This window comes from Bacteroidota bacterium, from assembly GCA_021300195.1.
Taxonomy (GTDB): Bacteria; Bacteroidota; Bacteroidia; order J057; family JAJTIE01; genus JAJTIE01.
This window is the reverse complement of the sequence record JAJTIE010000001.1, coordinates 57672-98641: the sequence shown is the minus strand read 5'-3', so window position 1 is coordinate 98641 and position 40970 is coordinate 57672. Positions and strand designations below refer to the sequence as shown.

Genomic DNA, 40970 nt, shown 5'->3' with positions numbered 1-40970 from the left:
GTGGCGATCACCACCACATAGTCGGGATCCTTGCGCCATTCCCAGCGGTAGTCAAAGCTGCCCACCGGGCCGGCCCAGGCTTGCACTTCGCCGGGGCAGAGGCGGGGCTCGCTGCTGCTGGCCAGGCTGAAGGGGCCGATTGGGTCGTATTGGGGTAGGGTTACGGTGTCGCGGCTCGTCAGGTCGCAGCCGTTGCGTACTTCCAGCACGTAGGTGCCGGGGGCGGTAATGGTCAGGCTGCGGCTGGTCTGGCTGATCAGTTCGTTGCCGTCTTGCCACCAGCGGTAGCTGAGGCCGGTGCCTGCGGGACCTGCCAGGGTCGGGTTGGTGGCAGTGGGGGGGTAGGTAGGCTCGTTGGCGTTCTGGTCTGTCCAGCGGCACCAGGGGCGGTCGGGGCCGAGGGTGGGTGTCTGTGATACAAATTGACCTGAAAAGAAGTTGGGCAAACCCACGCCAAGACTTGAATGCTTTATAGGGCCTATTCCTTCAGGCACTCCAGTCGGTTTGACATTAAGCACCACCAATTTTGGGTTACAAACAAACGACATGGCATTAGCAGGCTCATCAGGGGTGAGAATAGCACCAAGTGCCAAGGTATCTACCGCCGAAATCCCCGCGCCTGAACTAAAAGAGGTATCGGTAGTAATCTGAGATGAAAAATATATTCTTCCAAGTGGACCAATGACTAAATTATTAACGGTGTGCTTGCGTCTTGACACCTTGTTCCCGGGCAGGGTCTTTGTGGTGTTTGGAAGATTAATTTCCTTTATCCCTGCCGAAATTGTACTAGCCTGTAGATCGACTTGAAAAATTGGGCGTAACGCCGCAAAGCGACTAGTGACATACAAATACCGACCGGAAGGTGAAAATGCTGCCGCGTACGCGGAAATGTTTTCAGTGACGCCATTATTCAAGTAAGTAAGCCCAAACGACTGTGGATTACTGAGAATACCTGTTGCCGAATTAAAACTGAAAATTTCTACCTGAGATTGCATAGGATCGGGAAGAAACTCGGATAAGCTGGCAATACGATCACCCTGGGGTGATGCCTTTAGCTGTCCTTTATATCCATCCTCCTGAGTTTGTATATTTCCCACATTGCTCACAATAGGATTAATATCTAAACCAGTACTTGAAAGCAAATAGGCTAAATAACGGTTATTATTCTTTTCGTGTGCAAGGATCCAAAAACTCTTGCCATCAGCATGTGGTATAGCCGTTAGTTTTTCTGTAGCATTATTATTGATAGCAATTGCTGAATTCTCTAATTCAAATTTAGAATTTTGGCACAGAAAAGTAGAATAAAAAATTTGATCTAAAGGATTGGCATCATCTACCTCGGAAGCAGTAAAGAGATAGAATCGGTTGCAATCCCCAGGATCTTGCACAAAAACACCTGACTGGGTAGAAGATCCACCACCACCCATATTAGTAGCTACCTGATTGTGCACCGCATCCCATACGGTGCTCCCATCGGAATAAGCCAGTAGATTTCCCTGTGAATCATAGGCCGCGCTACACCCCTCAAGGGTTTCCATTTTACTACCCGTCTTAGCCTCTGGACTATTTGGGTTGGAAAAATCTACACCCATGAAGTAACCGAAGTACCAAGTGTTCTGGGCGTTAGCATCCAGTACAACTAACAGTAAGGTGCAAAGCAAAAGAGAGCGGAGAGTATTGCAGCGTATAGCCCAGATATTTTATCTCAAATATAGGGGGCCAGCCGCGGAGTGGCAATCAATCTGGCACCAGACGGTACAAATGGGTGCCTGAATGGTGGGAAGCGGCGCTCGGAGTGGAGGCGGGGAGATGGTGCATCACCTAAAGCAGGAGTGGAGATGCAGGGCCACGAAAGGATGCCCGGCAGGTTGTTTTTTTGTATGATTGCAGTATGATCGTGTACAGTGTAACGGTGATGGTGGAAGCGGGCCTGGCAGACGAGTGGATGCAGTGGATGCGAGACGTCCACATCCCCGATGTGCTGGCTACTGGCTACTTCACGGGCCACCGGCTACAGCGGCTGGTGTTTCCGGAGCCGGATGAGGGACAGCAGACCTTTAACATTCAGTACTTCTGCGAAAGCTATGAGGCCTACAACTGCTACCAGAAAGAGCAGGCCCCGCGCCTGCAGGCCGAGCACAATGCCCGCTACAAAGACCGCTTCGTCGCCTTCCGCACCCTGCTGGAAGATCTGTCGGTAGAGGCACCCCACTAGCAGGACACGGGTGCTGGCCCGGGCCGGCGGCGGCCCAACGAAATGCTATGCCTCTCTGAGGATCTGTGCCAGGGCCTGCTGTGTGGCGGCTTGCACGTCTGTAGCCAGGCTGGGTGTTTCGGGCCGGCGGCGAAAGGCTTGGCCGGTTACCTGCTCGTACACGGCTATGTACTTTTCGCTCACCTGCTGTACAAAATCGGCAGGCATGGTGGGGGGTTGGGTGCCTTCCTGGCCCCGGAAACCCTGGGCCATCAGCCACTCGCGCACAAACTCCTTGCTCATCTGCTCCGGGCGGCGGCCCGCTGCGCGTGCCTGCGTATAGCCCTGGCGCACAAAGTAGCGGCTGCTATCGGGGGTGTGGATCTCGTCGATGAGATAGATGTCCATATTACGATAGCCAAACTCATATTTGGTGTCGGCCAGGATCAGGCCGCGCTCGGCGGCCATCTCGGTGCCGCGCTGGAATAGCTGCAGGGCATAGTGCTCCAGCTGGGCATACTCCATAGCCGGCACCAGGCCCGAGCGTACAATCTCGTCGCGGCTGATGTCTTCGTCGTGGCCAATGCTACTCTTCGTGCTGGGGGTAATGATTGGCTGGGGCAGGGGGTCGTTTTCCTGCAGTCCGTCGGGCAGGCTCACCCCGCACAGGCTGCGCCCACCATCCCGATACACCCGCCAGGCATGGCCACACAGGTAGCCACGCACCACCATTTCTATGGGGTAGGCTTCGGTTTTCAGGCCAATGGTTACATTGGGGTCTGGCGTAGCCAGCAGGTGGTTTCGGCAGATGTCTCGCGTAGCCTCCAGAAAATAGGCGGCCAGCTGATTGAGCACCTGGCCCTTATAGGGGATGGCTTGGGGCAGAATGACATCGAAGGCCGAGATACGATCAGTAGCTACAAAGACCAGCACCTGCTCGTCTATGGTATATACATCGCGCACCTTGCCGCTGTACTTGCGGGTTTTGTAGCCCTGAAACTCAAAATCGGTGCTGGCTAATACTTGCATGTAGATAGGCGAAAGGATTGCAATTTGCAAAAAAAGTGGGCGGATTCTGGCACAAGGAAGCACGCTGCCCACAATATTCTGCCCAGTGCCAGCGCGTGTATGTAGACTTTGTGTAATTTTGAGGCCCCCGGTGTGGGGGATGCTCTGGTGGTGAAATTGGTAGACACGCCATCTTGAGGGGGTGGTGCCTTCACGGGCATGCTGGTTCGAGTCCAGTCCAGAGCACGGCCACAGGGTCGGTATCTTTCCGGTACCGGCCCTTTTTGTTTTGCTTAACCGCGTCCTGCTGCCGTGTGCTGGGCAGGCATGCCGGGGTGCTAGGGCAGCAGCGAGGGCTGGGGTACAGGGTCTGGGCTTAGCATCTGCTGGGCGGCCAGGGTGCCCACCATGCTGCCGATGGCCACGCCCATGCCGCCACAGCGCACGGCGCAGGAGAGCCGGGGGCCTATGCGCCTAACAATGGGCTTCTTTACCGAGCCAAAAGCCATGATGCCAGCCCACTCCATCTCTATCTCATAGGGGCTGCCGGGGAGGATGACGCGGTCCAGCCGATCGCGCAATGCAGCCTGTATCCGGGGGTTGAGCGTAAAGGACGTAGTAGCCTCTGTATCGGGGTCCAGGTTTCGGCCTCCGCCCAGCAGCACGCGCTTGCCTACGTTGCGGAAGTAGAAGTAGCCTGCATCCATGTGGAATATGCCCTCGAAAGGCAGGTCCTCGATCGGCTTTGTGATCAGTACGATACCGCGGCCAGGTACTACCTCCAGCTCGGGCAGTAGCTCGCGGGCAAAGGCGTTATTGGTTACACACACCTGTTCGGCCTCCAGGGCTACACCCTGTTTGGTTTCCACCCACCCATCCTCATACACGCCGGTAACGTCTACACCGCTGAGCATCCGTATGCCCTGTACGGCCGCCAGCTGCATCAGGTGATGCATCATCAGGCCCGTATCTATACTGGCCTCATAGGGGTTGTGGATCAGGTGTGTGTATTGATCTCGTGCGAAGCCAAATCGGGCAGACTGATCGTTTGCAAGTCGAAATACTGGCTCGGGAAACAGGGGCCGGAGCAACGCGTTTAGTCGATCCAGCTCCCCCACGGCATGGGCCCATTCTGGCTGCAGCAGCTCGTACCCACCGGTTGGCATCAGGCCTATACGCGCATCGCCCAGCCGCTGGCGCAGCCTGGCCAGCCCCTGCCACCGCAGGGCTACCAGCTGTAGCAGTTCGGCCTCGCTTAGCCGGGTCAGGTCGTCCAGCATCTCGGTCAGGCTGCCAAAGCAGGCAAAGCCCGCGTTCTTCGTGCTCGCTCCGGTAGGAAAGAGGCCTCGATCTAGCACCAGGATGCGGGCATCTGGTTTCTCCTTGCGCAGCTCCAGGGCCGTACTCAGCCCCACCAGCCCGCCGCCCACCAGTATGTAGTCATAGCGGGTCAGGCTCGTTTTCTCCCAGTAGCTTAGCATAAGAGCAAAAATACAATTTCGTTTTTCTTTTTGCCTAAAAACTACTTCTGCCTTTTTCTACGTATATTGACGTAGAGGATGTGATTTTCTTCTAACACTTAATACCCAGGCCCAATATGCATACCCAATACAAACTGGCTGTACACTGGCCGCTGGCACAGCGGCTGGAGCTGCACCTAACAGACGGAGAGGTGCGTGAGCTGACGGGTGCTGCCGTATCTGTTGCACTCAATACACTGAGGCAAAACGCTGTACCCGTTATTTTCATGCCTGTGGGAGACACCTGGCAGCACACAGGGCTGCTGGCGCAGAGCTACGACCTGAATAAGCGCGTAAACTAGGCACACAAAATAGGTGCAAACGAGGAGGGTGTGCACCTTGGGCGCTCTGCCATAGTAACCTTCTGGGGTGTCCGTGCAAGCAAGAGAAGACTCCATACAAAAAGGGGAAAGCCTATCTGCGGATAAGCCTTCCCCTTCTTTTTTTGTTGCACTTGCACAGGCTACGGGTGCAGGCCCCGCAGCGCGATAAGGCTAGACATCAATGTAATGAATCCAATTGTGCGCATCTGGCTCCTGCCCAGCACGGATGGCAGCCAGCTTGGGTGCAACAGTATTCATGATCTGCCAAGTGGCGGGGTCTGACAGCTGCATCAAACGGCCCTCATGGGTTAGCGATGCCACAGGCATCACAACAGCCGCCGTGCCCGAGCCAAAGGCCTCTTTGAGCAGGCCACGCTGGCTGGCATCATGCAGCTCATCTATGCTCACCTCGCGCTCAAACACCTGGATTCCTTGCTCGCGTAGCAGGTGGATAATCGTATCGCGGGTGATGCCGGCCAGGATTGTGCTGCTTAGCCTGGGTGTTACCACAAAGTCGTCGATCACAAAGAAGGCATTCATGGTGCTGAATTCCTCCACAAACCTGCGGTGGGTGGCATCCAGCCACAGCACCACATCATAGCCCTGCTCCTTGGCCTTCTTGCCACTCAGCATGCTACGCGCATAGTTACCGGCAGTCTTTACATAGCCCACCCCACCCTCAGCGGCACGTGCGTGGTTTCGCTCCACCCACACGTTCACAGGCTTGGTGTAAAACTTGTGTACCGGACAGGTAAGGATGTAGAGTGAGTAGGTGGTGCTAACCTTTACCCCGATGAACGGATCGGTGGCAAAATAGATGGGGCGGAGGTAGAGGGCGCTATCAGCGTCGGAAGGCACCCAGGCCTCATCCAGCTTTATCAGCTGCTCCAGGCTCTTTATAAACACATCCTCTGGAATAGCAGGCATGCAAAGCCGCTCGGCAGATTTGTTAAGGCGTGCCAGATGGTCCTTCGGGCGGAATAGCAAGCTGCGCCCGGCTACGTCCCTGTAGGCCTTCATCCCCTCAAATATGGTCTGCCCATAGTGTAGGGCCGATATACTGGGCAGCATGGGCACCGGGCCGAAGGGAACAATGCGGGGAGCCTGCCAGATGCCATCCTCGTAGTGCATCTCCAGCATATGGTCGGCAAAGACTGAGCCGAAGGGCAAGGCCCGCCAGTCTTTTTCATTCAAACGAGAGTGGCCAGTTTTTTCTATTTCCATGTTAATACCAGCGGCAATAATCATAATTTCGTAATAGAAGATTTATTTTGTTTTAACAAATGAAAAAAACTCTATGATTATTCGAAATAAATGAATCGGTTTTGGTTTCGAGCCCCAAAGATGAGAAGATTCTGGCGAACCTGCAACTGCCTACGCTGAGCGAACAATTCCGATGCCGCCAAATAAAATTCCTCTACCTTCGTTGTAAATCTCAAAAAAACGCATGCGAGCTACCGTAGGCACCCCCTCCTTTTACGCGCGTGCTATAGACTACCTGCGGCAAGCCCGGGGGCAGGGTAGGCTGAGGGCGCGGCAGCACAGCCACGCCGCCCGGCAGCAGATCATGCTGGAAATAGGGGCACGGGCGGGCCAGCCACCAGCTGGCCCCATACGCCTGTACCTGGCAGGGCCCGGCATGGCCAGCCTGCGCCTGCAGCAGGGCCGCACCGTGCATACGGCAGCAGATGTGGGCAGCCTGGAAGCCCTGCTAGAAGAGGCCATAAGCTATAGCAGGGGCAAAAACCCCTATATTCGAACGGCAAAGGACACGGCCAAGTACAAGTGAGTAACGGATGATGCGCCTCTTTTTATTGACGGTATGCTGGCTATGCCTGGTAGCTGCGGGCAGGGCACAGCAGCCCGGGGCACAGCTGGCTGGCCGTAGCCCGGTGCGAGACTGGCGGACAGAGAAATGGCAAACCGTACGCAGTGGCGACATAGAGGTGTCTTATACAGAGCAGCAGCTAGCCCTGGCCCAGCAGGCTGCCAGGCTGGGGCGCCAGGCGTACTATGAGCTCAGTTATTTCCTGGGCTACAGCCTGCGGCAGCGGATGCTGCTACAGCTGTATGCCAGCCGGGGGGCCTATACACAGCACCATGCCGCACCCCAGGCCTTCCTGCCCAGCAAGAACTACGTAAACATCGCAGCCATTTACTTCCCGGGCACCCATCAGACCTTTTATGAGCAGATACGGGGCACAGTGGCACGGGCCATGGTGGAGGAGATGTACTACGGCGGCGGCGGGCAGCTTGCCTTTCAAAATCGTGTTCTCCTCTACCTCCCCGAGTGGTACCTGACGGGGCTAACGTCCTACCTGGGCTCGGGCTGGACAGTGGAGGACGAAATGCGGATGCGCAGCCTGGATAAAAAAAACTTTCGTCCCTATGTGCTGAGTGCCGAGCGCAGTGCTACGCACCTGGTCATCAAAAAGTCGGTATGGCACTACATAGAGCGCAAGTTTGGCCGCAAGAAAATTGCAGAACTCGTGTACATGGTGCGCCTGGCACGCAACGTGGAGGGCGCCGTTCAAGCGGTACTGGGCATGAGCATGAAGCGGCTGACAGACCAATGGGAGCTGGATGCAATGGCCCGCTATCAGCCCGAGGCACCAGCCGGATACGTGGCTAGCCAGCCCATACCCGGCCTACACGGCGCCGAGCTGATAGGCCTGGCCCACCAGCCCGAGACCGGCGAACTAGCCTACCTGAGTGCCGAAAACGGCGTATTCCGGCTGCATTTCTATCAACCACAAACAGGCCGCTACCGCAGGGGCCACTTTCGGGCTGGCAGCTACAGCACCCACCCCGCTTATCAGCAGCTGCAGGCACCCATGGACTGGCATGCTGGCTCCAACCGCATCTACTTCTCCCTACCGGCCAATGGCGAGAACCGGCTATATGTATACGACGTAAAAAGCCAGACAACCAAAGCCCTGGCCTACGACGCACGCCTGGATGCCATATACGACCTTGCCGTGCGACCTGATGGCCAGGCCCTAGCCATCAGTGCCCTGAGGGGGGGGCAGGTAGACCTATACATCAGTAGTACTACGCAGCTAAGCCCCACACCCATTACGCAGGATGGCTATGATGACCGCTACCCCGTGTGGGATGCCAGTGGCAAGGGGCTGTACTTTAGCAGCAACCGGGGCTTTGACGTAGACCGCCGCCCGAGTGAGCAGAAAATGGCCCACGCACAGCCCCTGAATGTGTACCGAATTTCAAACTACGTGCAGTGGGAGCAGGCCGAACTGGTGCAGTATAGCCAGACGTATAGCGAGCACCCCCTGGAGGCTACTGCCAGTGGCGTGTTTATACATACTTCGTATAGCGGCCTGCTGAACCTGGCCTACTACGACTGGGAAACCTACACATACAGCTACCTGAGTGATGAACGCGGGGGCCTGCAGTACCTGTGGCAAAGCCAGGGGCAGTGGTGGGGCCTAGTGTGGGCAAAGGGAAAACCCCAGGTAGTGCAGCTACCCCCCATGCAGCCAGGCCAGAACCGGACCCCCATGCGCAATGCCGAGAGCCTGCACTGGGAAGCCCTGAAAGAGCGGCGCGAGCAACTGATAGCCCAACTGGCCGCCCGCGAGGAAGCCCGAAAGGCCCTGGAGGACTCAATAGAAATACGCACCGATGCTCCGCCAGACACAGCCCGGGCAAAGGTGCAACCAGCTATACGCTATTACCTGTTCGACGAAGCCGACGAGCCAAAACCAGAAACCAGAAAGCCACGCCCCTCATCTCCAGGCCGACGCAAACAGCAGCCCCGTGCTGCAGAGCGCCTGCCGCCCGAGCTATTCGAAGCTGATACAGTACGTGTAAATAGCCCCCAAAAAGAAAAAATAGGCCCCCTGATGCGGGGGGCAAGCATGAACCTGCTGGTAGACCCCTACGCTGGTTTCGGCATCGACATCCGGATCCTGCTGGAGGATGCCCACCAATACCACCGGGCGGTGCTGGGCTTTACGCCCTATGTGGACTTCCGGAGTAGCAATCTCTATGGCGAGTACCAGTTTTTGAAATACCGCATACAGCCCTATGTGCGGCTAGACCGGCAGGCACGCTACTTTGAAAACCCCAGGGCCGTGACCATGTTACAAACGCGGGGCGAAACGGGCATACGGATCCCCCTGCGCGAGGATCTTACACTTGGGCTGGGGGGCGGATACAGCCTGCTACAACGCCGAGACCTGGACCTGCTCGACTTTGAAGACCTGGATGCACGGGAGAGCCTGCTGCACGGCCAGCTAAGCCTCATCTATGACCATACGCAGCGCGTAGATTTCCTGACCCTGACTGGCACCCACATGCAAGCCACCGCACAGCACTACCAGTCGGCCAGCGAGGGTACCATTGGCACCACCCTACAGGGCAGTATCGCACAGTATCATACCTTGTTTGGCATACTTAATCTGGCCGGGCGGCTAAGCGGGGGTGTAAGCACCGGGCCACAGCAGCAGCAGTTTATGCTAGGCGGGGTGCAAAACTGGCTACTACCCTTTGAGTTCGCAAACAAGGACGACATCCCGCTGGACGGCAGTCTACACCAGTTTGCGCTCAACGGCTTTGCCACCCCCCTGCAGGGCTTCGCCTACAACGCACGGAATGGCTATCAATACCTGGTGGGCAATGCCGAGCTGCGCATCCCACTCTCCCGCCTGGCCAATAGCACCCTGCACAGCAATCCGCTGTACAACGTACAGGCGGTGCTGTTCTACAACATGGGTACGGCCTGGCGTACGGGCAATCCCTTCAGCCAGCGCAACCCCATAGATGCCAGTGTGATAGAACGCGGGCCTATTTCGGCCACCGTGCGTAGCCTGAAGGTGCCCTTCATACAGTCTTTTGGCGTGGGCTTTCGCACCCTGATTGTCGGCTACTTCACCTCCTTCGAGCTGGGCTGGCCAATTGAGGAGAATGAACTGCTTAATCCACAGTTCAGCGTTTCGTTTGGCAAGGAGTTCTAGGCAGGAGCTTATCAATCCCGTAAACCAGTGCCTAACTTCTACTAAAATTCACGACAGGTATCCCACAATTATTATAAATTTGCTAGCTAACTGGTATCCCTGAGTGCCTTTTGGCCTACACTGGGCCCGTTTTCATCCTTGTTTCGACTTGACGCATGCTAAAAAAAGTACGTTTTACCCACCTGCTCGCCTCTGCGGCACTTGTCCTTGTGTTGCTCCACGCTGTAAGCCATGCACAGCCCACCTTCAATTGGGAGAGTCTGGGGCCGACAGACCTGGGCGGCAGTATACGCGCCCTAGCCTACAGCCCGGATGGCAGCAAAATATATGCAGGCGCGCCCGGCGGCGGGCTGTGGGTGAGCACAAACGGCGGACGCAGCTGGACACCCGTAGCTGGCTTTTCGGGCGAAACCGATCAGAACCTGGCGGTTACTTCCATTGCCTTTGATGCAGTAGATGGTACGATGTATGTGGCCACAGGCGCCACCTTCCTGGATACCGACCACCGAATTACAGGTCAGACACCGTATGTTTCACTCAACACGGGCAAAAAGGGCTATACGGGCTATGCTGGCATGTTTGGGGGCGGTATTTTTGTGTCTACCAACGGGGGACAAAGCTTCACGGTAGCGGCAGCCACGATACCCACCACTTCGTTCAGCACTTCTGATGCCTTCACAAGTATCAACGTGGTAAAGGCCAGAAATGGGAAGCTATTTTTTGGCACAGACAAAGGCCTGTATGTATCAGAAAACAGAGGACAGACAGCCACAAGAGTGAGTGAGAGCTATGCGATCCCGCCCACCACGGGCACCGAGCTGGCCTCGGCTGACATCTACGATATCGAGATAACGGCGGATGGCAAGGTACTGGTAGGGGCTACCCAATACTTGTTTATCAGTACTAACGAAGGCAATACTTTTACCGAATACATAGGCCTGGAAAACCTGCCCCGAAACAGCGATGACCCAACTGCAGCCATCCGCACCAGCATTGCAGTTTCCAGGAATAACACAAACCGAATGTATCTGTGCATGGTTGGGGGGGGCGGAAACTTCCTGGTCGGTGTATGGCAAAGCTCGAATGGCGGCGATAGCTGGACGCGCATTGCGCCCCGCTCTACTGCTACCGGAACTACAATTGGCACCTTTGCCCCCTTGGCCTATTTTGTGGAAAGCAGGCCCGATGTAAACGTGGCGGGTCGTGGCCTTCAGGCGCTGATATTTGAGGTAGATGCAGCCAATGACGACCGGATCTTTCTGGGTGGCCAGCTGTGGTACTGGTGGGACTCCATAAATGGGTGGACTAACGAAACCCGAACGGTACCCGAGGTGCAGGCAGACAACCGCTATGTGCCAGAGGGCATACAGGCCTTTGTACAAGACCCCAACAATCCCGCTACTATCCTGCTGGGTACCACTAAGGAACTGGTAAAAAGTACCGACGGAGGCCGCCGTTTCCAGATCTCGAATGGCAATCTCTCTGTATCCCAGGTGTATGATGTGGCCGTAGGCGGAGACGGCACCGTCCTGGCCTCTACCCGTGGGCACGGTATCATCAGCAACTCAGGCCGCGCGAATAGCGAGAGCGGGGCTGTTACCAGCTGGCGTGTGCACAGCCCGGCCAGCCCACGCCGGGGCTCTGTAGCCATCAGCCGTTTCAAGCCCGATTACATGATCAGCGGAGCCAACAATACCTTCTTCCGCTCGCTCGATGGCGGCAACGTATTCACCAACTCCGATTGGATTCCCACGCCAAACCCAGCCTTTGCAGTATACCCCCTAGATACAGCCGGAAGTCTCATCTTCCGCCCGAGCCTGGTACCGCCCAATCCACCCGTGATCATAGACGAGGTGGATACCATTGGCACAGGCATTGCGCAGGACTCGCTGGAAAACGTGGTAAATCGCGTATACGCCTTCCTAGGCTCACGAGACCGGGTGTGGTTGGGCCGCTTCCCCTTCAACCCCGTAGATTCAGAACAAGATAGGCCAAGCCTAAACTCGATCTTCCGGTTTTCAAGTAGCACAGATGAGATATCGGCCCTGGCTATTACAGGAGATGCCACCCACACCCTATTCATCGGCACCACAAATGGATTTGTGTACCGCATTGTACATGCCGAAAACAAGAACCACCCAAACTTTTCGACCACCACAATCCTGGACCCCACTACGGGCATCAATGCACATGTGCCTGACCGATGGATAACGAGCCTGCGCCTGCACCCGCGCTACAAGGATACCCTGATCGTAACCTTCGGCACCTATCGGACAGACAACCCTAGCTCACCTGCTTGCAGCGAGTGTGGCTATGTGTATGCTACCCCCAATGCACTCAGCAGCAACACCCCCACTTTCTACAATCAGTCCAACGCCTTTTCAGAACTGGGCTTCTATCCCGTATATGATGCCCTCTTCGACCCTGACCCCACCCTCAGCACCGGAGACCAAAGCTGGCTGGCCCTCGGCACCGAGCGGGGGGTGTATACCATAGTTGAAAACGACCTGAACTTCTCCTCTATCACCAGTGGCTCGGGTGTAGACTGGAGAGAGGCCAACGATGGGTACATGGACCAGGTGCCGGTGCATCGCTTTGCCTACAGCGGCTACCAGCTGATCTCGAAGAATTATCCAAACTCCAGCAAGACCTTCCTGGTGTCTGACACTGCCCGCTACAAGCGCCAGATTTATGCTGCTACCTGGGGCCGCGGCGTAGCGGTTAGCCGCATCCTTTCCGGCCCGGTTAGCCGCGGTAGCCAGCTAAGCCGAAACGACGGCAGCTTCCGCCTGCGCATCTATCCAAACCCCGCGCAAGACTATACCCACCTGGCACTGGACCTGAAGCAGCCTGCCACGGCCCGGCTACAGGTTCTTAACCTGAATGGCCAAGAAGTGTACAGCCAAGACTTCGGCCAGCTGGCTACCGGCACACATGAGCTAGACGTAGCTGCAGGAAAGCTGCCCAGTGGTCTCTACCTATTCAAAACCACCCTAAGCAGCGCGAGCGATACCCTATATGATGTGCAACGGGTAGCTATACAACGCTAGCGCCCAAAGGGGATCAAAAAATGCAAAGGGGGCTCACAAGCCCCCTTTTTTGCGCCCGCTCGCCTACACCAGTTGTAGTAGCACGCACCGACTGCGTATATTTGTAGTTATGGCATTAATTGCAAGCATATCGGGGATACGGGGCACCCTGGGCGGTGGTGCTGGGGATAACCTAAGCCCGGTGGACATTGTGCGCTTTGCCGCTGCCTATGGGCAGTGGGTGCAGGCCCAGCAGCGTGGAGACGTGATCCTGATAGGACGCGATGCCCGACCCAGTGGGCCCATGCTGCTGCAGCTGGTATCGGCCACCCTGGTGGCCCAGGGCTTCACGGTGCTAGATGCAGGCCTGGCCACCACCCCATCGGTAGAGATGGGCGTAGTGCACCGGCAGGCTGCTGGGGGCATCATCCTTACCGCTAGCCACAACCCCGTGGAGTGGAATGCCCTCAAGCTGCTGAACTACCGGGGAGAATTTCTAAGCCCGGGAGATGCACAGGCTGTGCTAGAGAACTACGAACGGCAGGACTATCGCTTTCGGCCAGTGCGCGAGCTGGGACAGCACTTGGGCGATGAGCGGCTACTGGAGCACCATATAGAGCACATACTGGACCTGGACCTGGTGGATACACAGGCCATTGGCCAGGCAAACCTGCGCATCGTGGTGGATGCCGTAAACAGTGTGGGGGGCCTGGCCGTGCCGGAACTGCTACGGAAACTGGGGGTAAAGGACATAGTGGAACTATACTGCCACCCAAATGGAGACTTCCCGCACAACCCCGAGCCGCTGGCCGAGCACCTGGGCGATGTGTGCCAGCGGGTGCGAGACACTAAGGCCGACCTGGGCCTGGTGGTAGACCCGGATGTGGACCGGCTGGCTATCATTGACGAGCACGGAAACCTGATAGGCGAAGAGTATAGCCTGGTAGCCATAGCCGACTATGTGCTGCGCCATACGCCCGGCCCGGTGGTAAACAACCTCAGTAGCTCGCGCGCGCTGATAGACGTAGCCGCCAAATATGGCCAGGCTTGCTACTCCGCAGCTGTGGGCGAGGTACACGTAGTGGAGCAGATGAAACGTGTAAACGCCGTAATAGGGGGCGAGGGCAATGGCGGGATCATCTACCCAGCCCTGCACTACGGGCGAGATGCGCTGGTGGGCATTGCCCTCTTCCTGAGCCACCTGGCCCAGCAGAAACAGACGGTAAGCGAACTGAGAAGCCAATTGCCAAGCTACTATATGTCCAAGCAAAAGGCGAACCTGAGTGCCAGCCAACCCGTGGATCAGATTCTGAAAGACCTGGTGAGCCGCGAAACCGAGGGCAAGATCAATACAACCGATGGTGTAAAGATTGACCTGGCCGACCGCTGGGTGCACCTGCGCAAGAGCAACACAGAGCCCATTGTGCGCATCTATGCCGAGGCCCCAGACCCACAGGCCGCTATCGAGCTGGCCAATAGCTACAAAGCCAAACTAGAAGCATGAGAGTATACCTGGATAATGCCGCCACCACCCCCCTGCTGCCCGAGGTGCTGGATGCCATGATGCCCTACCTGACTGACGTGCACGGCAATCCCAGCAGCGTGCACGGCCACGGCCGCGAGGTGCGCACCGCCATAGAGCAGGCGCGCAAAACAATTGCCCAGGCCATGGGCTGTAGTCCGGCCGAAATTGTCTTCACATCCGGCGGTACGGAGGCCAACAACATGGCGATAAAGGGTGCCGTGCGGGGGCTGGGTGTACAGCGCATCATTACCGCACCCACAGAGCACCATGCGGTACTACACGCCGCCGAACACTGCGCACACTACCTGGGCACAGAGGTGGTGTACCTGCAGCCGAATGCCGCTGGGGAAGCAGACCTGGCTACACTGGCGCAGCTGCTGGCAGGGGGCAAGAAGACCCTCGTAAGCCTGATGCATGGAAACAATGAAATAGGGGTGCTAAATGACCTGCATGCCATAGGCCAGCTGTGCCGCCAGCACGGTGCCCTATTCCACACAGACGCGGTGCAAACGGTGGGGCACCTGCCCCTGAACACCGGCCAGCTGCCGGTAGACTATCTGTCGGCCAGCGCACATAAGTTTAACGGCCCCAAGGGCGTAGGATTCCTATACCGCAATGCCGATGCCCCGGCCCTGCCCCCCCTGATAGACGGGGGCTCGCAAGAGCGCAACCAGCGTGCCGGAACCGAAAACGTGCCCGCAATAATAGGCATGGCTAAGGCGCTGGAGCTGAGCCAGGCAAACATGACCCGGCATATGGCGCACATCCAGGCCCTGAAAAACCACATGATCCAGGGCCTGCGGGCACGCATACCTGGTGTAGCCTTCAATGGTGTGATAGAGCCGACCCAATCGCTGCCTACGGTGCTAAGCGTAGCCTTCCCCGGAGACGACAGCGAAAGCATGCTACTCATGAACCTGGATATCTACCAGATATCTGCCAGCGGCGGCAGCGCCTGCACCAGTGGCAGTGTGCACCCCAGCCATGTACTGCATGCCCTGGGGCACAGCCCCGCGCGTATGGCAAACACGGTTCGCTTCTCCTTTGGCCCCCAAACTACCCTGCAAGAAATAGACTATACACTGGACAAGCTGGCTGTTATTTTTGGCCAGCAGGTGCAGGCCTAGGTGTTTTACGGCTGCTTTTCTGTATTTTTGCAACAGAAACGGGTACACTAAAGACCGAACAAAAGGGACACCCGATACCAAGGGAGACTGTAACTGGACAGCACCCCCCAGTGCCTGATGGAACGGAGGGACGAGGACGCAAGGTGCTTGCCCCGCCATTCGCCCCCACACACCTGTCAGACAAGAAAAACCAGGGAATAGGCCAACGCGCCTGTGCAAAACAAGTACCAACTACACGAAATGGAATACAATACCTCCGGCGAGTGGCTAAGGCTGCGCGAATACGGCCGGTCCGTACAGCAGATGGCAAACCTGATCCTGGCTGAACCCGACCGGGAAAAACGCACCCGCATGGCCCGGCAGACAGTACGCACCATGTCCATCATTGTGCCCGAAGCACGCGAGATGGAGAACTATGAACAAAAGCTGTGGGAACAGCTACAGCAGCTATGCCAGTATCAGCTAGACGTAGATGCCCCCTACCCCCTACCCACAGCACCACCCACCAATGCCGCCACCGACCCTGGCAAAAAGGTGGGCTATTACCCCCACCGCGCACGCTACCGGCAGTATGGAAAGAACATCGAAATGATGATGCAGCAGGCGCAGGCCATGGAGGAGAGCGAAGCCAAGCAAGCCTATGTAGAACAGATAGCCAACTACATGAAGCACAGCATGCAGGTGCACGCCGGCACCCAGCCCACAGACAAGGTGGTAATGGACCACCTGCGCGAGCTGAGCAAGGGCAGCCTGGTACTAGAGCCAGAGAAGATACAGCTGCGCAACGGACTACTACCCAACCGCCTGAACATCAGCAACTCCAGCAACATGAGCCACCTGAAAAAGGCCAGAAAGAAGAGTACGAAAAGCCGTAGCACTGGCAGTAGTGCCGGAGGTAGCATGAGCCTGGGCACCCGGAAGAAGCGCAAGCGCCCTATGCGCTAGCCGCCTGGCTCCCCCCCCCCTATACCCTGCTGGCAGGTAGTAACCGCAAATCGGGCATGGGCGGCTGTGCACAACCCAAACACCCGCCATGGACAAAAACCCAATATCTTTGGGCTACTAAACGATAGGCGATAGCTGCTATGCAATATTTCGAAGTGGAAGGCGGTGTAAGCCTTCGGGGCGAGATCAGCCCACAGGGGGCCAAGAATGAAGCCCTGCAGATCCTGTGTGCCGTACTGCTGACAGAAGAGCCGGTAACGGTACATAACATCCCGGAGATCAGCGACGTGCTGAAACTCATCCAGATCCTGGAGATGCTGGGCGTAGAGGTAGCGCGTACTGGCCCGGGTAGCTATCGCTTCTGTGCGCGCAATGTGCAGCCCGAACGCATGCTAGCCCCCGACTGCAAGCTGGAGGTGGGCCGCCTGCGCGGCTCTGTGATGCTGGTGGGCCCACTGCTGGCCCGCTATGGCCGGGCCTGGATGGTGAAGCCCGGCGGAGACAAGATAGGCCGCCGGAGGCTGGACACCCACTTTGTGGGTATGCAAAAGCTGGGGGCCACTTTTACCTACGACAGTAAGCAAGGCCTGTTCTCCGTAGCGGCAGACGCAGGGCTGCAGGGCACATACCTGCTGCTGGACGAGGCCAGCGTAACCGGCACGGCCAATATCCTGATGGCTGCAGTGCTGGCATCCGGCACCACCACCCTCTACAATGCCGCATGCGAACCCTACGTACAGCAGCTATGCCGCATGCTGCTGCGCATGGGCGCACAGATAGAGGGGATAGGCAGCAACCTGCTGCATATACAGGGGGTACGGCAGCTGGGGGGCACCGAGCACCGCATGCTGGCCGATATGATCGAGGTAGGCAGCTTCATTGGCATGGCTGCCATGACGCAGAGTAGCCTTACCATCAAGAACTGCGACATCCCCCACCTGGGGCAGATACCGGATACCTTCCGCCGCCTGGGCATCATCCTGGAGGAGCAGGGAGACGACCTGCACATCCCCGCCCAGAAGGTGTGCGAGATCGACACGTTCATAGACGGCAGCATCCTTACCCTGAGCGACCACCCCTGGCCCGGCCTCACACCCGACCTACTCAGCATCCTGCTGGTGGTGGCCACGCAGTGCCGGGGCACCGTGCTTATTCATCAGAAGATGTTCGAGAGTCGGCTCTTCTTTGTCGATAAACTGATCGACATGGGTGCCCAGATCATCCTGTGCGATCCGCACCGGGCCACCGTCATCGGCCTGGCACGCCAGCAGTGCCTGCGCGCTATCAGCATGACCAGTCCGGACATACGCGCGGGGGTGGCCCTGCTCATTGCAGCCATGAGTGCCGAGGGCACCAGCCGGATTTACAACATCGACCAGATAGACCGGGGATACCAGCAGATAGACACCCGCCTGAATGCCCTGGGAGCCCAAATACGCAGACTTGAACAAAAGATATGAGCTACCCCAGACTACTCATCTGCCTGGCCCTGCTTGCCGGCCTGCTACCCGGCTGCAAGCCGCATCCGCCCGAAAACAGCCAGGCGGAAACCCCAGGCGGCTGGGCCTACCCCAGCCTAAGCTGGAAAAACGGAAACGCCCACTGGAAACTGGCCGATAGGCAGGGGCACCTCTACCGGGCAGACCTGCCAGCCAGCATACACTACCTGGGGGTGGCCCAGGAGGGATGGGCGGTGTATAGCCAGGGGGGCCGCTATGGCTACCTGAATGTGCGGCCAGGGGGGCCAATTATGCCAGCACAATACCTGTATGCAAAGCCCTTCTCAGCCGGCTACGGCGTGGTGCTGGACACCCTGGGCCGCTGGGGCTATGCTGACAGTACGGGGCGGCACTGGCCCCTGGAGGGGCTGCACTACGCAGGGCCATTCTCCGGCGGGGCCGCCATCGCACTGGATGAGCAGGGCTATCGGCTGATTAATCCCGAAATTCTGACCGGCGCACAGCCAAGCCTGCGGCTACCCTACACGCGGGTATACGACTACTACAACGGCTGGGCCGTGGTGGAGCAGCAGGGACGTTTCGGCTACATAGACCAGCGGGGCAGGCTGCGGCTGCCACCCCAGTACGAGGGGGTTACGGGCTTCGCCGAGGGCTATGCCTATGTGCAGCTACCGGCAGGCTGGGCGCGGATAGACACCCAGGGCACCCCGGTCGAATCTGTCCGCTACACCCAGGTGTATGGCTATACCGAGGGCCTGAGCGCAGTACAACTGGGCGACCGCTGGGGGTATGTGGATGCACAGGGGCGGCTGGCCATCGCACACAAGTTTCAGGATGCCCGCCCCTTTTACAACGGCCTGGCACTGGTGAAACAGGAAGACCGCTGGGGCTATATAGACCGAAAGGGACAGCAGGCATTTGCCGAGAAGCAGTTCAATGCCTTCCCTTTTGTAGAAGGGCGGGCCGCATGCCTGCGGGCAGATAGGCTGGGCTACCTGGCACCCAACGGAAGCTGGGCCCTGGCACCCCAGTTTGAGGATGGGCAAGACTTCTCTGAAGGTCGGGCGGCGGTGGCCCAGGATGGCAGGACTGGCTATATTGACCTCAGTGGCCGCTATGTTATCCAGCCTCAGTTTGAGAGCGGACAGGCTTTTCTGGCTGGACTGGCCCCCGCCAGGCAAGACAGCCTCTGGGGTTATATCGACACGAAGGGCCAATGGGTCATCCCACCCCAGTTTGAGGGTGCCCTGCCTGTGGTAGACTACTACACCCTGCCCGTGCAGCAGCAGGGAAAGATCGGACTATACCACCGCTCGGGGCACTGGCTCATTCGCCCACAGTTTACAGGTGTACCGTATTTTCAGGCAGGGATTACCCAACTACAGCAGGCAGGGCAGCCAGTGCTACTAAATCAAAGAGGCCAGCAGCACAAATAGGGCCCAGTAGCAAGCACCAGACTCCGGCACTTGCCTACATAAACTTGTTCAAAATGATCCCTTCGACGAATACGGGTTGTGTCGCACCTCTTTTATAAGTAAAATGGTCCCTGCTTTTTCTCCGTTCACCCATCTCTCTATCCTTTAATGGTCGTTCGCTTCTTGCTAGGCTGCATTGCACTAGGTGCCATAGGCTGCACCCGCACACAAACGGAGGCAGACAAGCCCCCCTACAAGCAGGGTGCTGGCCTGCATGACAGTATTCCCAACCAAAGCCCCGAAACGCATCCGGGGTCGGACAAGCAGGCTACCGTGCCCGACAATCCGTTGCTCGACTCCATCCGCAAAGACCTCTTCGAGCGCATTCGGCAGAACTATGGCCAGCCAGCCTATACCTACACCAGCCCGCACGCCCACCTGCAGTGGGGAGACCTGCTGGGCACAGGCGTACCCTACTTGCTCAGCCTTACACTGGAGAACCCCGCCGACCGGTACGCCGGCTACTATACCCTGAATGTGTACCAAAAGCTACCCCAAGAGACACGCCTGGTGTTCTCGCGCGAGCATATCCCCTACGGGCTAGCCGTTCCGATGGGCCCGGATCAGTTTGTACGAATTCAGGACTTTACCTTTGACGACAAGAAGGATATTTGGCTCTATGCCTATACCGCAGGTGGGACCAATCAATATGGCCACCTACTGCTATACAAACCCAAAGATGGCAGCCTGGGCTGGGTAGCCAATTCCACACTGCACCCCAACCTGTATGTGGCCACTGGCAAGGTGCATAGCAAGACCCTGCTGAGTAGCGATGGCCTGAAGTTTCGTCAAACCGACTTCATCTGGAGTGGGGCAGATACCCTGCTGCCTACCCACAGCTACCTGATAGACTACGGACGCGACTCTATGGCCATAGAGTACCACTACATGGGCGGAAAAATAACCAAAGCCGACACGCTAAACCTGCGCTACCCCTACGTGCAGCGGCGCCTGCCCAGGCCATCTGGCCGGTAGGGGCAGGGTGCACACCAGGGGGGGTGTCCCATTCTGTCATCACACAGTTTTCCCATTTTTGCTACGGACATTCCACATTAATGCCTAGTTTGCACACAAAATACTGGATATGTGGCATTCAAATATTCTCGATACGCTGGGCAACACCCCCATGGTACGCCTGAACCAGGTAGTGCAGAACCTGAAATGCACCGTGCTGGCCAAGGTAGAATACTTTAACCCGGGCAATAGTGTAAAAGACCGCATAGCCGTAGAGATGGTTACAGAGGCCGAACGAACCGGCAAGCTGAAACCAGGCGGCACCATTATAGAGGGCACCAGCGGCAATACCGGCTTTGGCCTGGCCCTGGCGGCTGTGGTGCGTGGCTACCGCCTGATATGCACCATTACCGACAAGCAGAGCCAGGAGAAGATAGACATCCTGCGCAGCCTGGGAGCCGAGGTAATCGTGTGCCCCACCAACGTGGAGCCAGAGGACCCGCAGAGCTACTACAGCGTAGCCAAACGCCTGGCAGCCGAGATACCCAACAGCTTCTACCCCAACCAGTATGACAACCTGGCCAACCGAATAGCCCACTACAAAACCACCGGGCCCGAAATATGGACGCAGACCGAAGGCCGGGTAACACACTTTGTAGCCGGCATGGGTACCTGCGGCACCATTACCGGTGTAAGCACCTATCTGAAAGAAAAGAACCCCAACATCGTAACCATCGGGATAGATACCTATGGATCGCTTTTCCAGAAACTGCACGAAACCGGCGAGATAGACCTCAACGAGGTGTACCCCTACGCCACCGAGGGCATAGGGGAAGACTTTGTGCCCCAAAACCTGGACTTGGGCAAAATAGACAAGATCCTGAAAGTGAGCGACAAGGATGCCGCCATCATGACCCGGAAGCTGGCACGCTTGGAGGGCCTGTTTGTGGGCTGGAGCTGCGGCAGTGCTGTGCACGGTGCCCTGGAGTATGCCCGGAACCTGGGCCCAAAGGATGTGGTGGTCATCATCCTGCCAGACCACGGCACACGCTACCTGGCCAAGGTATACAATGACCAGTGGATGAAAGACCGGGGCTACCTGGACGAAGGCAGCCTGGTAACCGCCCGCGAGATCCTGAGCCGAAAAAACCCAAGCCCGCTGCTACAGCTACAGGCAGACCAAACAGTGGAAGAGGCCATACAGCTCATGCGGATGCACAACATAAGCCAGGTGCCGGTGTACAAGGCACAGGACATAGTGGGCAGCCTGAACGAAAGCAGTGTGCTGAACCGCCTGCTGGACAATCCGCACATGAAGAGCCTACCCATTACCGAGGTGATGAGCGACCCCTTCCCCTTTGTGCTGCCCACCACCCGCATAGACGTCATCAGCAAGATGATGACCAGAGAAATGCCCGCTGTCATTGTACAGAAGGAAGATGGCAGCCAAGACATCATTACCAAGAGCGACCTGATAACCGTACTGGCTGGCTAGGCAGGCGGCGCACGGGTAGGGATGAGGAGGCTGTGAAGGACCATTATGCCCAAAAGTGTGCAGTACCCAATGCCTGGCAGGCGGCCCCACAAGCCTGCCATACCTGTGGGGGCCAATGGGAACAAATAGCAAACAACTAAGGGCGGACACCATGGGGGGTATTTGGGCCACTGCCTTTCATACGATCAAAAAATTCCTTATATTGGCAATATGAGCTTTGGAACCATATTTCTTCGCGTTTTTATCTTCATCCTGCTGATCATAGCCGGGTGGTATGTGCTGGTTTTCATGCTGCGAGTGGCTGGCTGGCTGGTGCATGCCGCCGCCATTGCGCTGGTAATTGCGGGTGTCATCTACCTGTTTCAGAAAATACGGGGCCGGTAGCCAAACTGGCGATCAAACCCAAGAGGGGGGCAGGTGTCTGTAGCCAAGTTCCAGCCGGACTCTGCTGGGCATAGGCCCAGCAGGCTGGTAGTAAGCAGGCTCCTGTATAGCCGATGTGTGGAAGTGTAGTCTGACTACTAATCGCCCAATCCTCCAGATTTCGCGCGTGCTCGGCCTTGAGGTATGCGGCTCCCGGGGCCGAACGAAGGCGCAGGATGAGGCCCTTAGATTACCTGTAATGCCTGGGGGGGGGCTGACTGGCACAAGAACCCGCACCAGCTGGCTCGGGCAAATGGCGGTAAAGCCCCCTCGCAAGAAAAGGCCAACATAGGGGGAAAACAGGGCAAAACTAGTGGTAAGACTTGCGAAACCAGCCGGTAACAGTAAGCCAGAGCACACCCCATATGGCCTCTTGGATGATGTTTTGCGACATCTTGCTCTGCCCGGCCTGCCGGTCGGTAAAAATGATGGGCAGCTCCTTGAACCGGAAGCCCATGCGCCAGGCCTTATGCTTCATCTCGATCTGGAAGGCATAGCCCACAAACTTGACTGGCTCAGCCAGGATAGCCTCTAGTACAGCCCGCCGATAGCAGATGAAACCGGCCGTGGCATCGCGGATGGGCATGCCCGTTATCAGGCGCACGTACCAGCTGGCCCCGTAGCTAAGCAGTACGCGAGACATGGGCCAGTTTACCACATTCACCCCCCGGCAGTAGCGGCTACCAATGGCCAGGTCGAAACGGCCCACTGCACAGGCCTCGTACAGGCGGGGTAGGTCGGCAGGGTCGTGGCTAAAGTCGGCATCCATCTCGAACAGATACGCATAGCCACGCGCCAGCCCCCAGCGGAAACCGTGCAGGTAGGCTGTGCCCAGGCCCAGCTTGCCCGTACGTTCCTCCAGGTGCAGCCTGCCGGGATATTGCCGCTGTAGCTGCCGCACCGCCCCAGCCGTTCCGTCGGGCGAGCTATCGTCCACGATCAGCAGGTCAAACTGCTCCTTCAGCTCCAGCACCCGTTCTACCAGGGCGTGTATGTTTTCACGCTCATTGTAGGTGGGCACAATAACAAGTGCCTGCGCGCTAGGTGGCTGCATGGGTATAAAGATAGTGGAAAGGATCAATTTCGCACAGGCTGCCCATACTGCAGGTCGAAGAGCTTCTTGTAATACCCACCCTGCTGCAGCAGGCTCTGGTGCGTGCCCCGTTCTATCACCTCGCCCTTGCGCATAGCCAGTATCTGGTCTGCATGCTGTATGGTGCTGAGCCGGTGCGCCACCACGATGCTGGTTCGGTGCTGCATTACGCGCTGCAGTGCTGCCTGCAGGATGCCCTCCAGCTCGGTATCGATGTTAGAGGTAGCCTCATCCAGCAGCAGGATAGCGGGGTTGTGCACCAGCACGCGGATAAAGCTGAGCAGCTGCCGCTGCCCGGTGCTCAGGTTTACGCCCCGCTCTCCCACCCGGTGGTCCAGCCCACCCGGTAGCCGCTCTATAAAGGCGCGTGCCTGCACCTCATCCACCGCCTGCAGCACCCGCTCGCGCGTAATGGCCGTGTTGTGCAGGGTAATATTCTCATATACCGAACCCGAGAAAAGGAACACGTCCTGCAGCACCAGGCCCATGCTGCGCCGGAGGGCAAACAGGTCGTAGGCCCGCACATCTTGCCCGGCAACGTAGATACAGCCCTTTTGTGGCTCGTATAGGCGCATCAGTATATTTATGATGGTGCTCTTGCCCGAGCCGGTGGCCCCCACAAGGGCCGTGGTAGTACCCGCAGCCACCTCAAAGTCAATCCCCCTCAGGATTGGCTCATCCGGCAGATAGGAAAAGTGAACCTGCTCAAAGCGGATACTTGGGTCGGCATATATCCGATCGGAATCGGCTGTGGGCGGATTGTTCTCAATAAACTCTGTGGTATCCAGCACCTTAAACACACGCTCGGCACTCACAATGCCGAGCTGCAAGGTGTTGAACTGATCGGCTATCTGGCGTATAGGCCTGAAAAACATGTTGATAAACATGATGAAAGCCGTAAGCTCGCCCAGGGTGGTATCGCCCTGCAGGCTGCTGCGGCTGCCATACCACACCAGCAGGGCCAGACCCAGGGCTGTCAGGATCTCGATAACCGGAAAGAAGATGCTATAGGCCAGTACCGTATCCAGGTGCGCGCGCCGGTGCTGGCGGTTCAGCTCATCAAAGCGCCGGCTCTCCTCCTGCTGGCGGTGAAACAGCTGCGTAACCAGCATGCCGGTAATATGCTCCTGCGTAAAGGCATTCAGCTCGCTCACATGATGGCGCACACGCCGAAAGGCTGGTTCTACAAACCGCTTGAAAAGCCAGGTGCCCAGGATGATGAGCGGCATCAGGCACAGGATGACCAGGGTGAGCGACCAGCTCATCCAGAACATAATGCCCAGGATAAAGGCCAGCTGAAGCAGCTCGCCCAGGATGGTAACCAGCGTGGTGCTAAAGACGGTATTGAGCGTCTGTATATCGTTGATGGCGCGGGTTTGCAGCGCGCCAATGGCCATCCGGTCAAAGTACTGGGTACGCAGGCTTAGCAGGTGGCTAAATACCTGCTGGCGCATGTCGTTTATGATATTTTGGCCCAACAGGCTCGTAAGATTGATCTGAAAATAGTTGAACACACTATTCAGGAGCGTGAGAGCCAGCAGCAGCAGTCCGCCCTGTAGCAGCCCCTGGCTGTCTCCGGCGGCAATAGGCCCATCCAGCACCCGCTGCATAACGAGGGGCCGCAGGGGGCCCACCACGCTCATGGCAATGGTAAGCAGCAGGCCTACCACAAACAACCCCCGATAGGGCCGGAGAAAGGCCAGCAGGCGGCGCAAAATGGAGCGGGAACGGGGGGGATGTGGCATGAGAAACGAGCTACAGGAGAAACCAACGCAAATATGCCTGTTTCTGTTCGTACCAAGCCGATATAAGTGAACCCACGGGTTGGCAACTAGGGGAAAAAGCCCGTAATTTTGCCGGCGCATGGGCCTTACGCTGGAAGACATACAGGCTCCGATTTTGGACGAACTCGAGCAGTTTGAAGAACATTTTCGGGGAGCGGTGAAGAGCCGTATACTGCTGCTTGACAAGATTATGCACTACATGATCCGGCGCAAGGGCAAGCAAATGCGACCCATGTTTGTGCTGCTGAGTGCCAAGCTGTGCGGCGGCATACAGCCTGCCACCTACCGGGGGGCCGCCCTCATTGAGCTGCTGCACACCGCCACCCTGATTCATGACGATGTGGTGGATGATGCGAATGAGCGCCGGGGCTTCTTCAGCATCAATGCGCTCTGGAAAAACAAGATTGCCGTCCTTATTGGCGACTTTCTGCTAAGCCGCGGGCTGCTGATGAGCCTGGAGCACGATGACTATACCCTGCTGAAGATTACCAGCAAGGCCGTGAAGCTGATGAGTGAGGGTGAGCTGCTGCAAATAGAAAAAGCCCGGCGGCTGAATATAGATGAGGTTGTGTATTTCGAGATCATCCGGCAGAAGACAGCCAGCCTGATTGCCAGCTGCTGCGAGAGCGGTGCCAGCAGTGCCGGGGCCCCTGTGGATACGGTGGAACAGATGCGACACTTTGGCGAGCTGGTGGGCATGGCTTTCCAGATCAAGGACGACCTCTTTGACTACGGGGGTAGCAAGAGCGGCAAGCCCACGGGCATAGACCTGAAAGAGAAGAAAATGACGCTGCCACTCATCCACACGCTGAACAAAAGCAGCTGGATGGAGCGCCGAAAGCTGATTAATATTGTGAAGAACCACAATACCAACCCCAGGCAGGTAAAGTATCTGGTAGACTTTGTGGAAGCCGCAGGCGGCCTGAGCTATAGCGAAACGATGATGCACCGTTTTGCCGATGATGCCCTGGCTATCCTGAAGGAGTTTCCGGATACGGCGGCCAGTACCAGCCTGCGCGACCTGGTGAACTACACCATAGAGCGCGAACGCTAGACGCAGTAGCCAGAACAAGACGAAGCACCCGCCATCAGTTCAAAAGCGGGGGCACACCCCTGCTTCTCCGCGCCCCCGGCACCTAGTCTGCATACTCGGCCAGCTGCATCCAGCGGTCGGTAGCTGAATCCAGCAGCTTCTGTTGGGCCACAAAATCGGCACTGAGGGCTGCCAGCGCTTCGTGATCCAGCACTCCGCTACTCATCTGGCGCTCCAGCTCGGCTACGCGGGCTTCCAGCAGGGCTATCTGCTGTTCCAGCTGCGCATACTCCCGCTGCTCCTTGTAGCTGAGCCGTACCTTGGGTTTTTCCGGCTGGCCACCGTCGGCTATCGCCGGCTGTTCGCGCACCTTGGTTGGCTCGGGCATCTTCTTTTGTTCTGCCTGTGCCAGCCGCTGGCTCTGCCACTGCTGGTAGTTTCCATTAAAGTCGTGGATCTCTCCATCGCCCTCCAGCACAAAGAGGTGATCTACCAGCCGGTCCAGAAAGTATCGGTCGTGGCTCACAATAACCAGGCAGCCCTGGTAGTGCATCAGGAACTCCTCCAGCAGGTTCAGGGTGGGCAGGTCCAGGTCGTTGGTAGGCTCATCCAGGATGAGCAGATTCGGGTTGCGGATGAGCACTGTGAGCAGGTGCAGGCGGCGGCGCTCGCCCCCACTCAGGCGTTCCACCTCGGTGCGGTGCATCCCGTAGGGGAAGCCGAAACGGTTGAGAAACTGCGCGGCGGGCAGGGTGCTGCCATTCTGCAGTGGCAGGCTCTCGGCTATGTCGGTTATCACCTCCAGCACCTTCTGCCCCGGCCGGTGCACCAGGCCATCCTGGCGGTAGTAGCCTGGCACAATGCTTTCGCCCACTTCCACCTTGCCGGCCTCGGGGTCTATCTCGCCCATAATGAGGCGCAGCAGGGTGCTCTTGCCCACGCCGTTCTTGCCCACAATGCCCACGCGCTCTTGCCGCTTGAAGGCGTAGGTAAACTTACGGATCAGCAGGCGGTCTCCCAGCCGCACGCGCACACTCTTGAAGTCCAGCACCTTTCCCCCTATGGGTGTGGTCTTGATCTGGAATAGCAGCTCTGGCTCGGCCTTTCGGCTGGGCATGGCCTCGCTCTTTTCGTGGTACTGGTCTATGCGGGCCTTGCTCTTTGTGGTACGTGCCTTGGGCTGGCGCTGCAGCCATTCCAGTTCTTTGCGCAGGTAGGCCCGCATCTTGTCTTGCTGGGCGTTTTCTGCGGCTTCTCGCTCGGCCTTCTTCTCCAGGTAGTAGGCATAGTTGCCCTCGTAGGGGATTAGCCTGCCACCCTCCAGCTCCCATATTCGGCTACACACGGCATCCAGGAACCATCGGTCGTGGGTAATGAGTAGCAGGGTGGCGCGGGTGCGCAGCAGCCAGGCCTCCAGCCACTCTATCATGTCCAGGTCCAGGTGGTTGGTGGGCTCATCCAGCAGCAGCACGTCTGGCTCGCTCAGCAGCAGGCGTGCCAGGGCCAGGCGCTTGCGCTGCCCGCCACTCAGGCGCCTACTTGGGGTTTCCAGCTGGGGGGTTAGGCCGAATACATCCAGTACCTGATGCACACGTGCCTCGAAGTCCCAGGCCTGCTGTGCGTCCATCTCGGCCAGGGCCTGGTCTAGCGCGGCTTGGTCGGGCACGGCCTGGTGTATCAGCCGCTCGTAGTGCCGAATGGCCTGCTGCACGGGGTCGTCGGCATACAGGATGCAGTCCAGCACGGTGGCCTCCGGGTCCAGCTCTGGTTCCTGTAGCAGGGTGCCCACCCGCACACCCTTGCGCCACACTACCTGGCCGGCATCGGGTGCCTCGGTGCCAGCCAGCACAGAGAGCAGGGTGCTCTTGCCGGTGCCGTTTCGGGCCACCAAGGCCACCTTGTCGCCCTGGCTGAGGCCCAGGTTTATCCCCTCAAAGAGTACCTTGTCGCCATAGGTCTTGCTTAACTGCTCCGCGCTTACCAGGTTGACTGCCATAGCCCAAAGATAGCCGAAAGCCAGGGCAAAGGAGATGCCCAGGTGGCGCTATTTGTTCGGAGGGGAATATAGCAAGGCGCGCGGGGGGGATAAACACCGGAGGTGCACACGGCCTACCTTAAGCCCTCTGTAATCACGCCAGCTGCACGTCGCAGCGCGGGGTGAGGGCCACAAAGGCATCCAGTTCGGCCAGCCGGGGGATAGCCATCAGGCTGCTTAGCTTGATGTAGCCCACCACGTAGTAGAACCCGGTGTCCTCCTCGCTGTGGCGCTCGTGGATGCTGATGAAGTTGAACTGCTTTAGCGTAGCCTCATCTGCATAGCGCAGGTAGATCTCCAGCACGGCATCGTTGGTAAAGGTCAGGCTGTGCTGGTTTTCTTTTTTGTATTCGTACTTGTAGCCGTAGGTGGTGGCGCTTACGTCAGACAGTACGGCAGATCCGGTTGGATAGCTTCCGGCTCCCTTACCCTGAAAAAACTGCTTGTCCGAAAACACGCCCTCTACCAGTACGGCATTGTATTCCTCCTCTACATTATACAGCAGGCTATGCTTGGGCACCATCATGGGCAGCACAAAGAGCACCAGCTTGTCCTTTATCTTCAGTGCCTGGGCTACCAGTTTCAGCTTGTAGCTCTTCTCACGTGCTATGCGCACATCAAAGGGCGACACGGTTGTAATGCCGTAGTTGAAAATCTCCTGCTCAGGCACGCGCAGCCCAAAGGCATGGGCCGCAATAATGCAGAGCTTATACTTGGCATCGTAGCCATGCACGTCCAGAAAGGGATTGCTCTCGGCAAAACCCAGCTCCTGAGCCTGCCTGAGCGCCGTATTGTAGTCCAGATTTTCGGCTATCTGCTTGGTCAGGATGTAGTTGGTCGTGCCATTGAAGATACCCTGCACGCTGTTCAGCAGTTCGTTATCGTAGTATTCCTCCAGGGTGCGGATAATGGGGATGCTGCCGCAGGCCGATGCTTCGTAGATCAGGCTTACGTTGTGCTTGCGTTGCAGCTCATATAGCTCGGCAAAGTGCTCGGCTATCATTTTCTTATTGGCCGAAACCACATCCTTTCCCCGGCTCATGGCCTCCTTTACAATCTCAAAGGCATCGTCTGCATTGTCTATGAGTTCTACAATGAGGTTGATTTGGTCGTCGTGCAGGATATCGTTTTTGTCGAAGGTGAAATGCTCCATGGGCAGGCGGCGCGGTTTGGCGGGGTCTTTCACGCAGATACGCACCACATCCGCGCGGATGCCCTTGCTGCTGCTCAATACGTCGTACAAGCCCTGGCCCACTACGCCAAAGCCAAATAAACCGATTTTTATCTCTCTCTTAGGACTCATAATGCCATAAATATAAAACAAAGGATCGTATCACCTGTTCTAATACGACCTTATTCAAAATAAAGTTTGGCAAAACTACACAAATTGTACGGAAGCACCTAGCAAAAAAATGCCGTACACAGGCTGTATCAGGTTCGCCTAGCGCCTGCCCGCGCGTTCGCGTTGGCTGGGCGTGATGTACACAGTAAAACTGAGTTCCTGCAGGCGATCATTGCCCGAACGTGGGCCCAGTTCGCCCACATTGTCGAAGTAATCTGTACCGGTAAGAAAATGGGTGAAATCGGCCCCGAGCGACACCAGCTCGTTTAGCCGATACGTAACGCCGAGGTTTAGTGGAAACAGGATCGTGGTGCTGCTATAGTCCTCCCCCTCCTTGCGGGTATCCAGCTGGTTTGCCAGGCTATTGCCCACTCGGTCCTGCGGCGTATAGCTCAGCAGGCCCAGGCCGGGGGCCAGGTGGGGGCGTAGGCGGCCCAGGCGGTTGAACCGTATGCGCATACGCAGATCGAGGCTGAAGTAGCGGGTACTGAAGAAGGTGTTGGGCTGCACACCCGCCTGGGGGGCAAGGTCTCGGTTCTCGGCCCGGATGCGGGAAAAGGAAAAATTAAGCTGCGGGCTCACACGCCTGTAGTTATCGAACTGCAGACTAAGGTGGGCCGCCGGGTGTATGCGATAATAGGATTCGTTCCTGTAGTTGTGGTCGCCCAGATAGGTTACGCCAGAGAAGCCCACGCCCAGCTGCAGCATGGGCTGCTTGCGCGGGGTAGCGGGCGGCGCTGCCTGTGCCCAAACGGTGCCATACAGGGCAGCCAGCACCAGCAAGTAAAAAGAAGCATGTACACGCATTGGGGCTACAATATACGCAGATACAGGCTGCGCACCGGAGCCAGCGGGCACAAACTGTGGTGGGGCAAGAAGTTTGTGGCTGGGGCTACAGGCTTGGCGGGCGTAGGGCAATACGCATCGTTCACTACCCGCGCTTTCTGCCCGGGTTCTGCTTCACAAAGGCCTCCCAGCCGCTGTATCGGCCTGGGCTGGCCAGGCCGCCACTGCTCTGCAGATAGTGGCACAGGGCTACTGCCAGGGCATCGGTAGCATCGGGCAGCAGGGGGCCCTGCTGCTTCAGCTCGGGCATCAGGTGGGCCAGCATGCCTGCCACCTGGGCTTTGCTGGCAGCCCCGCGGCCCGTTACCGCCATCTTCACCTTGGTGGGGGCATACTCCACCACTGGCACATCCCGCTGCAGGGCTGCGGCAATGGCCACCCCCTGGGCGCGGCCCAGCTTCAGCATGCTCTGTACGTTTTTACCCTGGAAGGGTGCCTCTATGGCCATCTCGTCTGGCAGGAAGGCCTCGATCATGCCAAGGAGCCGGTCGAAGATGCGCTTGAGCTTCATGGGGTGGTCTGCCAGCTTCTTCAGCTCTATAACCCCCAGGCTCAGCAGCTGGGGGTGCCGCCCGCCCACCTGGATAAAGGCATAGCCTGTTACCTGCGTGCCGGGGTCCACCCCCAGGATGATGCGGTCCGTGTTCCGCTGGCGCGCCTCGGCAGGCAGCTGGGCGGGGCCAGGTTCGGGCGGGGGGCTGGGCATCGGGCAGGTGGGGGGGTGTAAGGGGAATGATGCGGGCTTTGTGGCACGGGCTGTGCCAGTACCCTTGTGCTCCTAGCTGAACTTCAGACCAAAAACGGTAACGTCGTCCAGCTGTTCGCGGTCTTCCTTCCAGTCTTTCCACTCCAGGTTCAGCAGGGCGCGCTGGGTACCCAGGCTCTCATGCTGGGTGCGCAGGATGAGGTCGCGAAAGCGGCGGCTGGTAAAACGCTTCTCGTCCGGGCCGCCCAGTTGATCCACAAAACCATCTGTATACATGTAGATGGCATCGCCCTGGCGCAGCTGGATCGTGTGGTTCTGGAAGGTGCGCTCCTCCTCCAGCTGCTCGCCTCCGATGGATTTCTTGGTGGGCTTAATCTCGTGGATCTCCCAGTCCTGGTAGTAATAGAAGGGGAGGTTGGCCCCGGCATACTCCACCTCGTAGGTGCGGGTGCTGAAGGTGCACACCGCCACATCGAATCCGTCTCGGCTGCTGCCTTCCTCCTCATCCTGCTTCAGGGCGGTGCGTACGCCCAGGTGGAGTAGTCGTAGAATTTCGGAGGGTTGCACCACACGCTTCTCCAGCACAATCTGGTTTAGCAGCAGGTAGCCAATAAGGGTAAGGAATGCTCCCGGTACACCGTGGCCGGTACCATCGGCCACCACCATCACACATTGGTTGCCTATCTGGCCGAACCAGTAGAAGTCTCCTCCCACCACGTCCTTGGGCCTGTATACTACGAAGTAGTTGTCCAGGTGTTCGTCCATGAAAGCCTTGCTGGGCAGGATGTTTTGCTGGATCCGTTTTGCGTATCGGATGCTTTCTTTCAGCCAGCTGGTGGTTTCTTCCAGCTCCGCCTTTTGCAGGGCGATGTCGTGGTTTTTTAGTTCCAGTTCTGCGTAGGCCTCCTTCAGGCGGTCGGTCAGCATGCGCTCCTTCTGCTCTAGCACCAGGCCCACCAGCTCGGCCAGGCTGTTGGCAAAACTCTGCTCATCCAGGGTCCAGGCACGCTTTCGCGCCTTGCTCTCCAGGCTTAGCACCCCTACCATATCTACCCCTACGGTTATTACGGCGTCTATCACACTCTTCACATCCCCAGGCTCGAACAGGCCGGGCGACAGCTCGCGGGTGCGGGGGTCTTCCTGGGCATCCTGGGCAGCTATCAGGCGGTCGCGCTCCAGGGTGTGGAAGTAGGTGGGGTACAGATCGGCAGCCAGGCGTGTACCTGGGGTATACACATGCTCGCCCTGCTGGTTTACGGTGCGGCACTCCAGTATATCGTGCTGCTCGTTAAATATCCAGATGGCGGCGCGGGTAACATCCATGGTTTCGCGCGCTATCTGGGCTATCTCTTCGAAGGCCTTCTCTACATTACCTTCCTTCACTGCGGGGTGTGCGCTGAGCTTGCTGAGGGCTGTTTGCTGCTTCTTCAGCCGGAACTCTTGCTGCTTCTGCTCTGTGATGTCAAAGAGTACGTGTATGGTCTTGATGGGCTCGCCATGTTCATTCAGCACAGGGGTGCTGGTTACTACCGACCACAGGTAGGAGCCGTCTTTGCACACATTCTCCAGCTCGCCCCGCCATATCTTGCCATTCAGGATGCTCTTCCACTGGTCTTGATACAGGTTCTCGCTCTGGCGGCCCGACCGCAGGATGTTGAATCGATTGCCGATCAGGTCCTGCTTCTCGTAGCCCGATACCCGCAGCAGGGCTTCGTTTACGTAGATGATTTGGCCCTCCATGTCCGTCTCGAATACCAGCGAGCTATTGTTGAGGGCATTTATCTGCCCGGCCAGCTCTATCTGGGTGCGGCGCATCTCGGTGTTGGCCGTTTCCATTTCGGTAGACGACATGCGCAGCAGCTCTTCCTGCTGCACGGCTATGTCCAGTGCACGCTGTATCTGCTCTTCCTGCAGTTTGCGGCTGGTAATGTCAAAGGCTACGCTGATGTATTTAAAGGGGGTTCCGTCTATGCCCAGCACGGGGGTGATGGTTACATCCGTCCAGATCAAGCTGCCATCCTTCGCCTTATTGCATATCTCGCCCTGGTACACCATGCCCTGGCTGATGTTGTGCCAGAGTTTCATCCAGAAGTCGCTATCGTGCATGCCGCTCTGCAGGATGTTCAGGTTTTTGCCCAGCACCTCCTTCTGTTCGTAGCGGTATATCTCGCTGAAAGCCGTGTTGGCATAGGTTACCCGTCCCTCCAGGTTGGTTTCGCATACGATAGCCGCATTGTTCAGGGCAGCAATCTGGCCGCGTAGCTCCACCTGGGTGCGGCGCATTTCCTCATTGGTGGCCTCTATCTCCTCGGCATTCTGGCGTAGCTCTTCTTCCAGGGCCTGGCTTTCTTCCAGGGTCATGCGCAGCTCCTCTTCCATGGCGCGGCGGTTGCCCTGCTCCAGGGCCAGGCTTACCACATCGGCTACGGCTAGCAAAAAGTTCTGCTCATCCAGGGTCCAGGGATGCGGGGCCTGGGCATGCTCGGCCATCACCAGCCCCACATGGTTTCCGCCCAGGCGCACGGCCACCGCCAGCACACGCTGTATGCCAAACGGCTCCAGATAGATGGGCACCATATTTGCCGTAGCGGCCTCAGCCCGGGGGTTTCCGGCAGCCAGTATGGTCTCTTTCTTCAGGCTTTGAAAAAACAGTTGCAGGTCCCTCTCCAGCAGGTCAGGTGCTTGGCTGTGCTCATTGCCTTTTTTGATGAATAGATCCAGGCAGCGCAGGCGGCTGCCGTTGTCTATAAAGAGCCACATGCCCACACGGTCTACGTCCAGGGCAAATGCTGCAGCCTCGGTAACGGTGCGTACGGCCTCTCGCACGTTGCCCTGCTTCAGGTCGTGGTTTCGGGTCAGCTCCTGCATGGCGCTCTGCTGCTGTACCAGGCGTAGCTCCAGTCGCTTCTGCTGCTCAAAATTGGCCTGTACCTGCTCATGCTCGGCATTGAACTGCTGCAGGTTCAGCTCGGCAGTGCTCACCTGCTCTCGTGCCTGCTCCAGCTCCTGGCGTGCCAGCTCCAGCTCTTGCTGTAGCTGGTCCAGCTGGGCCCGGTTGTGCTCCGCCTCGTGGATGGCGCTGTCTACAGCAGCGCTGGCGGTGTCTAGCTCTTCATTCTTGTGCTGCAGGCTCCGCTCGGCTTGGGTTAGTGCTGCCTGTCGCTGTGCCAGCTCCGCCTCGGCCTCTTGCAGGCGGTTTCGGTGGCCATCCAGTTCTGTCTGGCTTAGCTGCAGCTGCCGGTTGGCCGCCTCCAGCTCTGTGTTAGCCTGCTTCAGCTTCTCCTCAAAGGTTTCTCGCTCTTCGCCAATCCGGGTAATGTCTACCCCGGCCAGTATCACCTTGTCTTTGTTATCTGGCCCGGCCTGTTTCAGGCGGGTGGCGGTGGCTGCCAGCATCAGTCCGTTGGGGTGCTGTTTACTTTTCAGCTTTATAATGCCCTTCCAGCTGGCACCGTTGCTCACGGTGCTCCACATCTGTGCCAGGCTACCCTCATGGGGGCTGTAGGGTCCATCGCCATTGCGGCCCACCACCTCGGCTGGGTCTACGCCGGTTAGCTGGGCAAAGTAGTCGTTCACCCGGTGTACGCTGCCACTGGGGTCGTATTCCAGCACAGCCATCTGGCTCTGGATGGCGGCCAGGTGGGCCTCGTAGGTGGCCTCGGCCTGGGCAATGCCCTCCTCCAGCTTGCGTATGCGCTCCTGCTGCTGGCGCAGCTCGGTCTCCTTGGCATGCAGCTCGCTACCGAAGCGGCGAAACTGGCCCTTCAGCTCCTGCAGGGCTGTTACCTGGCGCTGCTGCAGGTGGTCTTCCTGGATGGCAAACTCGATCTGGCCAGCTGCCGCCTGGGTTACTGCCAGCTCAGTGGCATCCAGCTCGGCCTGTACCCTGTTTACGTAGCTGGCTATCTGTCCCAGCTCATTGTTTACGGCCTTCAGCTTTTGCCGGCGCTGCATGCGGCTCAGCATTTGCTTCAGTGGGCGGTGCAGGCTGCGCGAGACCACAATAAATGCGAGCACGACAAGCAGGATAATACCGCCCACCAGGGCGTAAAACAGCTGCTGATACGAGGCTGTGTGCGCTGTGGCCTGGTCCAGGCGTTCCTGCAGGCGGGCTGTCTTCAGGCGAATCAATCCGTCGATAAAGGGACGCGCCTTTTCCAGCTGCTCTACACTGCGGGTATAGGCATCCTTGGCATGCAGGTCGTCGCCCGCCTGCACATGCCGTTTAAACTCGGCATAGGCACGGTTCATACGCCCAATGGCCGCACTCAGGCCGTCCATGCGGTCGTTGTTGCCCAATCTGTCGGGGTCGGGGTCAAAAAGTGCGCGTACCCGGCTGGGGCTGGGCAGGGCACTGGCCTTGAAGTCGTTGCTGCCAGAGAAGCCCCACTTATCCTGATCCTTGCTATACAGCTGCTGCACCTGTAGCTGCAGCAGCTCTACCTGCAGGTAGCCGATGTGGTTATTCAGCTCTGCCTGCAGTGCCTGCAGATCCGCCAGGGTGGTCCGGTCCTGTTTTATCTCCGCCTGTAGTGCCTCCTGCGCCACGTGGCTTTTCAGGAAGAACCATGCCCCCATGCCAATAGCCAGTATGGGCATGAGCACCAGCACGAGTAGGATGTTTCTACTTACCTTCATACATATAGGTAGATATAGGCCGCTAGCCCGAGAATTTGCAAAATGCCCCAAAGTTAGCAGCTTTCGCTGCCAGCCTGCAATCTGGCCTCTAAATATAGGGCATGCCTGCTTTTTTATGCACCTATACGGCCACTACATTTCCACGCCATGTGTATCCGTACGGCGGTGCAGCAGCATGAGTAGGCCCAGCAGGGCCACTGGCAGCAGGTATTTTTCCCAGCAGAGGTAGGAAAAAGACATGCCCACCAGGAAGACAAGCTGGGCAATAACCAGCAGGCTGCGCATATCGGGTCGCTTGCCCCACAGGCGTATGCGGCCCAGCAGGATGAGCAGCCAGCGGAAGCCCAGGGCCAGCAGGGCTACATAGATGATGTCTCGGCCAGTGGGGGGCAGCTGGAGCAGCAGCCGGTCTAGCAGGCCCACCTGCTGCTCGCCTTTTGCAAGGGCCGCGGTGCCGGGGCCTATGGGTGCCACCCAGTACAGCTGCGCCAGGGCCAGGCTCAGGATCCAGGCACCGGCATTACCCGCCCGCAGCAGCTGCGGCAGGGCCCAGGGTGCCAGCCACAGGGGCAGCAGGGCCACATAGAGCCAGAAAAAAGAAGCATGAAACCGCAACGATTCCTGTAGGTAGAAGGTGCGCACCTGGCTATCGGGTGCGCTGCCGCCCCACCATAGCATGAGCAGCGCCAGGGGCAGCAGGCTAAGCCCTGCCCCCAGGGCCCAGCACCCGTAGGGCCACTGGCGATAGCCGCCGATAAGTGCCCATAGGGCTACCCCCACCGGCCAGAACACCAGGTACTGCCTGCACAGGGCCGCGCCGGCGGCGCAGGCCACAAAGCCCCAAAACGAACCGCCCACCAGCGCATAGATGGAACCCAGGAAAAAGAGCACGGCCAGCATGTCTGTATACACATACAGGCTGAGGCCTGCCCAATAGGGGTTTAGCAGCAGCCAGGCCAGTGCCAGCACTGCTGGCCACCCGGGTGCATGCAGCCGGCGCAGCAGGCTGTATAGCAGCAGGCCGCTGGCACAGGCTACGAGCAGGCTGAGCAGCCGGAGGGTGGGCAGCTCCCAGCCAAAAAGAGAACCCCAGACCCCATAGAGGGCAAATGGCAGGGGGCCGCTCATCTCGGGATAGGTGCGCAGCCCCTCGGCTGTGGGCTGCGTAGCCAGGTAGCGGGCGCTGCGGGTGTAGTGGCCCTCGTCTCCATGCTGCGCAGCCCATAGGCCGGGCCAGCCCAGTGCAAGGCCCAGCAGATAAGCTACGAGTAGCCCCACGGCCAGGTAAAGGAAAAAATCAGCTCGATCGGGTCGTTTCATCTCATCAGTCAGGGGGGAAAGAATTCCCCTATTTTTGTGCCATGGTCCTCAATGGAACTTTGATACGTAAAGCCATCCTGGCAGAACTGGCCGAAAAGGTACAAAGCCATTTGCAGGCGGGCAAGCGTCCGCCGCATCTGGCGGCCGTTTTGATCGGGGAAGACCCCGCTAGCCAGACCTATGTGGCGCACAAAGTGCGAGACTGCCAGCAGGTGGGCTACCAGAGCACGCTCATCCACAAGGAGGCCGCCATCAGCCAGGCCGAGCTGCTCGGCATTATAGCCGAGCTGAACCAGGATGCCCGCATAGACGGATTTATTGTACAGCTGCCCCTACCCGCCCACCTGAGCGAAGTGGCTGTTATAGAGGCTATTGCACCCGAGAAAGACGTGGATGGCTTCCACCCGGTAAACATTGGCCGCATGAGTAAGGGCCTGCAGGCCCTGCTGCCCGCCACCCCGGCAGGGATAGTAGAGCTGCTACAGCGGTATGGGATAGAAACGCAAGGCAAGCACTGCGTGGTAGTGGGCCGAAGCAACATAGTGGGCACACCCATGGCCCTGCTGATGAGCCGAAACCGCAATCCGGGCAACTGTACCGTAACCCTCTGCCACAGCCATACGCAAAACCTGGGCCACTATACCCGCCAGGCCGACATCCTGATAGCCGCCGCCGGCCAGCCGGAGTTTATATCGGCAGATATGGTAAAGGAGGGAGCCGTTGTAATAGACGTAGGCATACACCGCAAGGCCGATGCCAGCCACCCCAATGGCTTCCGCCTGGTGGGGGATGTGCAGTACGACCAGGTGGCACCCAAGGCAAAGGCCATTACCCCAGTACCCGGCGGCGTAGGACCCATGACACGCGCCATGCTCCTGCTCAACACCTACCACGTATACCATGCCACGCACGGATAGGCCCAGGGTGATTGTAACCGGTGGGGCAGGCTATATTGGCTCCCACACGGTGCTGGCCCTGAATGAGGCCGGCTATGAGCCGATTATCCTGGACAACTTCAGCACCGGAGATCCCAGCGTCATCTCCAGGCTTACGCACCTGATGGGGCACACCCCCACTTTCTTCTATGTGGACTGTACGGACTATGAGGCTGGGCTGAATGAACTGCAAGAGCTGGGGCCCATCCATGGCCTCATCCACTTTGCAGCCTACAAGGCCGTGGGCGAGAGCATGCAGGAGCCCATAAAATACTACCAGAACAACCTGGAGAGCTGCACCACCGTGCTGCGCTGGTGCCGAAGGTTACAGATAACGCAGCTGGTATTCAGCAGCAGCTGCACGGTGTATGGCCAGCCAGATGCGCTGCCCGTAACGGAAGAAAGCCCGATAAAGCCAGCCGCATCCGTGTATGGCTATACCAAGCAGGTGTGCGAGCAGATGCTGAAAGATGCCCGCCTGGAGCTGCCGGAACTAAGGGTGAGCATCCTGCGCTATTTCAACCCCATTGGGGCGCACCCCAGTGGCATGCTGGGAGAACTACCCCTGAATGTGCCCAATAACCTGGTTCCCTTTCTTACACAGGCCGTGGCAGGCCTGCGCCCTCCGCTTACCGTATTTGGCACCGACTATGATACGCCCGATGGCAGCTGCGTACGCGACTACATACATGTGGTGGACCTGGCCGAAGCCCACGTAGCCGCACTGCGCCACCTGCAGCAGCATGATGTCGGCACCTATACCTTCAACATTGGCACCGGGCAGGGTGCCAGTGTGCTGGAGCTCATCCGCACATTCGAAAGGGTGAACAACCTGGCCGTACCCCACCGGCTGGGTACGCGCAGGCCTGGAGATGTAGCGGCCATCTTTGCCGATGTAAGCAAAGCCCAACAGCAGCTACAGTGGCGCCACCGGTATGGCCTGGCAGATGCCCTGCGCCATGCCTGGGCCTGGCAGCAGCAGCTGGATGCCCACGGCTAGGCCCGTTTGCTGATCACCCCTCGCAAGCTTGCTCCATTAAGGGCTCGGAAGAGATATTTTCTGGAGTTTAACCAGACTTCTTCTTTTGACAGAAAATTGATGCTGATACCTTGCCAACTCTATTTTATGCTATTAAATTTGTTTTCCATGCCAGATTTTAATTTTATAAAATCATAACCATGAAAGCTATTTCACTCTTTTCAGGTGCCATGGGCCTAGATCTAGGTCTAGAACAAGCTGGTATAGAGATTATGTGTTGCGTAGAACTTGATTCTTCAGCAGTAAAAACAATTAATAATAATCGACCTGATTTGCCCGTAATTAGAGAAGATATTTCAACATTAAAAGGCAATTATATTCTTTCTAAAATTGGAATATCTGATAGGTCAAATATAAATATAGTAGTTGGTGGGCCTCCGTGTCAAGCATTTAGTATCATAGGTAGAAGAAAGGGAATTAAAGATTTAAGAGGGAAATTGGTTTTTGAGTTTCTAAGAATTGTGGAAGAAATCAATCCTGAATATTTCATAATGGAAAATGTAAGGGGACTTCATTCTATGATAGTTGAAACAGAAAATGGCAAAAAATCTTTGTATGATATGTTAATTGAAAAGATAATATCAATCGGTTACGTAGTCGATACATTCTTTGTTAATGCCGTAAATTATGGAGCACCTCAAATTCGAGAGAGAATTATAATGATAGGAAATAGGCTAAATAAAAAGGCCGAATTTCCATCTCCTACGCATAGCGACAAACCAAATGAAAATCAAAAATATTTTAGAAATCTAGGTGATGTTTTAATAGATTTCAAGGATCCAGACTCTGATATTATGGATTTTTCTGAAAGAAAAAAAAAATACTTATCATATGTTCCAGAGGGAGGCAATTGGCGCAGCATGCCAATTGATATTCAAAAGGAATCCATGGGTAAATCTTGGTATCTAAAGGGCGGAAGATCTGCTTATTGGAGACGCTTATCAATGGATTCACCAGCACCTACAATAGTAACTATGCCAAATCATGCCAGTACAAGCATGTGCCATCCAAAGCAAATTAGAGCATTAACAGTTGGTGAGTGTTCCGCGATACAAACATTCCCAAGCCATTGGAAGTTTATAGGGACACCTGCTGAGAAATATAGACAAATCGGGAATGCTGTTCCAGTTGTACTTGGAAAAATGGCTGGAATTGCAATTCAGAATATAAGCAAAAGTACCAAGCTTAGATCTAAAATGGACAATCACGAAATTATTCATATAAGACCGCACGTGAGGACAAGGCAATACTACAAAGCTGGTAAAGTATATTCTGGTAGCCCTTATCTTTCTTCTCAGCAACCAATAAAATGAATACCAAGAAGAACAAGGAAGAAGTTGTAAACAAGGTCGCCATTGAAATAGAAGCCTTGTTGATAAGAAGAATTCGAAAGCTTGAGAAGGAAATCAGTTCCTTTCTTAATATAAATCCCTTTCTGATGTCTGCATTAAGGGATATCCATGAATTAAAAAATCTAGACGACTTAGCTAATTTCCTATTCATAAGTCATATGGCTTCAGGACATGCAACTAGTTTTGGAAAAACCATTGATGAGAAAATATTACCCAATGTTTTTGGCACTATAAAACTTGACTCTGTTCAAAGGAGAAAAAGGAAAATGAATAGCTCTGCCTATAATGAGATTGATCACATTGTAAATCCCCACTCTGATACTGACTGGTGTTTATTATCTGTTAAGGCTGGACCTTGGACTATACAGGATGCATCTGCCCATAGCTTATATA

30 protein-coding genes and 1 tRNA gene (1 of these 31 only partly in view) are annotated in these 40970 nt (G+C 57.0%); 19 read left to right on the top strand and 12 right to left on the bottom strand.

The genetic code is table 11. The features are described from left to right. Positions 1 to 1592, bottom strand: a 1592-nt coding sequence (locus LW884_00375) for a lactonase family protein (protein MCE3006792.1), incomplete at its 3' end; no start/stop codon positions are given. A 299-nt stretch (positions 1593 to 1891) separates the two neighbouring features. On the opposite strand from LW884_00375, the gene LW884_00370 reads away from it, so the two are divergent. Further along, the gene (locus tag LW884_00370) at positions 1892 to 2215 is read left to right on the top strand and encodes a DUF4286 family protein (protein MCE3006791.1); all 324 of its coding nucleotides are present in this window, start codon (positions 1892 to 1894) and stop codon (positions 2213 to 2215) included. A 45-nt stretch (positions 2216 to 2260) separates the two neighbouring features. Here the strand turns inward: LW884_00370 and LW884_00365 are convergent, their stop codons facing one another. After that, on the bottom strand, positions 2261 to 3223 hold the full coding sequence (locus tag LW884_00365) for a phosphoribosylaminoimidazolesuccinocarboxamide synthase (protein ID MCE3006790.1): 963 nt from the start codon (positions 3221 to 3223) through the stop codon (positions 2261 to 2263). 141 nt (positions 3224 to 3364) lie between these two features. Between LW884_00365 and LW884_00360 the strand changes: the two genes are divergently transcribed. After that, positions 3365 to 3448 (top strand) — tRNA-Leu (locus LW884_00360). Positions 3449 to 3540: 92 nt separating this feature from the next. On the opposite strand, the gene LW884_00355 is transcribed toward LW884_00360, so the two are convergent. Further along, positions 3541 to 4683, bottom strand: coding sequence for an FAD-binding oxidoreductase (locus LW884_00355; protein MCE3006789.1), 1143 nt, complete (start codon positions 4681 to 4683; stop codon positions 3541 to 3543). A gap of 116 nt (positions 4684 to 4799) precedes the next feature. On the opposite strand from LW884_00355, the gene LW884_00350 reads away from it, so the two are divergent. Then, positions 4800 to 5024, top strand: coding sequence for a hypothetical protein (locus LW884_00350; GenBank protein ID MCE3006788.1), 225 nt, complete (start codon positions 4800 to 4802; stop codon positions 5022 to 5024). Positions 5025 to 5216: 192 nt separating this feature from the next. Here LW884_00350 and LW884_00345 read toward each other — a convergent pair whose 3' ends face one another. Beyond that, the gene (locus tag LW884_00345) at positions 5217 to 6293 is read right to left on the bottom strand and encodes a branched-chain amino acid aminotransferase (protein ID MCE3006787.1); all 1077 of its coding nucleotides are present in this window, start codon (positions 6291 to 6293) and stop codon (positions 5217 to 5219) included. A gap of 199 nt (positions 6294 to 6492) precedes the next feature. On the opposite strand from LW884_00345, the gene LW884_00340 reads away from it, so the two are divergent. From LW884_00340 to LW884_00290, 11 genes are all read left to right on the top strand, one after another. Then, entirely contained in the window at positions 6493 to 6834 is a 342-nt protein-coding gene (locus tag LW884_00340) for a hypothetical protein (protein MCE3006786.1), read from the top strand. Between the two features lie 7 nt (positions 6835 to 6841). After that, complete coding sequence (locus LW884_00335; protein ID MCE3006785.1) at positions 6842 to 10021, top strand: hypothetical protein; 3180 nt, start codon at positions 6842 to 6844, stop codon at positions 10019 to 10021. 155 nt (positions 10022 to 10176) lie between these two features. Beyond that, a complete protein-coding gene (locus tag LW884_00330) occupies positions 10177 to 13071 on the top strand; it encodes a T9SS type A sorting domain-containing protein (GenBank protein ID MCE3006784.1) in 2895 nt (964 codons plus the stop codon). A 109-nt stretch (positions 13072 to 13180) separates the two neighbouring features. Beyond that, a complete protein-coding gene (gene glmM / locus LW884_00325) occupies positions 13181 to 14554 on the top strand; it encodes a phosphoglucosamine mutase (GenBank protein MCE3006783.1) in 1374 nt (457 codons plus the stop codon). After that, a complete protein-coding gene (locus LW884_00320) occupies positions 14551 to 15702 on the top strand; it encodes a cysteine desulfurase (protein MCE3006782.1) in 1152 nt (383 codons plus the stop codon). The genes glmM and LW884_00320 overlap by 4 nt, the downstream gene beginning before the upstream one ends. Positions 15703 to 15942: 240 nt before the next feature. Then, entirely contained in the window at positions 15943 to 16647 is a 705-nt protein-coding gene (locus LW884_00315; GenBank protein MCE3006781.1) for a DUF4290 domain-containing protein, read from the top strand. Positions 16648 to 16787: 140 nt separating this feature from the next. Beyond that, positions 16788 to 18107 carry a UDP-N-acetylglucosamine 1-carboxyvinyltransferase gene (gene murA / locus LW884_00310; GenBank protein ID MCE3006780.1) on the top strand — a complete coding sequence of 440 codons (1320 nt, stop codon included), beginning with the start codon at positions 16788 to 16790 and terminating at the stop codon, positions 18105 to 18107. Further along, positions 18104 to 19543, top strand: a complete 1440-nt coding sequence (locus LW884_00305; GenBank protein ID MCE3006779.1) for a WG repeat-containing protein — start codon at positions 18104 to 18106, stop codon at positions 19541 to 19543. Before murA ends, LW884_00305 begins: the two co-directional genes overlap by 4 nt. A gap of 147 nt (positions 19544 to 19690) precedes the next feature. Continuing rightward, on the top strand, positions 19691 to 20557 hold the full coding sequence (locus tag LW884_00300) for a hypothetical protein (GenBank protein MCE3006778.1): 867 nt from the start codon (positions 19691 to 19693) through the stop codon (positions 20555 to 20557). Between the two features lie 109 nt (positions 20558 to 20666). Continuing rightward, positions 20667 to 22031 carry a pyridoxal-phosphate dependent enzyme gene (locus tag LW884_00295; GenBank protein MCE3006777.1) on the top strand — a complete coding sequence of 455 codons (1365 nt, stop codon included), beginning with the start codon at positions 20667 to 20669 and terminating at the stop codon, positions 22029 to 22031. Between the two features lie 210 nt (positions 22032 to 22241). Continuing rightward, entirely contained in the window at positions 22242 to 22415 is a 174-nt protein-coding gene (locus tag LW884_00290; protein MCE3006776.1) for a hypothetical protein, read from the top strand. 349 nt (positions 22416 to 22764) lie between these two features. Here LW884_00290 and LW884_00285 read toward each other — a convergent pair whose 3' ends face one another. After that, positions 22765 to 23508 carry a polyprenol monophosphomannose synthase gene (locus LW884_00285; GenBank protein ID MCE3006775.1) on the bottom strand — a complete coding sequence of 248 codons (744 nt, stop codon included), beginning with the start codon at positions 23506 to 23508 and terminating at the stop codon, positions 22765 to 22767. A gap of 23 nt (positions 23509 to 23531) precedes the next feature. Continuing rightward, entirely contained in the window at positions 23532 to 25292 is a 1761-nt protein-coding gene (locus LW884_00280) for an ABC transporter ATP-binding protein/permease (protein ID MCE3006774.1), read from the bottom strand. A gap of 118 nt (positions 25293 to 25410) precedes the next feature. Here LW884_00280 and LW884_00275 point away from each other — a divergent pair, with 118 nt between their 5' ends. Next, complete coding sequence (locus tag LW884_00275; GenBank protein ID MCE3006773.1) at positions 25411 to 26385, top strand: polyprenyl synthetase family protein; 975 nt, start codon at positions 25411 to 25413, stop codon at positions 26383 to 26385. An 82-nt stretch (positions 26386 to 26467) separates the two neighbouring features. On the opposite strand, the gene LW884_00270 is transcribed toward LW884_00275, so the two are convergent. From LW884_00270 to LW884_00245, 6 genes are all read right to left on the bottom strand, one after another. Continuing rightward, entirely contained in the window at positions 26468 to 28360 is a 1893-nt protein-coding gene (locus tag LW884_00270) for an ABC-F family ATP-binding cassette domain-containing protein (GenBank protein ID MCE3006772.1), read from the bottom strand. Positions 28361 to 28493: 133 nt separating this feature from the next. Beyond that, positions 28494 to 29702: a homoserine dehydrogenase gene (locus LW884_00265; GenBank protein ID MCE3006771.1), complete on the bottom strand. Its 1209-nt coding sequence runs from the start codon at positions 29700 to 29702 to the stop codon at positions 28494 to 28496. Between the two features lie 138 nt (positions 29703 to 29840). Then, the gene (locus LW884_00260) at positions 29841 to 30548 is read right to left on the bottom strand and encodes a porin family protein (protein ID MCE3006770.1); all 708 of its coding nucleotides are present in this window, start codon (positions 30546 to 30548) and stop codon (positions 29841 to 29843) included. A 124-nt stretch (positions 30549 to 30672) separates the two neighbouring features. Further along, positions 30673 to 31293: a crossover junction endodeoxyribonuclease RuvC gene (gene ruvC / locus LW884_00255; GenBank protein MCE3006769.1), complete on the bottom strand. Its 621-nt coding sequence runs from the start codon at positions 31291 to 31293 to the stop codon at positions 30673 to 30675. Positions 31294 to 31365: 72 nt separating this feature from the next. Then, positions 31366 to 35931, bottom strand: coding sequence for a PAS domain S-box protein (locus tag LW884_00250; protein ID MCE3006768.1), 4566 nt, complete (start codon positions 35929 to 35931; stop codon positions 31366 to 31368). Between the two features lie 132 nt (positions 35932 to 36063). After that, positions 36064 to 37251, bottom strand: a complete 1188-nt coding sequence (locus tag LW884_00245) for a hypothetical protein (GenBank protein ID MCE3006767.1) — start codon at positions 37249 to 37251, stop codon at positions 36064 to 36066. A 41-nt stretch (positions 37252 to 37292) separates the two neighbouring features. On the opposite strand from LW884_00245, the gene folD reads away from it, so the two are divergent. The 4 genes from folD to LW884_00225 form a co-directional block, all read left to right on the top strand. Next, a complete protein-coding gene (folD, locus tag LW884_00240; protein ID MCE3006766.1) occupies positions 37293 to 38168 on the top strand; it encodes a bifunctional methylenetetrahydrofolate dehydrogenase/methenyltetrahydrofolate cyclohydrolase FolD in 876 nt (291 codons plus the stop codon). Next, entirely contained in the window at positions 38152 to 39186 is a 1035-nt protein-coding gene (gene galE, locus LW884_00235) for a UDP-glucose 4-epimerase GalE (GenBank protein ID MCE3006765.1), read from the top strand. The genes folD and galE overlap by 17 nt, the downstream gene beginning before the upstream one ends. 179 nt (positions 39187 to 39365) lie before the next feature. Next, on the top strand, positions 39366 to 40538 hold the full coding sequence (locus tag LW884_00230) for a DNA cytosine methyltransferase (GenBank protein ID MCE3006764.1): 1173 nt from the start codon (positions 39366 to 39368) through the stop codon (positions 40536 to 40538). Next, positions 40535 to 40970: the 5' portion of a restriction endonuclease gene (locus LW884_00225; GenBank protein ID MCE3006763.1), read on the top strand. 395 nt of this gene lie beyond the right edge of the window; 436 of the gene's 831 nt are visible here — the first part of the coding sequence; the start codon lies at positions 40535 to 40537; its stop codon lies off the right edge, out of view. Before LW884_00230 ends, LW884_00225 begins: the two co-directional genes overlap by 4 nt.

Excerpts from the sequence above, each read along its gene's own strand:
- LW884_00370 (MCE3006791.1), top strand. The coding sequence starts at position 1,892 with ATGATCGTGTACAGTGTAACGGTGATGGTGGAAGCGGGCCTGGCAGAC.
- LW884_00365 (MCE3006790.1), bottom strand. The coding sequence starts at position 3,223 with ATGCAAGTATTAGCCAGCACCGATTTTGAGTTTCAGGGCTACAAAACC.
- LW884_00355 (MCE3006789.1), bottom strand. The coding sequence starts at position 4,683 with ATGCTAAGCTACTGGGAGAAAACGAGCCTGACCCGCTATGACTACATA.
- LW884_00350 (MCE3006788.1), top strand. The coding sequence starts at position 4,800 with ATGCATACCCAATACAAACTGGCTGTACACTGGCCGCTGGCACAGCGG.
- LW884_00345 (MCE3006787.1), bottom strand. The coding sequence starts at position 6,293 with ATGATTATTGCCGCTGGTATTAACATGGAAATAGAAAAAACTGGCCAC.
- LW884_00340 (MCE3006786.1), top strand. The coding sequence starts at position 6,493 with ATGCGAGCTACCGTAGGCACCCCCTCCTTTTACGCGCGTGCTATAGAC.
- LW884_00335 (MCE3006785.1), top strand. The coding sequence starts at position 6,842 with ATGATGCGCCTCTTTTTATTGACGGTATGCTGGCTATGCCTGGTAGCT.
- LW884_00330 (MCE3006784.1), top strand. The coding sequence starts at position 10,177 with ATGCTAAAAAAAGTACGTTTTACCCACCTGCTCGCCTCTGCGGCACTT.
- glmM (MCE3006783.1), top strand. The coding sequence starts at position 13,181 with ATGGCATTAATTGCAAGCATATCGGGGATACGGGGCACCCTGGGCGGT.
- LW884_00320 (MCE3006782.1), top strand. The coding sequence starts at position 14,551 with ATGAGAGTATACCTGGATAATGCCGCCACCACCCCCCTGCTGCCCGAG.
- LW884_00315 (MCE3006781.1), top strand. The coding sequence starts at position 15,943 with ATGGAATACAATACCTCCGGCGAGTGGCTAAGGCTGCGCGAATACGGC.
- murA (MCE3006780.1), top strand. The coding sequence starts at position 16,788 with ATGCAATATTTCGAAGTGGAAGGCGGTGTAAGCCTTCGGGGCGAGATC.
- LW884_00305 (MCE3006779.1), top strand. The coding sequence starts at position 18,104 with ATGAGCTACCCCAGACTACTCATCTGCCTGGCCCTGCTTGCCGGCCTG.
- LW884_00300 (MCE3006778.1), top strand. The coding sequence starts at position 19,691 with ATGGTCGTTCGCTTCTTGCTAGGCTGCATTGCACTAGGTGCCATAGGC.
- LW884_00295 (MCE3006777.1), top strand. The coding sequence starts at position 20,667 with ATGTGGCATTCAAATATTCTCGATACGCTGGGCAACACCCCCATGGTA.
- LW884_00290 (MCE3006776.1), top strand. The coding sequence starts at position 22,242 with ATGAGCTTTGGAACCATATTTCTTCGCGTTTTTATCTTCATCCTGCTG.
- LW884_00285 (MCE3006775.1), bottom strand. The coding sequence starts at position 23,508 with ATGCAGCCACCTAGCGCGCAGGCACTTGTTATTGTGCCCACCTACAAT.
- LW884_00280 (MCE3006774.1), bottom strand. The coding sequence starts at position 25,292 with ATGCCACATCCCCCCCGTTCCCGCTCCATTTTGCGCCGCCTGCTGGCC.
- LW884_00275 (MCE3006773.1), top strand. The coding sequence starts at position 25,411 with ATGGGCCTTACGCTGGAAGACATACAGGCTCCGATTTTGGACGAACTC.
- LW884_00270 (MCE3006772.1), bottom strand. The coding sequence starts at position 28,360 with ATGGCAGTCAACCTGGTAAGCGCGGAGCAGTTAAGCAAGACCTATGGC.
- LW884_00265 (MCE3006771.1), bottom strand. The coding sequence starts at position 29,702 with ATGAGTCCTAAGAGAGAGATAAAAATCGGTTTATTTGGCTTTGGCGTA.
- LW884_00260 (MCE3006770.1), bottom strand. The coding sequence starts at position 30,548 with ATGCGTGTACATGCTTCTTTTTACTTGCTGGTGCTGGCTGCCCTGTAT.
- ruvC (MCE3006769.1), bottom strand. The coding sequence starts at position 31,293 with ATGCCCAGCCCCCCGCCCGAACCTGGCCCCGCCCAGCTGCCTGCCGAG.
- LW884_00250 (MCE3006768.1), bottom strand. The coding sequence starts at position 35,931 with ATGAAGGTAAGTAGAAACATCCTACTCGTGCTGGTGCTCATGCCCATA.
- LW884_00245 (MCE3006767.1), bottom strand. The coding sequence starts at position 37,251 with ATGAAACGACCCGATCGAGCTGATTTTTTCCTTTACCTGGCCGTGGGG.
- folD (MCE3006766.1), top strand. The coding sequence starts at position 37,293 with ATGGTCCTCAATGGAACTTTGATACGTAAAGCCATCCTGGCAGAACTG.
- galE (MCE3006765.1), top strand. The coding sequence starts at position 38,152 with ATGCCACGCACGGATAGGCCCAGGGTGATTGTAACCGGTGGGGCAGGC.
- LW884_00230 (MCE3006764.1), top strand. The coding sequence starts at position 39,366 with ATGAAAGCTATTTCACTCTTTTCAGGTGCCATGGGCCTAGATCTAGGT.